The sequence below is a fragment of the Streptomyces sp. NPDC043854 genome (assembly GCF_056436005.1).
The window spans coordinates 1-47,606 of record NZ_JBWKDK010000045.1; the positions used below are offsets into that span (position 1 = coordinate 1).

The 47,606-nt window shown below is 73.2% G+C and carries 38 protein-coding genes and 2 pseudogenes; 19 read left to right on the plus strand and 21 right to left on the minus strand.

Going from position 1 to position 47,606, the window contains the following annotated elements:
- Positions 1-63: 63 nt before the first annotated feature.
- A pseudogene (locus AC068A_RS29555) lies at positions 64-600 on the plus strand (maltokinase N-terminal cap-like domain-containing protein); the annotation flags it as partial.
- Positions 601-757: 157 nt separating this feature from the next.
- Here the strand turns inward: AC068A_RS29555 and AC068A_RS29560 are convergent.
- The 6 genes from AC068A_RS29560 to AC068A_RS29585 form a co-directional block, all read right to left on the minus strand.
- Positions 758-2,929, minus strand: a complete 2,172-nt coding sequence (locus AC068A_RS29560) for a 3-hydroxyacyl-CoA dehydrogenase NAD-binding domain-containing protein (RefSeq protein ID WP_478589317.1) — start codon at positions 2,927-2,929, stop codon at positions 758-760.
- 57 nt (positions 2,930-2,986) lie between these two features.
- Positions 2,987-4,201 carry an acetyl-CoA C-acetyltransferase gene (locus tag AC068A_RS29565; protein WP_478589318.1) on the minus strand — a complete coding sequence of 405 codons (1,215 nt, stop codon included), beginning with the start codon at positions 4,199-4,201 and terminating at the stop codon, positions 2,987-2,989.
- A gap of 22 nt (positions 4,202-4,223) precedes the next feature.
- Positions 4,224-5,366 carry an acyl-CoA dehydrogenase family protein gene (locus AC068A_RS29570; RefSeq protein ID WP_478589319.1) on the minus strand — a complete coding sequence of 381 codons (1,143 nt, stop codon included), beginning with the start codon at positions 5,364-5,366 and terminating at the stop codon, positions 4,224-4,226.
- Positions 5,367-5,375: 9 nt separating this feature from the next.
- Positions 5,376-6,404 carry an LLM class F420-dependent oxidoreductase gene (locus AC068A_RS29575; protein ID WP_478589320.1) on the minus strand — a complete coding sequence of 343 codons (1,029 nt, stop codon included), beginning with the start codon at positions 6,402-6,404 and terminating at the stop codon, positions 5,376-5,378.
- A complete protein-coding gene (locus tag AC068A_RS29580; RefSeq protein ID WP_478589321.1) occupies positions 6,404-7,678 on the minus strand; it encodes a CaiB/BaiF CoA transferase family protein in 1,275 nt (424 codons plus the stop codon). The genes AC068A_RS29575 and AC068A_RS29580 overlap by 1 nt, the downstream gene beginning before the upstream one ends.
- A gap of 93 nt (positions 7,679-7,771) precedes the next feature.
- A complete protein-coding gene (locus tag AC068A_RS29585) occupies positions 7,772-8,164 on the minus strand; it encodes an MmcQ/YjbR family DNA-binding protein (protein WP_478589322.1) in 393 nt (130 codons plus the stop codon).
- A 218-nt stretch (positions 8,165-8,382) separates the two neighbouring features.
- On the opposite strand from AC068A_RS29585, the gene AC068A_RS29590 reads away from it, so the two are divergent.
- The 3 genes from AC068A_RS29590 to AC068A_RS29600 all read left to right on the plus strand — a co-directional run bounded on the left by AC068A_RS29590 (position 8,383) and on the right by AC068A_RS29600 (position 13,286).
- Complete coding sequence (locus AC068A_RS29590) at positions 8,383-10,047, plus strand: hypothetical protein (protein ID WP_478589323.1); 1,665 nt, start codon at positions 8,383-8,385, stop codon at positions 10,045-10,047.
- A gap of 177 nt (positions 10,048-10,224) precedes the next feature.
- Positions 10,225-11,946: a hypothetical protein gene (locus tag AC068A_RS29595; RefSeq protein ID WP_478589324.1), complete on the plus strand. Its 1,722-nt coding sequence runs from the start codon at positions 10,225-10,227 to the stop codon at positions 11,944-11,946.
- Between the two features lie 125 nt (positions 11,947-12,071).
- The gene (locus tag AC068A_RS29600; protein WP_478589325.1) at positions 12,072-13,286 is read left to right on the plus strand and encodes a saccharopine dehydrogenase family protein; all 1,215 of its coding nucleotides are present in this window, start codon (positions 12,072-12,074) and stop codon (positions 13,284-13,286) included.
- A gap of 16 nt (positions 13,287-13,302) precedes the next feature.
- Here the strand turns inward: AC068A_RS29600 and AC068A_RS29605 are convergent, their stop codons facing one another.
- Positions 13,303-13,980 (minus strand): endonuclease V, encoded by a 678-nt coding sequence (locus AC068A_RS29605; protein ID WP_478589326.1) that lies wholly within the window; start codon positions 13,978-13,980, stop codon positions 13,303-13,305.
- Between the two features lie 26 nt (positions 13,981-14,006).
- Between AC068A_RS29605 and AC068A_RS29610 the strand changes: the two genes are divergently transcribed.
- Together AC068A_RS29610 and AC068A_RS29615 are read left to right on the plus strand one after the other, a co-directional pair.
- Positions 14,007-14,306, plus strand: coding sequence for a YciI family protein (locus AC068A_RS29610; protein ID WP_478589327.1), 300 nt, complete (start codon positions 14,007-14,009; stop codon positions 14,304-14,306).
- A gap of 2,010 nt (positions 14,307-16,316) precedes the next feature.
- On the plus strand, positions 16,317-16,796 hold the full coding sequence (locus tag AC068A_RS29615; protein ID WP_478589328.1) for a GNAT family N-acetyltransferase: 480 nt from the start codon (positions 16,317-16,319) through the stop codon (positions 16,794-16,796).
- A 13-nt stretch (positions 16,797-16,809) separates the two neighbouring features.
- On the opposite strand, the gene AC068A_RS29620 is transcribed toward AC068A_RS29615, so the two are convergent.
- Positions 16,810-17,988, minus strand: coding sequence for a WD40/YVTN/BNR-like repeat-containing protein (locus AC068A_RS29620; RefSeq protein WP_478589329.1), 1,179 nt, complete (start codon positions 17,986-17,988; stop codon positions 16,810-16,812).
- Between the two features lie 74 nt (positions 17,989-18,062).
- Here AC068A_RS29620 and AC068A_RS29625 point away from each other — a divergent pair, with 74 nt between their 5' ends.
- The 4 genes from AC068A_RS29625 to AC068A_RS29640 all read left to right on the plus strand — a co-directional run bounded on the left by AC068A_RS29625 (position 18,063) and on the right by AC068A_RS29640 (position 22,452).
- Complete coding sequence (locus tag AC068A_RS29625; protein WP_478589330.1) at positions 18,063-18,521, plus strand: (4Fe-4S)-binding protein; 459 nt, start codon at positions 18,063-18,065, stop codon at positions 18,519-18,521.
- Positions 18,522-18,698: 177 nt separating this feature from the next.
- The gene (gene ssgD, locus AC068A_RS29630) at positions 18,699-19,115 is read left to right on the plus strand and encodes a spore wall synthesis regulator SsgD (RefSeq protein ID WP_478589331.1); all 417 of its coding nucleotides are present in this window, start codon (positions 18,699-18,701) and stop codon (positions 19,113-19,115) included.
- Positions 19,116-19,444: 329 nt separating this feature from the next.
- A complete protein-coding gene (locus AC068A_RS29635; protein ID WP_478589332.1) occupies positions 19,445-21,088 on the plus strand; it encodes an ABC-F family ATP-binding cassette domain-containing protein in 1,644 nt (547 codons plus the stop codon).
- Positions 21,089-21,480: 392 nt separating this feature from the next.
- A complete protein-coding gene (locus AC068A_RS29640) occupies positions 21,481-22,452 on the plus strand; it encodes an acyl-ACP desaturase (protein ID WP_478589333.1) in 972 nt (323 codons plus the stop codon).
- A 71-nt stretch (positions 22,453-22,523) separates the two neighbouring features.
- Here the strand turns inward: AC068A_RS29640 and AC068A_RS29645 are convergent, their stop codons facing one another.
- The 3 genes from AC068A_RS29645 to ligD all read right to left on the minus strand — a co-directional run bounded on the left by AC068A_RS29645 (position 22,524) and on the right by ligD (position 24,736).
- The gene (locus AC068A_RS29645) at positions 22,524-22,796 is read right to left on the minus strand and encodes a WhiB family transcriptional regulator (RefSeq protein WP_478589354.1); all 273 of its coding nucleotides are present in this window, start codon (positions 22,794-22,796) and stop codon (positions 22,524-22,526) included.
- Positions 22,797-22,859: 63 nt separating this feature from the next.
- Complete coding sequence (locus tag AC068A_RS29650; protein ID WP_478589334.1) at positions 22,860-23,654, minus strand: VOC family protein; 795 nt, start codon at positions 23,652-23,654, stop codon at positions 22,860-22,862.
- A 62-nt stretch (positions 23,655-23,716) separates the two neighbouring features.
- Entirely contained in the window at positions 23,717-24,736 is a 1,020-nt protein-coding gene (gene ligD, locus AC068A_RS29655; protein WP_478589335.1) for a non-homologous end-joining DNA ligase, read from the minus strand.
- A gap of 75 nt (positions 24,737-24,811) precedes the next feature.
- Here ligD and AC068A_RS29660 point away from each other — a divergent pair, with 75 nt between their 5' ends.
- The gene (locus AC068A_RS29660; protein ID WP_478589336.1) at positions 24,812-25,888 is read left to right on the plus strand and encodes an ATP-dependent DNA ligase; all 1,077 of its coding nucleotides are present in this window, start codon (positions 24,812-24,814) and stop codon (positions 25,886-25,888) included.
- 32 nt (positions 25,889-25,920) lie between these two features.
- Here AC068A_RS29660 and AC068A_RS29665 read toward each other — a convergent pair whose 3' ends face one another.
- Both AC068A_RS29665 and AC068A_RS29670 read right to left on the minus strand, forming a co-directional pair.
- Complete coding sequence (locus tag AC068A_RS29665) at positions 25,921-27,342, minus strand: NAD(P)/FAD-dependent oxidoreductase (RefSeq protein ID WP_478589337.1); 1,422 nt, start codon at positions 27,340-27,342, stop codon at positions 25,921-25,923.
- Between the two features lie 118 nt (positions 27,343-27,460).
- On the minus strand, positions 27,461-28,456 hold the full coding sequence (locus AC068A_RS29670) for an NAD(P)/FAD-dependent oxidoreductase (protein ID WP_478589338.1): 996 nt from the start codon (positions 28,454-28,456) through the stop codon (positions 27,461-27,463).
- A 258-nt stretch (positions 28,457-28,714) separates the two neighbouring features.
- Between AC068A_RS29670 and AC068A_RS29675 the strand changes: the two genes are divergently transcribed.
- Complete coding sequence (locus AC068A_RS29675) at positions 28,715-29,254, plus strand: nucleotide triphosphate diphosphatase NUDT15 (protein WP_478589339.1); 540 nt, start codon at positions 28,715-28,717, stop codon at positions 29,252-29,254.
- A 56-nt stretch (positions 29,255-29,310) separates the two neighbouring features.
- Here the strand turns inward: AC068A_RS29675 and AC068A_RS29680 are convergent, their stop codons facing one another.
- The 3 genes from AC068A_RS29680 to AC068A_RS29690 all read right to left on the minus strand — a co-directional run bounded on the left by AC068A_RS29680 (position 29,311) and on the right by AC068A_RS29690 (position 33,926).
- Complete coding sequence (locus AC068A_RS29680; RefSeq protein WP_478589340.1) at positions 29,311-31,419, minus strand: MDR family MFS transporter; 2,109 nt, start codon at positions 31,417-31,419, stop codon at positions 29,311-29,313.
- 36 nt (positions 31,420-31,455) lie between these two features.
- Positions 31,456-32,844: a 6-phospho-beta-glucosidase gene (locus AC068A_RS29685; RefSeq protein ID WP_478589341.1), complete on the minus strand. Its 1,389-nt coding sequence runs from the start codon at positions 32,842-32,844 to the stop codon at positions 31,456-31,458.
- 95 nt (positions 32,845-32,939) lie between these two features.
- A complete protein-coding gene (locus AC068A_RS29690) occupies positions 32,940-33,926 on the minus strand; it encodes a helix-turn-helix domain-containing protein (protein WP_478589342.1) in 987 nt (328 codons plus the stop codon).
- A 218-nt stretch (positions 33,927-34,144) separates the two neighbouring features.
- Here AC068A_RS29690 and AC068A_RS29695 point away from each other — a divergent pair, with 218 nt between their 5' ends.
- The 3 genes from AC068A_RS29695 (at position 34,145) to AC068A_RS29705 (ending at position 36,637) form a co-directional block, all read left to right on the plus strand.
- Positions 34,145-34,813 (plus strand): helix-turn-helix domain-containing protein, encoded by a 669-nt coding sequence (locus tag AC068A_RS29695; protein WP_478589343.1) that lies wholly within the window; start codon positions 34,145-34,147, stop codon positions 34,811-34,813.
- An 85-nt stretch (positions 34,814-34,898) separates the two neighbouring features.
- The gene (locus tag AC068A_RS29700) at positions 34,899-35,456 is read left to right on the plus strand and encodes a toxin-antitoxin system, toxin component (protein WP_478589344.1); all 558 of its coding nucleotides are present in this window, start codon (positions 34,899-34,901) and stop codon (positions 35,454-35,456) included.
- Positions 35,453-36,637, plus strand: a complete 1,185-nt coding sequence (locus tag AC068A_RS29705) for an MAB_1171c family putative transporter (RefSeq protein WP_478589345.1) — start codon at positions 35,453-35,455, stop codon at positions 36,635-36,637. Before AC068A_RS29700 ends, AC068A_RS29705 begins: the two co-directional genes overlap by 4 nt.
- A gap of 75 nt (positions 36,638-36,712) precedes the next feature.
- Here the strand turns inward: AC068A_RS29705 and AC068A_RS29710 are convergent, their stop codons facing one another.
- The 3 genes from AC068A_RS29710 to AC068A_RS29720 all read right to left on the minus strand — a co-directional run bounded on the left by AC068A_RS29710 (position 36,713) and on the right by AC068A_RS29720 (position 38,615).
- A complete protein-coding gene (locus AC068A_RS29710) occupies positions 36,713-37,492 on the minus strand; it encodes a bestrophin-like domain (protein ID WP_478589346.1) in 780 nt (259 codons plus the stop codon).
- 33 nt (positions 37,493-37,525) lie between these two features.
- Positions 37,526-38,083 carry a hypothetical protein gene (locus AC068A_RS29715; RefSeq protein ID WP_478589347.1) on the minus strand — a complete coding sequence of 186 codons (558 nt, stop codon included), beginning with the start codon at positions 38,081-38,083 and terminating at the stop codon, positions 37,526-37,528.
- Between the two features lie 112 nt (positions 38,084-38,195).
- Positions 38,196-38,615, minus strand: a complete 420-nt coding sequence (locus AC068A_RS29720; protein WP_478589348.1) for a DoxX family protein — start codon at positions 38,613-38,615, stop codon at positions 38,196-38,198.
- Positions 38,616-38,792: 177 nt separating this feature from the next.
- Between AC068A_RS29720 and AC068A_RS29725 the strand changes: the two genes are divergently transcribed.
- Positions 38,793-40,145 (plus strand): M20/M25/M40 family metallo-hydrolase, encoded by a 1,353-nt coding sequence (locus AC068A_RS29725; RefSeq protein ID WP_478589349.1) that lies wholly within the window; start codon positions 38,793-38,795, stop codon positions 40,143-40,145.
- Between the two features lie 161 nt (positions 40,146-40,306).
- Here AC068A_RS29725 and metG read toward each other — a convergent pair whose 3' ends face one another.
- Positions 40,307-42,022, minus strand: a complete 1,716-nt coding sequence (metG, locus tag AC068A_RS29730) for a methionine--tRNA ligase (RefSeq protein WP_478589350.1) — start codon at positions 42,020-42,022, stop codon at positions 40,307-40,309.
- Positions 42,023-42,586: 564 nt separating this feature from the next.
- Here metG and AC068A_RS29735 point away from each other — a divergent pair.
- Positions 42,587-43,120 (plus strand): RNA polymerase sigma factor, encoded by a 534-nt coding sequence (locus AC068A_RS29735; RefSeq protein WP_478589351.1) that lies wholly within the window; start codon positions 42,587-42,589, stop codon positions 43,118-43,120.
- 1,085 nt (positions 43,121-44,205) lie between these two features.
- Positions 44,206-44,904, plus strand: a pseudogene (locus AC068A_RS29740) (IclR family transcriptional regulator domain-containing protein); the annotation flags it as partial.
- A gap of 623 nt (positions 44,905-45,527) precedes the next feature.
- Here AC068A_RS29740 and AC068A_RS29745 read toward each other — a convergent pair.
- On the minus strand, positions 45,528-46,379 hold the full coding sequence (locus AC068A_RS29745; protein ID WP_478589352.1) for a LysR family transcriptional regulator: 852 nt from the start codon (positions 46,377-46,379) through the stop codon (positions 45,528-45,530).
- 202 nt (positions 46,380-46,581) lie between these two features.
- On the opposite strand from AC068A_RS29745, the gene AC068A_RS29750 reads away from it, so the two are divergent.
- Positions 46,582-47,606 (plus strand): bile acid:sodium symporter family protein (locus tag AC068A_RS29750; RefSeq protein WP_478589353.1); only part of this gene is annotated, 1,025 nt, incomplete at its 3' end.

A 47,606-nucleotide genomic window follows, 5' to 3' on the forward strand; every position in this document is an offset into this window, starting at 1 on the left:
TGACCCCCCGACCAGCCCTGGGACACCGCCAGGTGAGGCGCCGAGGAGACGGGGAGGGCCGGCGGGTTCCGCCGCAAAGACGGGGGGGGGGGGGTGGGTGTCGGCTCCGTGTCTGCCCCCCCCGCCCCCCCCGAGCCGCCCGTCGCCTACCACGTGCCGCTGACCTACCGGGGCGCCCCGCTCGACGGCGCCGAGGCGGGCCTGCTGGGCACCTCGGAGCACGGCGTGCTCGGCAAGCGCTGGGTGTACGACGCCACCCACGACCCGGTGGCCGTGGAGCGGCTGCTCGCCCTGCTGCGGGGCGAGGCCGAGCCGCAGGCGCAGAGCGTCTCCGACGTCCCCGACCCGACGGTCGCCGTGGAGAACCCGGCCGACCCGGCCTCCGCGCGGCCGGCTCCGGACGCGGTCCCGCAGGTCGTGCACGGGCCGCAGGGCACCGAGATCCGGGTGGCCGGGCTGCCCGCCGCCCTGTCCGTGACGCGCGTCCTGCGGCCGGGTACGCCGTCCGACGGCGCGGCCGCCGTCGTCGCCGGCTGGACCCTGCCCGACGGGACGGAGCCGCGCGGGGTGTTCGCCGCCCTGCCGCCCGGCACGGCCTGACACCGGGCGGGACGCGCCGCGGCCGCCCCGGGGTCCCGCCGCCCCGGAGACCCGCCGCCCCGGGAGCAGCCGTCCCGGAGCGGCGGGAACCCGGAGGGAGCCGCCGCTCCGGGTCCGGACGCACCGGACCCGGACGCACCGGACCCGGTCGGCCGATTCAGTCGGCGTATGTCTCGCCGCGCTCGGCCTTGGCGACCAGCGAGGCGGGCGGGGTGAACCGCTCGCCGTACTGCGCGGCCAGCTCCCGGGCGCGGGCCACGAATCCCGGCAGGCCGCCCTCGTAGCCGTTGATGTACTGGATGACCCCGCCGGTCCAGGCCGGGAAGCCGATGCCCATGATGGAGCCGATGTTGGCGTCGGCGATCGAGGTCAGCACGCCCTCGTCGAGGCAGCGCACGGTGTCCAGCGCCTCGGAGAAGAGCATCCGCTCCTTCATGTCCTCGAAGGGGATCTCCGCGTCCGGCTTGGCGAAGTGCTCGCGCAGCCCCGGCCAGATCCGGACCCGCTTGCCCGCCTCGTCGTACTCGTAGAAGCCGGCGCCGCCGCTGCGCCCGGGGCGGCCGAAGTCGTCGACCATCCGGTCGATGACCGCGTCCGCCGGGTGCGGGGTCCACGAGCGGCCCTCGGCCTCGACGGCCTTGCGGGTCTCGTTGCGGATCTTGCGCGGGAGGGTGAGGGTGAGCTCGTCCATCAGGGAGAGCACCTTGGCCGGGTAGCCGGCCTGGGCGGCGGCCTGCTCGACGGAGGCGGGCTCGATGCCCTCGCCGACCATCGCGACGCCCTCGTTGATGAACTGGCCGATGACGCGCGAGGTGAAGAAGCCGCGGGAGTCGTTGACCACGATCGGGGTCTTGTTGATCTGCCGGACGAGGTCGAAGGCGCGGGCGATGGCCTCGTCGCCGGTGCGCTCCCCCTTGATGATCTCCACCAGGGGCATCTTGTCGACGGGCGAGAAGAAGTGCAGGCCAATGAAGTCGCCGGGGCGGTCGACGCCCTCGGCCAGCCCGGTGATGGGCAGGGTGGAGGTGTTGGAGCACAGCAGCGCGTCGGGCGCGACGACGTCCTGGATCTCCTGGAACACCCGGTGCTTGAGGGCCGTGTCCTCGAAGACGGCCTCGATGACGGCGTCGCAGCCGGCCAGGGCGGCGGCCTCGGCGGTCGGGGTGATCCGGGCCAGCAGCTCGGCCCGCTTGGCCTCGGTGGTGCGGCCCTTGGCCAGGGCCTTGTCGAGCAGCTTCTCCGAGTAGGCCTTGCCCTTCTCGGCGGCCTCCGCGGAGACGTCCTTGAGGACCACCTCGATGCCGGCGCGGGCGCAGGAGTACGCAATGCCCGCGCCCATCATCCCGGCGCCGAGCACGGCGACCTTGCGGACGGGGCGCGGCTCGAAGCCCTGCGGGCGGCTGCGGCCCGCGTTGACGGCCTGGAGGTCGAAGAAGAACGCCTGGATCATGTTCTTCGCGGTCTGGCCGGTCACCAGCTCGGTGAAGTAGCGGGCCTCGATGGTCAGCGCCGTCTCGAAGTCCACCTGGGCGCCCTCGACGGCGCAGGCCATGATGTTGCGCGGGGCCGGGTACGGGGCCCCGTTCAGCTGCTTCTTGAGGTTCGCGGGGAACGCGGGGAGGTTGGCGGCGAACCGCGGGTTCGACGGCGTACCGCCGGGGATCTTGTAGCCGGGGACGTCCCAGGGCTGCTGCGACTCGGGGTGGGCGTCGATGAAGGCGCGCGCCTTGGCGAGCATCTCCTCGGGCGTGGCGGCCAGTTCGTGGACGAGCCCGTTGTCCAGGGCGCGCTGCGGGGTGTACTGGGTGCCCTGGAGCAGGACCTTCAGCAGGGCGTCGGTGATGCCCATGAGGCGGACCGTGCGGGTGACGCCGCCGCCGGCCGGGAGCAGGCCGAGGGTGACCTCGGGCAGGCCGATCTTGGAGCCGGGCGCGTCGAGGGCGATCCGGTGGTGGGAGGCGAGGCAAATCTCGTAGCCGCCGCCGAGGGCGGCCCCGTTGACGGCGGCGACGACCGGCTTACCGAGGGTCTCGATGCGGCGCAGCGACCGCTTGATCTCGGTGCCGGTGTCGAAGGCGAGCTGCGCGTCCTCGGGGCGCAGCCGGATCATTTCCTTGAGGTCGCCGCCGGCGAAGAAGGTCTTCTTGGCGGAGGTGTAGATGATGCCGCGGATGGAGTCCTTCTCGGCCTCGGCGCGGTCCGCGATGGCCGCGATGGAGTCCTTGAAGGCCTGGTTCATCGTGTTGGCGGACTGGTCGGGGTCGTCGAGGACGAGGGTGACGACGCCGGTCTCGTCCTGCTCCCAGCGGATCGTGGTGGACTCGCTCATGTTCGCTACTTCCGTGTCAGCCGTGTCGGAGGAGGGGATCAGGGGGTGCAGGACGGGTCAGAGGCGCTCGACGACGGTCGCGATGCCCATGCCGCCGCCGACGCAGAGGGTGACGAGCCCGTAGCGCTTGTCCTGGCGCTCCAGTTCGTCGACGACCGTGCCGAGGATCATCGCGCCGGTGGCGCCGAGGGGGTGGCCGAGCGCGATGGCGCCGCCGTTGACGTTGACCTTGTCGAGGGAGACGCCCATGTCCTTGACGAAGCGCAGGACGACGCCGGCGAAGGCCTCGTTGATCTCGATCAGGTCGATGTCGTCGATGGTCAGGCCGGCCTTGGCGAGGGCCTTGCGGGTGGCCGGGGCGGGGCCGGTCAGCATGATCGTGGGCTCGGAGCCGGAGACGGCCGCGGAGACGATCCGGGCCCGCGGGGTGAGGCCGGCGCGCTCGCCCGCCTCGCGGGAGCCGATCGCGACGAGCGAGGCGCCGTCGACGATGCCGGAGGAGTTGCCCGCGTGGTGGACGTGGTCGATCTTCTCGACCCAGTGGTACTTCTGCAGGGCGACGGCGTCGAAGCCGCCGAGCTCGCCGATGTCCGCGAAGGACGGCTTGAGCTTGGCGAGGGTGTCGGCGGTGGTTCCGGGGCGGATGAACTCGTCGTGGTCGAGGACGACGAGGCCGGTGCGGTCGGTGACCGGGACGAGGGACCGGGCGAAGCGGCCCTCCTTCACGGCGTTGGCGGCGCGCTCCTGGGAGAGGGCCGCGTACTCGTCGACGTCGCGGCGGGAGAAGCCCTCGATGGTGGCGATCAGGTCGGCGCCGATGCCCTGGGGGACGAAGTTGACGTCCCAGTTCGTCATCGGGTCGTTGAACCAGGCGCCGCCGTCCGAGGCCATCGGGACCCGGGACATCGACTCCACGCCGCCTGCGAGGACCAGGTCCTCCCAGCCGGAGCGGACCTTGGCGGCGGCCATGTTGACGGCCTCCAGGCCGGAGGCGCAGAAGCGGTTCTCCTGCACGCCGGCCACGGTGTCCGGCAGCCCCGCGGCGACGGCCGCGACACGGGCGATGTCCGAGCCCTGGTCGCCGACCGGGCCGACGACACCGAGGACGATGTCGTCGATGGCGGCCGGGTCCAGCCCAGGGTTGCGCTCGCACAGGGCGCGGATGAGGCCGACGACCAGGTCGATCGGCTTGGTGCCGTGCAGGGAGCCGCTGGCCTTGCCGCGGCCGCGCGGCGTGCGGATCGCGTCGTACACGTACGCTTCGGTGCTCACTGGTCAAGCCTTTCGAGGGAGGTTAGCCGAGCAGGGAACGACCGATGATCTCCTTCATGATCTCGGTCGTGCCGCCGTAGATGGTCTGGATGCGGCCGTCGGTGAACGCCCGCGCGACCCGGTATTCGGTCATGTAGCCGTAGCCGCCGTGGAGTTGCAGGCAGCGGTCGGCGACCCGCTTCTGGAGCTCGGTCGCCCACCACTTCGCCATCGAGGCGTGGACGTGGTCGAGTTCGCCCGCGCAGTGGTCGGTGATGCAGCGGTCGACGAAGGTGCGGGTGACGGCGCACTCGGTGGCCATCTCCGCTATCTCGAAGCGGATGTGCTGGAGCTTGGACAGCGGCCGCCCGAAGGCCTCGCGCTCCTTGACGTACCCGGTGGTGGTCTCCAGCAGGTGCTCGGCGCCGGCGATGGCGGCCATCGCGATGGCCAGCCGCTCCTGCGCGAGGTGGTTCATCAGGTGGACGAAGCCGCCGCCCTGCTCCCCGAGCAGGTTCTCCTTGGGGACGCGCACGTCGTTGAAGAACAGCTCGGCGGTGTCCTGCGCCTTCTGGCCGATCTTGTCGAGGTTGCGGCCGCGTTCGAAGCCCTCCGTGCCGCGCTCGACGACGAGCAGCGACAGCCCGTGCGCCCCGCCCTCCGGGGTGGTCTTGGCGACCACGATCACCAGGTCGGCGAGGATGCCGTTGGAGATGAAGGTCTTGGAGCCGTTGAGCAGCCAGTGGTCGCCGCGGTCCTCCGCGCTGGTGCGGATGCCCTGGAGGTCGGAGCCGGCGCCCGGCTCGGTCATCGCGATCGCGGTGACCGTCTCGCCGGAGCAGAACCCGGGCAGCCAGCGGCGCTTCTGCTCCTCGGTGGCCAGGTTGACCAGGTACGGGCCGATGATGTCGTTGTGCAGGCCGATCGCCAGGCCCGGGGTGCCGGCCCGGGTGAACTCCTCGGCGATCACGGCGGCGTAGCGGAAGTCGGGGTTCCCGCCGCCGCCGTACTCCTCCGGGACGGCGAGGCCCAGCAGCCCCTGCCGGCCCGCGGCCCGCCAGACCTCGCGGCTGACGATGCCGTCGTTCTCCCACTGCTCGTAGTGCGGCAGCACCTCCTTGGCGAGGAAGGTGCGGACGGTCTCGCGGAACGCCTCGTGGTCGGCGTCGAAGATGCGGCGTTGCATCGGATCCCCCTACTGGAGCCAGCTCTTGACGGTTTCGATCAGCCGGGCCGGCTCGGGTCCGACGGGCGTCACGTTGAGCATGGTGACCCCGGCCTCGCGGAAGGCCTCGACCCGCTCGCGTACGTAGCCCGCGGGCCCGCACAGCGTCATGAGCTCGCAGAACTCGTCCGGCACGGCGGCCGCGGCGTCGCGCTTGCGGCCGGCGAGGTAGAGCTCCTGGATCTTCCGGGCCTCCTCCTCGTAGCCGTAGGCGACGGCGAGGTCGTTGTAGAAGTTCTTGCCGACGGCGCCCATTCCGCCGACGTACAGGGCGATCTGCGGGCGTGCGAGGTCCCGTGCGGCGGCCGCGTCCTCGCCGATGGCGAGCAGGCCGCCGGCGACGGTCTGCAGCGGGCCGAGCGCGGGGTCGCGCCGTGCGGCGCCCTCGGCGAGCGGGCCGCCCCACACGGCGTGGGCCTTCTCCGGGATGAAGAGGGTGGGCAGCCAGCCGTCGGCGATCTCGGCGGTCATCCGGACGTTCGCCGGGCCGAGGGAGGCGATGTAGACGGGGATGGAGGGGCGGACGGGCCGGGTGAGGATCTTCAGCGGCTTGCCGTGCCGGCCGCCCTTCTCGGCCGGCAGCGGCATGTCGGTGATGCCGTGGTGGTCGATGGTCTCCCGGCGCCAGATGCGGCGGCACAGCTCGACGGTCTCGCGGGTCCGGCCGAGCGGCCGGTCGTACGGCTTCCCGTGCCAGCCCTCGACGACCTGCGGGCCGGAGGCACCCAGGCCCAGCAGGGCGCGGCCGCCGGAGAGGGCGTCGAGGCCGGCCGCCGTCTGGGCGATGAGGGCGGGGGTCCGGGAGTAGACGTTGACGATGGCCGAGCCGATCTTCATCCGCTCGGTGCGGGCCGCGAGATAGCCCATGATCGTCGGCGCGTCGAAGCCCCAGGCCTCGGCGACCCACACCGCGTCGAGGCCGGCCGACTCCAGTGCTGCCGCCTCGTCGGCGGCCCGGCGCGGGTCGCCGGCGTAGTCGAGCATCATCGACAGTTCCATCAGGCGTCGCCGCCCTTTCCGGTCAGGCCCGGCACGTCCCAGTCGCGGGCCACGGATGCGGTGTCCGCCCCCGGCTGCGCGGGGCCGCCGGCCAGCACGGCGGGGGTCGCGGAGAACCGGGGTGCGGGGGCGGGCTGGGTGATCCCGCCGTAGTCGGTGAAGGTGCCGCGGGCGGCGAGGTGCGGGTGGTGCGGGGCCTCGCGCAGCGACAGGACGGGAGCCACGCAGGCGTCCGTCCCCTCGAAGACCGCCGTCCACTCCTCGCGCGTACGGGACGTGAAGCGGGCGGCGACGGCCTCGCGGAGCTCACCCCAGCGGGCCGGGTCCTTGCGGGCGTCGGACAGGTCCGCGAGGCCGAGGAGCTCGGTGAACCGGTCGTAGAACTGCTGCTCCAGGGCGCCGACCGCCATGTGGCCGCCGTCGGCGGTCTCGTAGGTGCCGTAGAAGGGGCAGCCGCCGTCGAGGAGGTTGGCTCCGCGCCGGTCCTGCCAGCCGCCGGCCGCCATCATCCCGTGGATCATGGCCGTGAGGTGGGCGGTGCCGTCGACGATGGCCGCGTCCACGACCTGCCCGGTGCCCTCCGGGGTCCGGGCGTGCTGGAGGGCGGCGAGGATGCCGATGACGAGGTAGAGCGAGCCGCCCGCGTAGTCCCCGAGGAGGTTCGCGGGGACGGCCGGGGGCCCGTCCGGTGCGCCGATCATCCCGAGGGCGCCGGTGACGGCGATGTAGGCGATGTCGTGGCCGGCGGCCTGCGCGAGCGGGCCGTCCTGGCCCCAGCCGGTCATCCGGCCGTACACGAGCCGGGGGTTGCGGGCGAGGCAGTCGGCCGGGCCGACGCCGAGCCGCTCGGCGACCCCGGGGCGCATTCCCTCGATGAGGATGTCGGCCCGCTCGGCCAGCTCCAGGACCTGTGCCGGGCCCTGCGGGGACTTCAGGTCGACCAGGACGGAGCGCTTGTTGCGGTTGGTGATGTCGTACGCGGGGTCGATCGCCAGGCCGGGGCCGCCGGGGCGGTCCACACGGACGACGTCGGCCCCGAGGTCGGCGAGGAGCATGGCGGCGAACGGGCCGGGGCCGATGCCCGCCAGCTCGACGACGCGCACGCCGGAGAGGGGGCCGCGGGCGCCCGGCGCGCGGCCCCGGGCCTGGTCCTGAATCTGGCCCTGGCCCTGGCCCTGGGCCTCGGCCCGGGTCTGACTCCGGCCCTGCCCGGCCCCGTGTCCGTCGTGGTGGCCGTCGTGCCCGTGCTCCTGCCCGGCACCTGTCACTGCCATCGAGCCCCCAGCGTCCCGGTCTGCGAGTGTGACACAACTGATGTAACACCAGCGATGCTAGGAAGGTGCCCCACTCCGCACAAGAGCAAGCGCTTAGCCGTTTGCTGCGATCCGCGTGTCCAACTCCTTGACGTGCCGCTTCAGGGCCACGGTCCGGTAGCTCTCCTCCACCCACTCGCACAGCACCTGGGCGGAGGGCGCGCCCTTCCCCTCCAGCGGCACCGAGACCCAGCCGGACCGGCCCAGACCGTAGCCGGTGGGCTCCGCCCCGGGCGCGGACAGGGCGTGGCCGTGCAGCGCCTCGTCCTTGAGCTTCACGGAGAGCCCGAGCGGCTGCGGGCCGTCCGTGTTGCCCAGGAAGACGAAAATCTTCTTGTTGACCTTCACGACACAGTCCTCGGGGCCCCACGGGAACTCCTCCACCGCCTCGGGAAGCGCCAGGGCGAACTCCCGCACCGCCTCCCACTTGCGCAGCGCAGCCTTCACACGCACCTCCGTTCACCAGCCGTTCGCGCGCGCCCGCGCGGGCGGGCCCACGTTCACGCTAGTCCCGTCCGCCGCCGCCGGCCGGGCAACCGGACCGTACATCTCCGGCAATGGCCCATCCGGCCTGCGCAAACCCGTGCGCCGGATGTCGGCGCACCTATGTACCCTGAGCGGGCTTCAGCCTTGATCAAGGGCTCAACAACTTTATGGGGGGCTCGGTGTCCTACCGCCGAATCGCAGCATCCGCCGCCGTCCTCGCGGCCGGCATCTCTCTCGTCCCGGGCGCGGCCCACGCCGCCGACCCGGCCGCGGGCAAGCCCAAGCCGCACGGGGTCACCGTGCCGGACCCGGCCAAGACCGTGAAGCCCGAGACCACCACGTTCGACAGCCCGGCGAATCGTTCCGTCAAGCAGGCTCCCGCCGCCGGCCAGGCCGATGCCTCCGCCACTGCCGAGGCCGCCGCGAGCGACATCGAGGTGGGCCTGCACGCCTTCACCACCAGCGCCCACGGCATGGAACTGCGCACCGTCACCAACGGCACTGCCAACCAGGTGTCGATCAGCATCGAGTGGGGCGACGGCGCGACGAGCCAGGAGAGCTCCACCGGCGGCCAGACCGTCACCACGGCCCACCAGTACGGCAAGCCCGGCGGGTACACGGTCAAGGTCACCGTGACGGACCAGGTCACGCAGGCCACGGCCGTCAACCAGGTCGCCGTCTGGACCCGCGGCTCGCACTACACCCCGTACGGCCCGACCCGCCTCCTGGACACCCGCAACGGCACGGGCGCCGCGCAGGGCAAGGTGCCCGCCTACGGCGTGACGCGACTGAAGATCGCCGGCAACGGCGGCATTCCCGAGGGCGCGACCTCGGTCGCCCTCAACGTCACCGTCACCAACACCACCAGCGGCGGCCACATCACCGCCTTCGCCGACGGCTCCGAGCGGCCCACCACGTCCAACGTGAACTTCGCCCCCGGCCAGACCGTCCCGAACCTGGTCATCGTCCCCGTCGGCAAGAACGGCTACGTGGACCTGTACAACGGCGGCTGGGAGGGGGTCGACCTCGTCGCCGACGTCACCGGCTACTTCACCAAGTCCGCCTCCAGCGGCTACACCCCGCTGGCGCCGCAGCGCCTCGTCGACACCCGCAACGGGACCGGCACCGCCCAGGGCCAGGTCAAGGGGTACGGCACCTTCACGACGCAGGTCGCCGGCATGGGCTGGGTCTCGCCGAACGCCACGGCCGTGGCGCTGAACGTCACCGTCACCAACCCCAGGAGCGACGGCCACCTGACGGTCTACCCGAGCGGCCAGTCCGCCCCGACCGCCTCGAACCTGAACTTCAGGACCGGCCAGACCATCGCCAACTCGGTCATCGTGCCCGTCGGCCCCGACGGCAAGATCACCGTCCGCAACGGCGCCTGGAACCCGGCCGACGTCATCGTCGACGTCGTCGGCTACTACAGCCCGGGCAGCGCGAACGCGTACGTCCCGGTCAAGCCCTCGCGCCTGCTCGACACCCGCGACGGCTCGAAGTGGGCCTGGGGCCCGCTGGAAGGCCGCGGCTACATCTACATGCCGCTCGCCGACGGCCTCCCCCACACCAAGGGCTTCGTCCTGAACTCCACGGTGACCAACACCAAGGACAACGGCTACCTCGCCGTCACGCCGGACCCGAACTCGCTGAGCGACTACGACAACGGCACGGAAATCTGGCCGCCCACCCCCACCTCCTCCACCCTCAACTGGACCGTGAACAAGACCGTCCCGAACCTCGTCCAGGCCGCGAGCGGCCCGTCCGGGATCATCGACTTCTGGAACCAGAGCGACGGCAACATCGACCTCATCGTCGACATTTTCGGTGTGTATCAGGACAACTGAAACCCATCGGCAGCGCCTCGGCGCAACGCCCTGGAAACGGCCTTCAGGCCGCTTTCCGGGGCGTTTTCCGTGGGGGCGGGAGTGGAGGCGGGGGCCGGTGGTTGGCCGAAAATCGCCTATGTAGTCTGAGCGGGCTTCCAGCCCCGACCGAGGGCTACCTGACTATTGGGGGGCTCGGTGTCCTACCGCCGACTCGCAGCATCCGCCGCCGTCCTCGCAGCGGGCATCTCGTTCATTCCGGGCAACGCCCAGGCCGCAGACCCCGCCGCCGGCGGCGCCCACGGTCTCACCACGCCCGACCTGATCCCGGCCGACGCAGTGAAGAAGACCAAGTTCAGCAGCCCCGCCACCGAGTCCACCCGGCTGACCGCGCCGACGGCCGGGAGCAAGCTCACCGCGCCGCAGTCGACCGCCTCGGGCGCCGACGCAGAGGCCGGCGCCGGTGCCGGTGCCACGGCGGCCGAGGCCGCCGCCGCGGACTTCCAGGTGGCCGTCGACGCGTACACCGTGAGCGCCCACGGGATCGCGATCGACGCCTGGGTCGAGAACCTCGCCACCAGCGCCTCCGTCACCATCGCCTGGGGCGACGGCGCGACCACCAACGCCTCGTACGACGGCAGCAGCCAGCCGGTGAGCAGCGAGCACACCTACGCAGAGCTCGGCACGTACACGGTCAAGGTCACCGTGACGGACTCCGGCACGGGCACCGCGGTCACCAACGAGGTCCAGGTCACCACCGAGGGCTCCGACTACACCCCGTACGGCCCGACCCGCCTGCTCGACACCCGCAACGGCACGGGCGCCGCGCAGGGCAAGGTCGCCCCGTACACCTCCGCCAAGGTGAAGATCGCCGGCAACGGCGGCATCCCGGCGGGCGTGACCGCGGTGGTGCTCAACGTCACCGTCACCAACACCACCAGCGGCGGCCACGTCACGGCCTTCGCCGACGGCGACGTCCGCCCCACCACGTCCAACGTGAACTTCGCCCCCGGCCAGACCGTCCCGAACCTGGTCATCGTGCCGGTCGGCGCGAACGGCTACGTCAACCTGTACAACGGCGGCTGGGAGTCGGTCGACCTGATCGCCGACGTCACCGGCTACTTCACCCAGTCCGCCTCCAGCGGCTACACCCCGCTGGCGCCGGAACGTTTCGTCGACACCCGCAACGGGACCGGCACCGTCCAGGGCCAGGTCAAGGGGTACGGCTCCTTCAGCGTCCAGATCGCCGGCAAGGGCAAGGTCCCGGCCTCCGGCGTGAAGGCCGTCGCCCTCAACGTGACCGTCACCAACCCCAAGAGCGACGGCCACCTGACGGTCTACCCGAGCGGCCAGTCCGCCCCGACCGCCTCCAACGTGAACTTCACCGCCGGCCAGACCATCGCCAACTCGGTGATCGTCCCCGTCGGCCCCGACGGCAAGATCGTCGTCCGCAACGGCGGCTGGAACCCGGCCGACGTCATCGTCGACGTCGTCGGCTACTACAGCCCCGCCAGCGCGGGCGCCTACCTGCCGTTCCAGCCGGAGCGCCTGCTCGACACCCGCGACGACGCCACCTGGGGCGAGGGCCCGCTCGGGGGCCGCGGCTACATCTACCTGCCGCTCGCGGCGGGCGAGCCCGGCATCAAGGGCTTCGTGCTCAACTCCACGGTGACCAACACCAAGGACAACGGCTACCTCGCCGTCTCCCCCGACCCCAACACCCTCGACGACTACATCAACGACACGGCCCCCTGGCCGCCCGCCCCCACCTCCTCCACCCTCAACTGGACGGTGGGCAAGACGGTGCCGAACCTCGTCCAGGCCAGCACCGGCGCCAACGGCATCATCGACTTCTGGAACCAGAGCGACGGCAACATCGACCTCATCGTCGACGTCTTCGGCATGTACCAGGACAACTGACCCGGTAGTCGGACGCCTCCGTACAGCGCCCCGGCAGCGGCCTCCAGGCCACTGGCGGGGCGCCGGTCGTCCCACGCCCGCCGCACGCTAGCCTCGGCCACCCGTACGAGCTGGGAGGAACCGTGATGGACGAAGAGGTCCGGCAGGGCAGGCGGACGAGACCGGGGCACGACCGGGCCCACGACATCGTGCTCTTCGGCGCGACCGGGTTCGTGGGGGCCCTCACCGCCGAGTACCTCGCCCGACACGCCCCCGCCGGCTGCCGGTGGGCCCTCGCGGGCCGCGACCCCGGCAAGCTGGAGCGGCTGCGCGAACGGCTCGCCGCCCGCTACCCCGGCTGCGCCGACGTGCCGCTGCTCCGAGCGGACGCCTCCGATCCGGCGGCCGTGCGGGAGCTGGCGGCCGCCACCCGCGTCCTCGCCACGACAGTGGGACCGTACGTCCTGTACGGCCCGGAGCTGGTCGCCGCGTGCGCCGAGGAGGGCACCGACTACGTGGACCTCACCGGCGAGCCCGAGTTCGTCGACCGCATGTACGTGGAGCACGACGCCCGCGCCCGGGAGACCGGGGCCCGCCTGGTGCACGCCTGCGGCTTCGACTGCATCCCGGCCGACCTGGGCACCTACTTCACGGTGCAGCAGCTGCCGGAGGGCACCGCGCTGCAGGTCGACGGGTTCATGCGGTCCAACGCCCGCTTCTCCGGCGGCACCCTGGCCTCCGCCCTCACCGCGATGGGCCGCGGCCCGCAGGCCATGGCCGCGGCGCGCGCCCGCCGCCTGCACGAGCCCCGGCTGCCGGGGCGACGCGTACGGGGGCCGCTGGGCGCACCGCGGTTCAGCCGGGAGACCGGCACCTGGGCGATGCCCCTGCCCTCCCTGGACCCGCAGATCGTGACCCGGTCCGCGGCCGCACTGGAGCGGTACGGGCCGGACTTCCGCTACCGGCACTACGCGTCGGTCGAGCACCTCCCGGTCGCCGTGGGCGGCACGCTGGCGGTGGGCGCGACGGCGGCCCTGGCCCAGCTGCCGCCGGCCCGCCGCTGGCTGATCGGCCACTGGGGACCGGGCCGGGGCCCGGACGCCGAGCGGCGGGCCCGCAGCTGGTTCACGGTCCGCTTCGTGGGCGAGGGCGGCGGCCGCCGGGTGTTCACCGAGGTGTCGGGCGGCGACCCCGGCTACGACGAGACCGCCAAGATGCTGGCCGAGTCGGCACTGTGCCTCGCGTACGACGCCCTGCCGCAGCGCGCGGGCCAGCTCACCACGGCGGTCGCGATGGGCGACGCCCTGCTGGAACGGCTCCAGAAGGCGGGGATCCGGTTCCGGGTGGCGACGGTGAGCTGAGGGGTGCGTGTCGCGTTCAGGAGGCTTCGCGCAGGGCCCGGCGGCACAGGGAGTCGGCGTGCCGGGTGGTCTCCGGGATCCGGAACCGGGGGCTCAGCGCGAGGGCGTGGGCGCAGGCGTTGTCGAGCGAGATCCGGTGGCCGACGGAGACGTACACCGGCTTGATCCCGTCCTGGGTCCGCAGGGCGCGCCCGACGACCGCCCCGTCGGCGGCGAGCAGCGCGGCGGCCTCCCCGCGGCGGGCGCCGGGCTCCTCGTAGGTGAAGGTGAACGGGTTCTTCGCCACACCCATGCTCGGCAGCCCGGTGACCACCCCGAGGTGGCACGCCAGACCGAAGCCGCGGGGGTGGGCGAGACCGTAGCCGTCGCAGACGACGAGATCCGGGGCGGCGGTCAGGGCCTCGAGCGCGGCCAGGACGGTCGGCAGCTCCCGGAAGGCGAGGAGCCCGGGCACGTAGGGGAAGCTGACGTGCCCGACCGCCGTCCTCTCCTCGACGACCTCGAGGGTGGCGGCGTCGAGGACCACGGCCGCGGCGGCGACCAGGTCCCGCTCGTCGTCGTACGCGACGTCCACCCCGGCGACGAGCCCGCGCCCGGGCTGCGGCCCGGGCTCGTCGAGCACGACCAGATTGCGCAGTTCATCCTGTATCGCCCGGGCCTCGGCCTCGTCGGCGGGGGTCTTCACACTCGTCATGATGGTGCGAGAGTAACCTGACGATCATGTTCGTCATGGAGCTCACGTACACAGCGCCCATCGAAGCCGTCGAAGACGAGCTGGACGCCCACATCGCCTGGCTCGACCGCTACTACGCCTCGGGCGTCTTCCTCGCCTCGGGCCGCAAGGTCCCGCGGGACGGCGGCATCATCCTGGCGGCGGGAGTCTCCCGCGCGGAGGTCGAGCAGATCGCGGAGGAGGACCCCTTCACGGTGGCCGGCGTCTGCGAGTACCGCATCACGGAGTTCATCGCCACGAAGACGTCGGCAGACCTCGCCGCGGTCCGCGAACACCTGGCAACGTAGGGCCGGGGGGCGAGGCGGGGGCCCGGAGCCGAACGGGGACGCGGGGCGGAAGGCTGTACGGGTGGCCTCCCCCGCAAGCGGGAGCGCACTGCGCAACCGCGGCGCGGCGGACGGAATCACGCCCGACCGGCGTCGGAGGAGCATCCGGGGGCTTCCCGGCAGCCCATTGTCCTTCCGGTTCGGGCCGGCCCGTCAAGGGCGCTCCCTGCGGTCGCGTCGCTGCGCGATGTCGCTCCGCTCCACCCTTGACAGCCCGACCCGCCCCGGAATGCCAACAGACTGCCGGGAAGCCCCCGAAGGATGGCCAGGGGGACCGATCGAGGGACGGGGCGATCAGAGAAGCCGCCCCCGGCTCCGCCTTGCAGCATCCCCAGGACCACCAGGACCGACCGATGCCGGGCGCGCGGGCACAAAAGACGCCCCAAGACGGCCATCAGACCCCCGCTTCGGGAGCGATGAGGCCCCAACCTGCAGCAAATGTCGACCAGAAGCCCATCGGGGCACGCCAAACGCCCCAGATCGCTACGCGCTCCTCATTTCTCGGCGTCCGACGGCCGTCTGGAGCTGGTAGACGCGGCAGATCGCTACGCGCTCCTCATTTCTCGGCGTCCGACGGCCGTCTGGAGCTGGTAGACGCGGCAGATCGCTGGACAGTCCTGATTTCTCGGCGGCTTGCGGCAGGCTCGGGGGCCGGCAGCAATCAGGGGCCGGGAGGCGTGCAGGTCGCCCTGCATGCTCGTCATGTGTCGACAACGGAAGCCATCTGCGGGGTCACTGCGCGGGTGATTGGCCTCCGTCACTGGCCAATTCGGTCTAGAGAAAGGTTCCTTCGGGTGTCCATGGGGCTGACACGGGCGACAAAGGCACCCAGACGTTGCCCAACGTCGAACTGCTCGACATTTCGCCCCACCTTCCGGTCTCCACGTGAGACGACGTGCGAACAGACCGGTCCGCTGACGCCGTCTGGCGCGCAGTGCGCACCAGGACCGCTTGCCGTCGAGCCAGCGCGGGACGAGTCGTCCGACCGCGACGCAATCGTGGGCACCTTACATCGGTTCGCACACGATCGGCCGCCAAGCCACGCACCTTGCTTCCTCATCCGTCGCACCCCAGCCCATTGCGTCCTTCGGCCGCCTTGTTGCGCGACGTACTCGCTCTCAAGCGCCCCTGCTCCAGACCGCCGCCAGACGCCCAGTCACGAGGAGCATGTAGAGGTCGTGGGCGGCCTATGTCCAACCCCAGACGGCCGCCAGACGCCCAGTCACGAGGAGCATGTAGAGGTCGTGGGCGGCCTATGTCCAACCCCAGACGGCCGCCAGACTCCCAGTCACGAGGAGCGCGTAGCGATCTGGGGCGTTTGGCGTGTCCCGATGGGCTTCTGGTCGACATTTGCTGCAGGTTGGGGCCGCCTCGCTTCCGAGCGGGCCCTGGTGTCTGCCTCGGGGGCGTCCTTTGTGCCTGCGCCCCCGGCGCCGGTCGGTCCCGGTGGTCCTGAGGGATGGGGATGCTGCAAGGCGGAGCCGGGGGCGGCTTCTCTGATCGCCCCGTCCCTCGATCGGTCCCCCTGGCCATCCTTCGGGGGCTTCCCGGCAGTCTGTTGGCATTCCGGGGCGGGTCGGGCTGTCAAGGGTGGAGCGCAGCGACATCGCGAAGCGACGCGACGACGAAGGAGGAGCGCCCTTGACGGGCCGGCCCGAACCGGAAGGACAATCGGCTGCCGGGAAACCCCGGACACCTCTCCGACGCCGAGCGCGGGGATACCGCTCGCCGCGACCCCGCCCAGCCGCCTCCCGCCGGGCCGGCTGATCCGGTGTCGCCGTCTGCGTCCAGCTGCCCTGGTCCGGCGTGCCTGCCGCCCCCCGCCTGCCCGGCTTCGGTGGCCCGGGGCGCCGTCACGCAGTCCTCTCCCGGCCCGCTCGACTCCCCCACCCCACATCACCCCGACCTCCATCACCCCGACCTCCATCACCCCGACCCGCACACACACCCCACCACCCACAGGAGCCCCTCATGCACCCCCGTCCCGCCACCCCCGCCGACATTCCCGAGCTCATCCGGCTGCGGGCCGTCGCGCTCGCCGCTCTCGGGGTGGAGCCCGGGCCCGCCGATGCCGCCTGGCGGGATGTCGCCCCCGGGTGGTTCCTCGAGCGCATCAGCGACCGGTCCGACGTGCACTGCCTCGTCGTCGGCGGAGCACCCGGCGAGCCCCTCGCAGCCACCGGGATGGCCTGGGTGACGTACCACCTGCCCAGGCCCCAGTACACCGACGGACGCCGCGGATACCTCGACGGCATCGTCACCGACGAGGCCTTCCGCGGGCAGGGGCACGCCCGGCGGATCGTCGACGGGCTCGTCGCATGGTTGAACGGCATCGGGATCCACTACATCCAGCTTCACGCCAGCTCCGCCGGCGAGCCCGTCTACAAGGCGGCGGGCTTCGTGCCCAGCCACTTCGGCAGCATGGACCTCTTCACGCGGCCGACCGACTGATCACCGGCTGGCCTCACCGGCGTTCCAGCCGCCCCACCCGTCCCTTCTCCCCCGCCGCCCAGCAGCCGCCGTCGGCCGCGCAGTCGACGGTGTCGTACGAACCCGGCTCCAGCGCCCGCCAGCTGCGGCCCCCGTCCGTGGTCACGTCCGTACCGGTCGGCCCCACCGCGAGCGCCGTGCCGCGGGTGTGCGGGAGCCAGGCCGCGCCCGACCGGTAGGCGGGCGGCGGGGTCCCGGACGGGCTCCAGTTGCGGCCCGCGTCCGCCGAGACGGCGGCGGCCTGCGGGGACGGCTGGCCGGTGCGGTAGTCGCCGCCGACGGCGAACCCCGTCGTACGGTCGCGGAAGGCCAGGGCGAACACCCCCTTGGCGGGGTCGCCGGCCGGGATGCCGGACTCGGCGGCCCGCCAGGTGCGGCCGCGGTCCGCCGAGTGCAGGATCCGGGCGACCGCGCCACCGCCCGTGGCCAGCCACACGTCCCGGGACCCTGCGCCCACCAGGCACTGCCCGCTCGCCGCGAAGCCGGCCTCGCCGGGCAGCGCGTCCGGCATGCCCGTGTCCGGCAGCAGCGCCCAGTTCCGCCCGCCGTCGTCCGTCGACAGGATGCGGAACCTGCCGTCCACCGGGTCGCTGACCGCCAGGCCGTGCCGGGAGTCGAAGAAGGTCAGGCAGTCGTAGAAGGCGCGCGGGTCGGTGTTCCGGAAGGTCTCGGTCCAGGTCCTGCCGCCGTCGTCGGTGCGCAGCACCCGCGAGGCCTCCCCCTCCCCGATGGAGAGGGCGACCGCGCGGCGCGCGTCGAAGGCTTCGATGTCGCGCAGCTCCAGGCCGTCGGCCGCTGCGGCGGGCGGCGAGACGTCCTTCCAGGTGCGGCCTCCGTCGACGGTGCGCAGCACGGTGCCCTTGGAGCCGGCCACCCAGGCCGTGGTGCGGCTGACCGCGGCCAGTCCGCGGAATCGGGCGTCCTTGCCGGTCTGCTTCAGCGCCCAGCCCGCGCCACGGAGATCCCGTAACTCCCCAGCCCCGGGAGCGCCCTGCGTCCCAGGAGTGCCCCGTACCTCAGGAGCATCCTGTGTCCCAGGAGCGTCCTGCACCCCGTACCCCTCCCGCGTCCCCCCGGTGTCCGCCTGCGCCGGAGCCACCACCGGCCCCACCGCCAAAGCTGCCGCGAGCATGCCAACTCCCAGAAGTCTCATGGCGCCGGAAGCTAGTGCACCCCGGATTCGCCGTCCAGAGTGCGTCCCCGCCGCCGCCTTCCTACCGTGGGTGCATGCCCTCCAACCAGCCCGACGAGCCCAACGAGCCCAAGCAGCCCCGGCAGCGCAAGGAGCCCAAGGCCTATCCGGGCAAGCGGATCACCGTCACGTACGAGACGGGCCGGTGCCTGCACGCCGCCGAGTGCGTGCGCGGTCTGCCCGAGGTGTTCGACACGGGGCAGCGGCCCTGGGTGCAGCCGGACGGCGCCGATCCCGAGCGGGTCGCCGAGGTGATCCGGCGGTGTCCGTCGGGCGCGTTGCAGTACCGGCTCGCCGGCGGGCCGCCCGAGGAGCCGGACCGGCCGACGACGGTCGTACGGTCGCCGGCCGGCCGACTGGTGATCCGTGGCGAGCTGCGCGTGACGACCGCGGACGGAACCGTCCGCAGGGAGACCAGGGCGATGCTTTGCGCCTGTGGAGTGAGCGGGAACCAGCCGTTTTGCGACCACTCCGGATCGTGCGGCAAGGAGTGACCCCCTTCGGGCACAACCCCCACCCCGATTACTCTGTGCGATCAAACGGATGCGTTCCAGCCAGGCGGTGACACAGCTCACGTCATCGGCCGTGCACGGATTTGCCGATTGCGGCGTCTATCCGGATGCCGGGTTCCACCCATACCCGGCAGGAATTCCGCCGCAAGGGAGCGAGCCTTGAACACTGTTATCGAGCAGGCTGTGCAGGCACGTCTGGTGGCCACCGCGCCGAAGGTCGAGACCGTACCCGTTACTCTCTGCTACGACCGTGCGGATCCGTTCGCCGTGCGGATGGCCTTCCCCGCCCCCGCCACGCTGGAGGGCGTCGAGGTGTCGTGGACCTTCGGGCGCGAGCTCCTGGAGTCGGGCCTGGACCGTCCGACGGGCTACGGCGACGTGCGGGTGCGGCCGTACGACGGCGACCGGACCACGATCGAGTTCCACGCCCCCGAGGGTGTCGCGATCGTGCTGATGTCCACGGCCGAGCTGCACCGGTTCCTGGCGCGGGCGGCGGAGATCGTCCCCCCGGGGCTGGAGCACCTGTACCTCGACATGGACCACAGCCTGGCCGAGCTGATGCGCGGCCCCCACTGAGCCCGGCGACCCGCCCGGCCCGTAAATCGTTTGCGGGCGGCTCCGGCCGCCCGTAGCTTCGTCGACGCCACCCTCCTCGTCGAACGGAGCAGGACGTTGCACTTCTAAGGCCGAGACGCCGACCGACACCGACACACCACACCGGTCACACAGTCGACCCCGCCACCGCACAGCCACGCCGCCGCACGACCGTGCCGCCTCAAGGCCGCACGACCGTGCCACCACAAAAGGCGTGCGCCGTGCCGCTGTTCTGCGGGACCTCGCCACCGGGTCCGTCCTCGGCCGTCTCCCCCCGTTGCACGCACCATTCACGCAACCCGGAGGCCTCCATGAGTACGACGTCCGCCGCTTTCATCACCTGCTCCACCCTGTCCTTCGAATGGCCCGACGGCACGGCCGTCTTCGACGGGCTCCAGCTGGCCGTCGGCCCCGGCCGTACCGGCCTGATCGGGCGCAACGGCAGCGGGAAGTCCACCCTGCTGAAGCTCATCGCGGGCGAACTGAGCCCGACCGGCGGCCAGTCGACCGTCGCCGGCACCCTGGGCCACCTCCCGCAGAACGTCACCCTCGACACCTCCCTCCGTGTCGACGAGGCGCTCGGCATCCGCGCCGCCCGCGCCGCCCTGCTCGCCATCGAGGCGGGTGAGGCGACCGAGGAGAACTTCGCCGCCGTCGGCGACGACTGGGACGTCGAGGAACGCGCCCTGGCCACCCTCGACCAGCTCGGCCTCGCCCGGATCGGCCTCGACCGCACGGTCGGCGAACTCTCCGGCGGCGAGGGCGTGTTGCTGCGGCTGGCCGCCCTGCTGCTCGCCCGCCCCGACGTGCTGCTGCTGGACGAGCCGACGAACAACCTGGACTTGCGGGCCCGGCGCCGGCTGTACGCGGCGGTCGAGTCCTGGCCCGGAGTGACGCTGCTGGCCAGCCACGACCGGGAGCTGCTGGAGCGGGTCGACCAGATCGCCGACCTGCACGACGGCGAAGTGCACCGGTACGGGGGGAACTTCTCGGACTACGAGGCGCAGCTCGCCGCGGAGCAGGAGGCGGCCGAGCGGCTGGTCCGGGTCGCCGAGGCCGATGTGGTCCGGCAGAAGCGGGAGTTGGCCGAGGCGCACGCCAAACTGGCGCGGCGCCGGCAGTACGGCCAGAAGATGTACGACACCAAGCGCGCATCCAAGATCATCGCGAATGGCAACAAGAGCTCCGCCCAGGAGTCCGCGGGCAAGCACCGCGCCCTGCACAACGAGCGGCTGGCGCAGGCGAAGGAGCGCCTGGACCAGGCGGTGGAGGGCGTCCGGGACGAGGCCGACATCCGGATCGAGCTGCCGGCGACCCAGGTTCCGCCGGGGCGCCGGGTGCTCACCCTGAGCGGGGTGCGGCTGGCCCACGGGGCCGGGGTGCCGGGCGAGTGGGAGGTGCGCGGCCCGGAGCGGATCGCGCTGGTGGGCCGCAACGGCTCGGGCAAGACGACCCTGCTGCGCACGATCGCCGGGCTGCTCGACCCGGTGTCCGGGGAGGTGGCGGCGCACGTTCCGGTGGGGTTCCTGCCGCAGCGGCTGGACGTGCTCGACGAGGGCCTGTCGGTGGCGGCGAACGTGGCCCGGTTCGCCCCGCACGCCTCGAACAACCTGATCCGGGCGCGGCTCGCGCACTTCCTGTTCCGCGGCGCCCGCGCGGACCGGGCGGCGGGCACGCTGTCGGGCGGTGAGCGGTTCCGGGCGGCGCTGGCGGCGCTGCTGCTGGCGGAGCCGGCTCCGCAGCTGCTGATGCTGGACGAGCCGACGAACAACCTGGACCTGGCGAGCGTACGGCAGCTGTCGGGCGCCCTGGACGCGTACCAGGGCGCGCTGCTGGTCGCCAGCCACGACGTGCCGTTCCTGGAGTCGATCGGGATCACGCGCTGGCTGCTGGTCGACGGCACGATCCGGCCGACCACGGCCCAGGAGGTCCGGGAGACGCTCCGGTCCGCCTGACCCGGCGAACCGACCCACCCCCACCGCACCGACCCCACACCACCCCGACACCCGCCCCCGGCCCCGGCTCCCCGGCCCCGACGCCCGGAGCCGGGGCCGGCTCCGCTTCGGCCCCGGCTACGGCGTCCGCATCCCCATCCCCATCCCCATCCGCGTCCCCATCTGCGTCGGCATCCACGTCCGCATCCGCGTCAAGGCGGTGTCGCGGGACCACCTGCCTGCGTGACATTCGCCCCGCACTCGGCCGCGTGCACCCTCATAAACTGCACAGATAACTGGATGTAACCGGGCATATGAACGCCTGGGGCTTGGCTCACCCTCACGGTCCGCTTAACCTACGGCGTCGTAGGCTACGGCACCGTAGGTAATTCGCTTTGTCCCCAGGAGCACCCGTGACGATCACCTCTCCCCACCTCGGCAGCTCTCAGGCGTGGACCGACGCCAAGCTGCTGTACGCGCTGGAAGAGGTGGTGGAGAAGGAGCTCAACCGCCACCTGAAGGTCACCAAGGACTGGATGCCCCACGAGTACGTCCCGTGGAGCGACGGCCGGAACTTCCCGGCCTTCTTCGAGGACGGCGAGCCCTGGGACCCGGCGCAGTCCAAGGTCACCGACATCGGCAAGATCGCGCTGGTGGTGAACCTGCTGACCGAGGACAACCTGCCCAGCTACCACCACGAGATCGCCACGCTGTTCGGCCGCAACGGCGCCTGGGGCACCTGGGTGCACCGCTGGACCGCCGAAGAGGGCCGCCACGGCATCGTGATGCGCGACTACCTGCTGGCCTCGCGCGCGGTGGACCCGGACAAGCTCGAGAACTTCCGCATGCAGCACATGTCGGAGGGCTTCGAGTCCGACAACCGCCACTCGATGCTGCACTCGGTGGCGTACGTCGCCTTCCAGGAGCTGGCGACCCGGATCTCGCACCGCAACACCGGCCACCAGTCCGGCGACCCGGTCTGCGACCGCATGCTCGCCCGCATCGCGCAGGACGAGAACCTGCACATGGTCTTCTACCGGAACCTGCTGGGCGCCGCCTTCGAGCTCGCCCCGGACCTGACGATGCAGGCCGTGCGCGATGTCGTCGTGAACTTCCGGATGCCCGGACACGGCATGCCCGGCTTCGAGCGGATGGCCGCCCAGATGGCGATCGGCGGGGTCTACAACCTGCGGATCCACCACGACGACGTGCTGAGCCCGGTCATGCGCTTCCTGAAGATCATGAACATCGACGACCTCGGCCCGGAAGGCCAGAAGGCCCAGGAGGAGCTCGGCCTGTTCATGAACGGCCTGGACGCGGAGGCGCGCAAGTTCGACGAGCGCCTGGCCGCCCGTGCGGCCCGCCTGGCCGCCCGCAAGGGCTGACCTGCGGTCTTCTTGACCTCTTGATCCCTCGGCTTCGGCCTCGGCCTCGGCCCGCCCCTGCGGGCCGGGGCTCAGCGGCGCGGGCGGAGGGCGTGGCGCTCGGCCTCGGAGAGTCCGCCCCAGACACCGAAACGCTCGTCGTTGGCGAGGGCGTACTCCAGGCAGCCCGCCCGCCCCTCGCACGCGGCGCACAGCCGCTTCGCCTCACGCAGCGAGGAGCCCGGCTCCGGAAAGAAGAACTCCGGGCCGGTCTGGGCGCACAGGGCGACCTCGTACCAGGCGGCGGCGGGGGCGGTTGCGGTTGCGGTTGCGGTTGCGGCGGCGGACGTAGTGCTGGTGTTCATCGACATGCCGGAGATCCTCACGGCCCCCGATGGACGTCCGATCAACGACTGATCAACACCCGTTCATCCCTGGGGCGGCGGGGCGCTGGCTATGACCGCGAACCGGGCTCCGTAGGGGTCCGCCAGCTTCGCGAAGCGGCCGACTCCCTCCATGGAGACCGGGGCCAGCCGGACCTTGCCGCCCGTCTCCTCGGCCCTGGCCGCCGTGGCGTCGCAGTCGGCGACCTCGAAGTACGGGGTCCAGTAGGGGTGTTCGGAGTCCTCGACCGGGTCTCCGGCGATGGGCACCAGACCGCCGAAGGCCTCCTTGTCGGCGGCTCCGGCGGGTTTGGTCATCTTGTACGTGCCGCCGTCGAAGGCCATCTCGGCGATCTCCCAGCCGAAGACGGAGCCGTAGAAGTCCCGCGCCGCGGCCACGTCGGCCGTGTACAACTCGGCCCAGCACAGGGTGCCGACCTCCTGCACCGCATCCAGCCCGGTGTTCCCGCGGGGCTGCCAGGTCGCGAAGGCCACCCCCTCCGGGTCGGCGAAGACCGCCATCCGGCCGTTGTCCAGGACGTCCGCCGGCGCGGAGAGCACCGTACCGCCGGCCTTGGTGACGGCGGCGGCGGTGGCGTCCGCGTCGGAGCTCTGGAAGTACACCGTCCAGGCCGGGGGGCCCTGCTCCGCGGTGACGGCCATGCCACCCGCGACGATCCTGTCGCCGAGGCGGAACATGCCGTACCCGCCGACCTCCTCGCCGCCCGCCCGGTAGTCCCAGCCGAACAGTCCGGCGTAGAAGCCCGCGGCGCCCTCGGTGTCCGGCGTGCCGAGGTCGACCCAGTTCGGGGCGCCGTCCTTGTAGTCCGTCGTGAGCATGGCCCGCACTCCTTCCGTCCTCACTTCGAGCATGGCATCCGGCACTGACAGGGCCCGGCGGGTCAGTCCTCGCGTTTGGCGCGGCTCGGCTGGACGCGCTTCGGTTCGCCCGGCATCTTCGGGTAGTCCGGCGGGTACGGCATGTCGCCCAGGCCGTGGTCGTGTTCGTGGCGGTCGGCGAGTTCCAGCGCCTGGTCCAGGGTGAAGGCGTGCTCGTCCATGTCCGCGTGCAGGTCCCCGACCTCGGCGAAGCGGGCGGGCATGGTGGTGATGTCGAAGTCGCGGGGCTCGGCGGAGTCGAGTTCGTCCCAGCGCAGCGGGGCCGAGACGGGGGCCTGCGGGCGGGGGCGTACGGAGTAGGCGGAGGCGATCGTGCGGTCGCGGGCGGTCTGGTTGTAGTCGACGAAGATCCGCTCGCCGCGCTCCTCCTTCCACCAGGCTGTGGTGACCCTGCCCGGCATCCGCTGCTCCAGCTCCCGGCCGATGGCGATCGCGCACCGCCGGACCTCGGTGAAGGTCCAGCGCGGTGCGATCGGCACGAAGACGTGCAGGCCGCGCCCGCCCGAGGTCTTCGGCCAGCCCCGCAGCCCCAGGTCCTCCAGGACGTCCCGCAGCTCGTGCGCGGCGATCACCGCGTGGTGGTAGCCGGTGCCCGGCTGGGGGTCCAGGTCGATGCGCAGTTCGTCGGGCCGGTCGGTGTCCGTGCGGCGCACCGGCCAGGGGTGGAAGGTCAGGCAGCCCAGGTTGGCGGCCCACAGCACGGCGGCCGGCTCGGTGGGGCACATCTCGTCGGCCGACCGCCCGCTGGGGAAGGCGATGTGGGCGGTCGGGATCCAGTCGGGCATGGTCTTCGGCGCGCGCTTCTGGAAGAAGGACTCGCCCTCCACCCCGTCCGGGTAGCGCTCCAGGGTCGTGGGCCGGTCGTGCAGGGCGCGCGTGATGCCGTCGGCGACGGCCAGGTAGTACCGGGCCACGTCCAGCTTCGTCAGGCCCCGCTCCGGGAAATACACCTTGTCCGGGTTGGACAGCCGCACCGTCCGCCCGCCCACGTCCAGCTCGATCGCCTTTCCGGATGCACCCATGTGCGCCACGGTAGGCGGGCCCGGCCCGACGCGCATACCGGGCGGAACTATATATATCGCCGCAGAATCGTTGGCATGGATCTGCCCGTGATGCCGCCCGTGAAGCCGATGCTCGCCAAGTCGGTGTCCCGGATCCCGCCGGGTATGCAGTACGAGGCCAAGTGGGACGGCTTCCGCGCCATCGTGCACCGCGACGGCGACGAGGTGGAGATCGGCAGCCGCACCGGCAAGACCCTCACCCGGTACTTTCCCGAGCTGGTGACCGCTCTGAGGGAGAACCTGCCCGCCCGCTGCGTGGTCGACGGCGAGATCGTGATCGTGCACGGCGGGCGGCTCGACTTCGACCGGCTGACCGAGCGGATCCACCCCGCGCAGTCCCGCGTCGACCTCCTCGCCCGGACGACCCCCGCCAGTCTCGTCGCCTTCGACCTGCTCGCGCTCGGCGACGCGTCGCTCCTCGACACCCCGCTCGCCGACCGCCGCACCGCCCTGTCCGATGCCCTGTCCACTGCTCGGCCCCCCGTCCATCTCGCGCCCGCGACCACCGACCCCGCGCTCGCGCAGGAGTGGTTCGAACAATTCGAAGGCGCCGGGCTCGACGGGGTGATCGCCAAACCCCTCGATCTGCCCTACCGGCCCGATGCCCGCCTCATGTTCAAGATCAAGCACGAGCGTACGGCCGACGTCGTCGTCGCGGGGTTCCGTTTCCACAAGAGCGGTCCGATTGTCGGATCGCTGCTGCTGGGCCTGTACGACGACCGCGGCGCCCTCCAGCACGTGGGCGTGTGCGCCGCCTTCCCCATGAAGCGCCGCGCCGAGCTGGTGGAGGAGCTGGCACCGCTGCGGATGGCGGAAGCCGCCGGACACCCCTGGGCCGCATGGGCCGAGGAGTCCGCCCACGAGAGCGCCCGCCTGCCCGGCGCACAGAGCCGCTGGACCGGCAAGAAGGACCTCTCCTGGGTGCCGCTGCGCCCCGAACGCGTCTGCGAGGTCGGCTACGATCACATGGAGGGCGACCGCTTCCGGCACACCGCCCAGTTCCGCCGCTGGCGGCCCGACCGGACGCCGGAGAGCTGTACGTACGCCCAGCTGGAGGAAGTCGTCGGCTACGACCTCGCCGAGGTGCTGGGGATGGGCCCCGGCTCCGGCTGATCCCCGCCTCCCCCGCCCCGCCGCGGGCCGCCTCAGCCCGCCGTCAGCTTCTCCCACTCCGCCCGGTCCGGGCCCACCGCATTCGGCACGTAATCGGGCCGCGCCGCCAGCCAGCGCGCCACCCGCGCCCGGATCTCCGGGTCCGCGTACGCCCGCTCCGGCGGCTCCGCCAGATGCCGCACCCGCGCCCGGGCCCGCATCACCTCCGGATCCTCCAGGGCGCAGTCGAACAGCGCGGCCGTCTCCCGCGCCGCGCCCGTCCGGACGGCCCGTGTCGCGAACCGCTCCCCGATGGCCGCGTCCGCGACGACCTGGAAGTCGAACCACGGCTTCAGGGTGCGCACCGCCCACGCGTGGTGCTCGGCGGCGTACCGGGCCGACCGCGGCTCCCGCCCGGCGGTACGGGCGACCCGGAGCGCGGCCCACAGGGCCAGCGAGGTGCCCTGGCCCAGGGTCGGGTTGGTGTGGGTGATCGCGTCGCCGATCGGCACGAGCCCGGCCACCACCGGCCCCTGCTCGTCGACGAGCGCGCTCCACCGGTTGTCCAGGCTCGCCATGGCCAGTACGTCGGACAGCGGCTCGGCGCCCAGGTCCAGCCAGGCGGCCCCGGGCGGGAAGGCGCGGGCGGCGCTTTCGAAGAGGGCGGGGTCGCGCAGCGCCGAGCGGGTGCTGTCCCGGGTGTGGACGATCAGGGTCACGGCGAACACGCGGTTGTCGGCGGGGAACACGGCGCACCCGGCGAAGGGCCCGCCGGTCACCGCCCACGGGCGGCGCGGGCCCTCCTGCATCCCGGCGGGCAGCCGGTACCAGCGGCAGAAGTACGCCAGGCCGGTGCGGTGGCGTTCCACGACCGGCGGCCGGCAGCCCGCCGCGGCCAGCCAGCGCTCGGTGCCGCCGCGCCGGCCGGCCGCGTCCACGACGAGGTCCGCCGCGTACGTCCCGGCCTTGGTGGCCACCCCGGTGACGCGGACGGGGCCCGCCCCCGCGCCCGTTCCCGCCCCCGCGCCCGTGCCCGGCTCCGTCGTCAGCCCGGTCACCGGCTCCCCGTGCCGCAGGACGGCTCCCTCCTCGGCGCGCAGGGCCGTGAGCAGCGCGCTTTCCAGCACGATGCGGCGGGCCTGGAGCATGACCAGGTCCTCGTCGCCGGGCCGCGCGGGCGGGCGTACGTCGAACCAGTCGAGCTCGTGGCGCTCGCGGGCGCCGAGCCGCCGCATCTCCGCGTACACGTCGGGGAGTTCGTCGCGCAGGAGCGTGCGGGCGGCGCCGAGGAGGACGTGCGGCTGGGTGGCCTGCGGGACGGTGGGCCGGTGCCAGCCGAAGAAGTCCCGGTCGAGGGCCGTGCCGGGGGCACGGGTGTCCCGTTCGAAGAGTTCGACGGTGTGTCCGTGCCGGGCGGTGAGCAGCGCGGTCGCGAGCCCGCCGACTCCTCCGCCGATGACTGCCACATGTGCCATTGCGCGCCCCCCTGATCCCCGTGCCCCGCACTGCGACCCGGCGTTCCGTACGCCCGTCGGACCGCAGAGAGCCTGCGCGGAGCGGCCCCGGCCGAAACCCGCACACCAGTCCGATGCGTCACGCCCGGCCGCGGTTGCCCCGGTACGCCTCCAGGGCCAGCCGGGTCTCCTCCTCGATCAGGTCGGCGTTCACGGCCACCGCCGCACGCACCCCGGCGGCGGCCGCGGCCGCGAGCTGGTCGAGCGGGCTGGTGAGGTTGCCGGCCGCCCACACGCCCCGTAGCGCGGTGGCTCCGGTGGCCGGGTCCGCCTCCAGGCAGCTGCCGATCACCACCCCGTCCCGCTCGACTGCGGCCACGGGCAATCCCAGGCTGGCCGCGACACCGGCGCGGGCGGTGAAGCGCGGTGCGACCACCAGGGCCCGGCATGCCACGGATCCGCCGTCGGCCAGGGTCACCCCGGCCAGCTCGTCCCCGTCGGCGGTCAGACCGGTCACCTCGCCCTCCACCACGGCGACGCCGAGGGCCGCGAGAAGCTCCCGGTCCTCGGCGGCAGGCCGCCAGGTGTGGGCGAGCAGCGTGACCCGGTCGCTCCAGTTCCGCCACGTCTGTGCCTGGTGGACGGCGAGCGGCCCGGTGGCCAGCACCGCGATGGGCCTGTCGCGGACCTCCCAGCCGTGGCAGTACGGGCAGTGCAGCACGGTCCGTCCCCAGCGCTCCCGCAGCCCCGGCAGCTCCGGCAGCTCGTCCGCCAGTCCGGTGGCGAGCAGCAGCCGTCCGGCCCGGACCGCAGTGCCGTCGGCGCACCGCACGAGGAACCCGCCCTCCGCCGCCCGGTCGGCGGCGATGGCCGTGCCGGCCGCCCCGGATCGGATCCCGCCGCCGTACGCGGTCACCTCCGCCCGCCCCACGGCCAGCAGCTCCGCCGGGGCCGCCCCGTCCCGCCCGAGGTAGCCGTGCAGGTGGGCGGCGGGGGCGTTGCGGGGGCTGCCGGAGTCGAGCACCAGCACGGAGCGGCGGGCCCGGGCGAGGGTCAGTGCTCCGGCGAGTCCGGCGGCTCCGCCGCCCACGACGACCACGTCGAAGGTGCGTTCCGCTTCCGCAGTGTCGTTCATCGCCTCGTCCTCACGGTCGTGCAGGGGTGTTCCGTGCGACGAGCATGGGGCCGCACACGGCGGCGCGGCACATCCCGTTGCCGAACCGGCAAGATGATGCACGAGCGCGCCGGATCCACCGGCCGTCCATGTCGTGCGAAGAGAGACGAGGAGCAGCGGATGACACCCACCCCGCCCACACCGCCCATGCCTCCTGTACCCCCTGTACCCCCTGTGCCGCCCGTACCCTCTGTACCCCCCGTACCCCCTGTACCGCCCGTGCCGCCGGCCGCCACCCCCGGGCCGACCGCGGAGCGCCCCGAGCGGGTCGTCCCCCGGGCCAACGGCGTCGTCGGCGTCGGGCTCGTCGTGGCCGACTCCGCGGGCCGGGTGCTCCTCGGCCAGGCGCACGACGGCCGCTGGGAGCTGCCGGGCGGGAAGGTCGACCCCGGGGAGGGCTTCGAGCAGGCCGCGGCCCGGGAGCTGGCCGAGGAGACGAGCCTGCAGGTGGCCCCCGGGGACATCCGGATCCTCTCGGTCCGGATCGATGCGCAGTCCGGGGTCACCCGGCTGACCGCGGCGGCCGTCACCACCTCCGCCGAGGGGACGCCCGCGGTCACCGAGCCGCACAAGATCGTCCGCTGGAAGTGGTTCGCGCCGGCCGAGATCCCGCACGCCCTGTACGCGCCCTCGGCGGGGGTGCTGCGCACCTGGCGCCCCGAGCTGGCCCCGGCCCTGCCGCCCGTGTCGCCGTACGACTACCCGATGGCGGCCGCCGAGGCCGATGAGCCGGGGAATGCCGGCAAGGCGGGGGCATAGGGCGCCCGCAGCCCACACCCCGGCGCCCGCACACCGCCGCGCACCCCGCCGCCCGCCTACACCCCCGCCGGCGCCCGCTGTGCGAACGTGCCCTCGCGGAGGTCCTCCGCCAGCAGCCGCTTGGCGATGGCGTCCGCCGCGGCCCGCAGTTCCGCGCCGCTCGGCCGGCCGCGGTCCTTCTCCAGCTGGTCGCCCAGCCAGCGTGCCCACGCCTTCGAGATGACCGCTGCCTCCCGCTCCCCCGCCGCCGTCAGCGAGAGGAAGTGGCCCTCGCGGGTGAGGTAGCCCTCGTCCACCATCCGGTCGAAGACCGGCAGCAGGACCTCCGGCGGCACGGCCCGCCGCGAGGCGATCAGTCCGAGGCTGGCGTGGCCGACCGTCCGGGTCATCAGCTCGACCTGCATCACGGCCCAGGCGCCCGCCATGTCCAGCCGGGTGTCCGAGGTGGCCACGATCTCCCGGGCGGTCTCCGGCCCCATGGTGCGTACGAGCTTCCCGACGGCCAGTTCGAGCAGCTTGGCCGAGTCGCCGGAGGCGGTGGTCGGCGAGGCGAAGCCCTCGCCCATGTCGGTGGAGGCGGCACGGGCGCTGTCGCGCAGCCGCACCTCCTTGAGGAACAGCGCGACGACCAGCCCGATCGCCGCGACCGGCACCGTCCACAGGAAGACGGTGTGCAGCGCGTCCGCGTACGCGTCGACGACCGGCGCGGCCGCCTCCGGGGGAAGGCTGTGCACGCCTTTCGGGCTCTGCGCGGCCGCGGCGATCTGCGCCGGGTCGCCGCCGGTGGCCCGGGCCGCCTCCGCGACGGCCGCTTCGAGTTCCGGTCCGAGGCTGTTGGCGTAGATCGTCCCGAAGACCGCGGCCCCGAAGGAGCAGCCGAGCGTACGGAAGAACGTGACACCGGATGTGGCGGTGCCGAGGTCGGCGTAGTCCACGGTGTTCTGCACGGCGATCGTGAGCACCTGCATGCTCAGGCCGATCCCGGCGCCCAGGACGAACATGTACAGCGATTCCAGCCAGGCGGAGGTGCCCGGCCCCATCAGCGACAGCAGGAACAGCCCGATGCCCATGGCCAGGCAGCCGGTGATCGGGAAGATGCGGTAGCGCCCGGTCCTGCTGGTGACGTTGCCGCTGAAGACGGAGGCGAGCAGCAGGCCGAAGACCAAAGGCAGCGTCCGCACGCCCGACGCCGTGGCCGAGTCCCCGTCCACGTACTGGAGGTACGTCGGCAGGAAGGTCATCGCGCCGAGCATGGCGAAGCCGACGACGAAGCTGAGCACCGAGCACACCGTGAAGACGGGGTTGTGGAAGAGCCGCATCGGCAGCATCGGCTCCGCCGCCCGCGTCTCCGCCAGGCAGAACAGGGCCAGGGCCACCGCCCCGGCCGTGAAGAGGCCGAGGATGACGGTCGAGTTCCAGGCGTACTCGCTGCCGCCCCAGCTGGTGGCGAGGATCAGGGCGCTGGAGCCCACCGCGACCAGGGCGATGCCCGCGTAGTCGACGACCGGCCGCCCGGCGGCCCGTACGGAGGGGATCGTGCGGGCCGCCGCCGCCACGACCAGGATCGCGATCGGCACGTTGACGTAGAAGGCCCAGCGCCAGCTGAGGTGGTCGGTGAACAGGCCGCCGAGCAGCGGCCCGACGACGGTCGCGACGCCGAAGACGGCGCCGATGGCACCCTGGTACCTGCCGCGTTCGCGCAGCGGGATCACGTCGGCGATCAGGGCCATGGCGGTGACCATGAGGCCGCCGGCGCCGGCGCCCTGCACGCCCCGCCACACGATGAGCAGTGTCATGTTGCCGGCCAGGCCGCACAGGAACGAGCCGGTGATGAAGACGATCGCGGAGACCTGGAAGACCACTTTCCGGCCGAAGAGGTCGCCGAACTTGCCGACGAGCACGGTCGCGACGGTCTCGGCGAGCAGGTAGGAGGTCACCACCCACGACATGTGGTCGCCGCCGCCGAGGTCCGCCACGATCGTGGGCAGGGCGGTCCCGACGATCGTCTGGTCGAGTGCCGCGAGCAGCACGCCCAGCATGATCGTGCCGAAGACGACGTTGCGCCGCCGCCGGTCGAGCGCGGGGGGCGCCTCCGCGTCGCCGGTGGTCCGGGCGGGGGCTGTGGTCACATCTCGCACTCTCACAGCGGCCCCGCCCCGCCGCATGCGGCACGGGTCCGTACGGGGGACCCGGCCCCGGGATCAGCGCAGGTAGTCGAGGCCGGGGTGGGCGGCCGCGTACGCGTCGAGGAGCCGCCGGGCCACGCCGACCGAGTCGACCAGCGGGTGCAGGGCGAAGGCCTTGACCGCCTCGGCGCGGGAGCCGCCGGCGGCGGCCGCGAGGACGGCGCGTTCGACCGCTTTCACGGAGGTCACCAGCCCGACGGCGTGCAGCGGCAGCGGGTCCGCGGCCACCGGGTGGGCGCCGTTGGCGTCGACCAGGCAGGGCACCTCGATGACCGCCTCCCCGTCGAGCACGGACAGCGTCGAGCGGTTGCGCACGTTCAGGATGAGCGTGGTCCGCTCGTCGCGGGCGATGGCCCGCATCAGCGCGAGCGCGACCTCCTCGTAGCCGCCGGATCCGGACTCCCGGTCACTGTCGTCGCGCGCGCCGGCGCCGGCCGCCTCGCGGTTCTCCGCCATGTACGTGGCCTCGCGCTCGGCCCGGGTCCGGTCCCAGGCGGCCAACGCGGCCCCGGGCGGCAGCGCGTCCCGGCCGGCTTCGGCGTAGAAGCCGTGCTGCTGGTCGCGCAGGAAGGCCCCGCGGGTCTGCTTCGCCTCCTGGTACGCCCGTACGGTGTCACGGTTGAAGTAGTAGTAGTGCAGGTACTCGTTGGGGATCGCGCCGAGCGAGCGGAGCCAGTCGGCCCCGAAGAGCCGGCCCTCCTCGAAGGACCGGAGCGCTGCCGTGTCGGCCAGCAGCCGGGGGAGTTCGTCGCGGCCGCCGATGCGCAGGCCGCGCAGCCAGCCCAGGTGGTTGAGGCCGACGTAGTCGATCCAGGCGTCCTGCGGGCGGGCGCCCAGCACGCGGGCGACCCGCCGGCCGAGCCCCACCGGGGAGTCGCAAATGCCGATCACCCGGTCGCCGAGCACCTCGGCCATGGCCTCGGTGACCAGCCCGGCCGGATTGGTGAAGTTGATGACCCAGGCCTCGGGGGCCAGCCGGGCGACGGCGCGGGCGATGTCCCGCGCCACGGGCACGGTCCGCAGGCCGTACGCGATCCCGCCGGCGCCGACCGTCTCCTGGCCGAGCACGCCCTCGGCCAGGGCGACCCGCTCGTCCGCGGCGCGCCCGTCCAGGCCGCCGACGCGGATGGCGGAGAAGACGAAATCGGCCCCGCGCAGGGCCTCGTCCAGGTCAGTGGTGGTGGACACCGACGGGGCCGGGGCCGGGACCGCGCCCGGGCCGGCCGCGGTGCGGCGTGCGGCGGCCGCCTGGTCGGCGAGGACGCGGAAGACGGCGGTCAGCCGTGCCGGGTCCTCGTCGTACAGCGTCACATGGGATACCCGGCCTTCGGCCTGGTCGCCGAGCAGTGCTCCGTACACGAGCGGTACCCGGAACCCGCCCCCGCCGAGGATCGTCAGCCGCACGTCCTACCGCCCTTCAGCCAGTGCCGCCGCGGATGCCACGATCCGTGACATCCGGTCGGCGGTACACGAACGAGGGCTCCAGTGTCCCCTGCCGGTCAGTCCTCCAGCGCCGGCACGGCGCGCAGGCGCGGTCCCTTGCGGTGCGGCGCGACGCCGCCGCGGACGGGTCCGGATGCGGCTCCCTGCGGCGCCGAGAGGATCATGGTGATCCGGGTGAGTCCCATGGCGTCGAGCATGCGGCTCGATTCGGCCACGAGCCGGCACCGTACGAGGCCCTGCTGCGGGTCCCAGTGGCGCACGGTCCGCACGGCGCCGTCGCGCTCGGCGGCCTGGGCCCCGTGGGTGGCCAGCCAGTGCGGTACGCCGTACCGGTAGGCCGCCTCCATGAAGGGGTCGCGGGCCACCTCCTGGCGGATGCTGCGCAGGCCCTCGTCCTCCGGGGCGGCCTCCAGCGCCGCCGCGAACTGGGCCAGCAGCGGCACGCACCACGCCGGCTCGTGGTCCTCCAGAACGGCGGCCGCGTCCGGGTGGAACAGCACGAAGCGCAGGAAGTTGTCGTCCGGGAGGGCGGTGGGGTGGGGGCGCACCGCCTGGAAGAGCTTGTCGAACGCCGAGTTGGTGAGCGCGACGTCCCAGCGGTGGTCCACGAGGAAGCTGGGATGGGGCACTGCCTCCATGAGGGCCGCGTAGTCGCGCAGGTAGTCGCGCTGCGCGGGGTCATCGGGCAGCCGGTTCTCCTCGGCCGCCCGCCAGGTCGGCGGCGGGTCCCGGTCGACCATGACGCGGAAGAGCCAGAAACACTGCCGCTCGCTCATTTCCAGGGCCTCGGCCAGGGCGAGCAGCTTGCGGTCGGTCCATTCCTTGACCAGTCCGCGTTCCCAGTTTCCGTACGCGCGAACGCTTATGCGCAACCGTGCGGCGAGGTCTTCCTGACTCAGGCCCAGTTCCTCGCGGCGCTGGCGCAAAATCTCCTTGCGTCGCTCCGACCGCACTGCGCCGCGTGCAAACTCCTCGCCCGCCAGGCACTCCTCACCGGCGCGGGCGAGGCCATCGGACGGGCCCACCGCTGCGAGATGTAGCACCGAGAGCTCCCCCTCCTCACGGTCTGGATCTTCAATTTCCTCTGGCGATCCTGCTACCGACGTCATTCGAGTGTCAACTATCGTGGCAATTCCAGCCTCTTGACAGCTCATTCCCGCCACAGCTGTGGCAACTTCTGGCCCTGCGGCGGGAGAACGGCTAGATTCCAAAAGCCGACCACGTGCCCGAACCGACTCGCCGCGATCTAGGAGAACCACTGGTGACAGACGGCTTCCCGGCTCCCGTCGCGGTGGCCAACCCGTCCCTGGCAGCCACCGTCACGCGCGTCGCAGAACTCGCGGGCAAGATGGGCCGCGACCCGAACAAGGTCTTCGACCTGCGCCGCCTCTCCGAGGCCTCGGGCGTGCCCATGGACGTGGTGCGGAGCCTGCTGGACGGCAGGCCGGCCGGCGAGCCCTGTCTGCAGGCCCGTTTCCTCCAGCGGCTCGACCTGCTCCGCCGTACGAGGCTGAAGCCCAACGGCCGCCGCTACACCCAGCAGGAGATCGCCGACGGCGCCGGGATGTCGCGGCAGCAGGCCGGCGCGCTGATCAACGGCGACCGCCGGCCCACGATGGAGCACTGCGACGCGATCCAGCGCTTCTTCGGCGTCCACGCGGGTTTCCTCACGGCGCACGACGCGGACGCCCTCACCGACGCCCTGCTGCGCACCGAGCAGCAGCTCCTCCAGGACTACGCGGGCCGCGCGCGCGAGACCGCGCCCGCCCCGGCCTCCTCGGCCGGCGACCCCCTGGCGAGACTCCTCCAGAACCACGGGGTGCGGGGCATCGCCTGGCGCGCCGCGCAGCTGCCCAGCGACAAGCACCGCGACAAGGTCGCCGAGTGGCTGGACATGCTCCTCGAAAGCGTCAAACCGAACGATTCCTGATCCCGGCCCAGTCGACAGTCAGTTCTGAGTCTGGGTCTGTCTGATCCTTGAGTCCTGATCCGGATCCACGCCGACGGGGAGAACGGTGAGCATAGGCAGAGAGCAGCGACGGTTGTGCGGCGAGCTGGTGGCCGGCCTCCAGCTGACCGCGCCCGTGGAACCCGTGGACCTCTACGCCGCCCTCTGCGAGGGCATGAGCAGGATCCGCGGCCGCCGGGTCGACTTCCGGATCGCCGCGTTCCCACCCGGGACGGCGAGCGGCCTGTGGCTCGACATGGCCGACCGGGACCTGGTCATCGTCGAGGAGCGCACGGCCCCGGACCACCAGCTGGTGATCCTCGGCCACGAACTGTGGCACATGAAGGCCGGCCACTGCAGCCACCACGTCGACGGCGCCGCCGTCGCGGCCCGCCTGCTGTCCGACGAGGCCGACCTCGGCGAGACCGTACGGCGCGTGGCGGCGCGCACCCGCGCCGACGTCCGCGAGGAGACCGAGGCCGAGACCTTCGGCTTACTGCTGGGCAGTCGGTGCCGGACCTGGCTCGCCGGGTCGGCGAGCCACCGCGCACCCGCGCAGCGCGACCAGTTGGCGGGGCGCATCGAGGCCTCGCTCGGATACCGGGGGCACAGGAACGACCGTTGAACGGCCAGGACTACTACATCCCGGCAGCCGCGCTGGGCATCGCACTCGCCTTCAAACTGCCGGCGCTGCGCGACAACTGGCGCGACCCCCTGCTGCGCGCGGTGTGCTCCCTGCTGGTCCTGGCCGGATCGGTCTTCGCCTTCGCCGCCCCTCCCACCATCGCGGCGGTCAACGACCTGACCGGCGTCACCAACTTCTCCGCCCCGCTGGTGTACTGCCTGATCACCCTGTTCAGCGCCGCCTGCCTGGTACTGATCGTGAACTGGCGAGGCGGCCCCGCCGAGGTGACCCGGAGCATCTCGCGGCGGTGGATCGGCGGCTACTGCGGGGTCGTGGTGGTGCTCGTCGTGCTGTTCGCGATGGGCGAGGCGCCCGTCGAGCGGCTGCGCGACTTCGACACGTACTACGCCAACGAGCCCTACGTCCGCGAGATGATCGCCCTCTACCTGACGGCGCACCTGGTGGCGGCCGTGGTGATGGTGGCCATGTGCTGGCGCTGGTCCCTCCAGGTGCGCGGCTGGCTGAGGACCGGCCTGATGATCATCGTGGCGGGCTACGTCCTCAACCTCAGCTACGACGCGACCAAGATCACCGCGGTCGTCGCCCGCTGGACGGACCACGACCTCGACGACCTCAGCACGTACGTCGCCCCGCCGCTCGCCTCCCTGGGCGCGCTGATCAGCGCCATCGGCTTCGTCCTGCCCCTGGTCTGCCAGCGGCTGTCCGACCACTGGCAGACGTGGACGACCTACCGGCGGCTCGGGCCGCTGTGGGACGAAGTGCAGCCGTGCGCGCCCACCGGCACCCCGTGCGTGAAGATGTCGTGGTGGGCGCCGCCCGAGCTGCGCATGATCCAGCGCGAGTCGGACATCCACGACGCGTTCCTGCACCTGGGCCCGTACTTCGACGAACGGCAGCGGGAGCGCGCGTACGGGCTCGCCCTGGCCGGCGGATCGGACGAGGAGACCGCCCGGGCCGTCGGCGAGGCGGCCATGGTCGCCGCCGCCGTCCGGGCCCGCACCGCCGACCCGCAGGGGTCCGCCATCGACGGCGAGGAGGGCGCGGACGGCGCCGCCCGGGCCACGCCCGGCCCGAGGGACCTCGTCCGCGTCTCCCAGGCCCTGCGGGATTCGCCGGTCGTCGCGTGCGTGCGGCAGGGGACGGCCGGGGCGGTCTGCTGACCGACCGGGCGCCGGAGCCCGGCCCCCGCACCTGCGCCTGCGTCGGTGCCTGCGTCGTCGGCGGCGGCGCCCGTGTCAGCGAAGGGCGGCCGCCAGGGCGGCCTTCGGGAACAGGTCCTGGAAGGGGCCCGCGGAATCGATTCCCGCGCGGCCGTAGGGCGCGTCGAAGCTCCAGACCATGAACAGCAGGAACACGATCAGCGCGCTGAACAGGCCCGCCAGCAGCAGCTCGCGGCCGGAGCGGCGGATCTGGAGCGTGAAGATGAGGCCGACCGTCACCACACCGCCGGTCAGCAGCCCGAACCAGACCACGCTCGGCAGGGTCGACTCGTCGCTCTGCACCCGCGCGTGGCGGGCGTCGTCCGCGGCCGCGATGTGGTCCAGCAGCGGCTGGTAGGCCTGCGCCTGGAGCTCGGTGGCGGGGCTCTGGTGGGTGACGTCGCTGCGCAGCTTCGCCAGCAGCGCGGCGCCCTCCGGGCTGGCCGGCTCGCCCGAGGTCAGCCGCGGCCAGTCCACGGCGACGGTGTGGGCCACGTACGCGTCCACCTCGCCGCGGATCCGGTCGCGGACGGCGGCCGGGTAGACGTCGGCCCGCTGGCCGACCTCGTACAGCGCCTGCGCCTCGCGCCGCACGCTGTCCTCGGCGGCGCCGCGGGCCTCCCAGACGCCGGCGATCGCCAGGCCGAGCACGATCGCGTAGACCACACCCACCATCATCGTCATGTACTCGATGACGTCGGGTGTCTCGCTGGTGTCCTCGTCGGGGGCGACCCGGCGGTGCCGGATCACGGTGCAGGCGGAGACGAGGGCGCAGACGAGCGCCATGGCAATGGCCAGGATCAGCCATTCGGACACGAGGGTTCTCCCGTGGGTGGATCGGACAGGGGGTCAGCTGCTGCGGCTCTGGCTCTTCGACCGCGGGCGCAGTGCCGCCGCGGCGAGCACGGCCGGGGTGGTGACGACGGCCATGAGCATCACCGTGGACAGGCCGCCCGGCTCCCGCCGGTCCAGGGCCTGAGAGCGGTACGGGCGGACGTGGAAGGCGGAGACGCGCGCGGCCCCGGCTCCGTGCGCGGGCGGAGCCCCGGCCCCGGCAGGCGGCGGCTCGGCAGGCGGCGCGGGATCCGGCGCGGCTGCCCGGGGCTCCGCAGCCGCGGCCAGGGCCTTCGCCGCCGGCGATCCGGCCGGGGCTCCGACCGCCGGCGGCTCCGGAGCGGCGGCCTGCACCGGCCCCAGCCCGCGGTGGTGCACGGTCGGCCGGTCCGCGACGGGCGCGGCGGGCCGGACGGCGGGGGCCCGCGGAGGCCCCTCGGGCACGCACACGTCGGCCCGGGCACCGGCCCGGGCCGCGTGGCCGCCGCCACCGTCGGCGACGGCCACCTGGCCGTGCAGCGGCCAGAACACCGCCACCAGACCCGCCCCCGCGAAGTACTGCCAAGCGGTCACCGCGCATCCTTTCGTTCCGGAGCAGGAGTGAGGGTTCCGGCTGAAGAAACGATCACGGCACCGCTACGACACGCCGCAGCCGCCACAAGATCCCCCGACAGGGGGACCGGATTCAGCCCATCGAGAGCACCGGGCCGGTGACCACGAGACCGAGATCGCCGCCCGCGTGGGCGAAGAACGCGCACATCACCAGGGCCGCACCGCCCAGCGCGGTGTCCTTCAGGAACTGCACCCGCTCCGTCTGCCGGGCCTGCGGCTCCTGCTCCCGCCAGAAGCCGTGCATCAGCAGGGCCGTAGTGAAGCAGAACGCGGCGAGCAGCAGCGCCCCGATGTCGGCCCACAGGCCGACGGCCACGCTCACGGCACCGATCAGCAGGACGACGCCGCTGCCGGCCGTGGCGGCCACCGGCACCGGCACCCCGCGCGAGGCGGCGTATCCGGCCATCCCCTTGGTCTGGGTCAGGTGGCCGATGCCGGAGACGGCGAAGAGCAGGGCGAACAGGATGCGTCCGATGAGGACGAGAACGTCCATGGCGGCCTCCCAAGAGCACACGAACGACCGTGCATCGCGCCCGGCGCCTTCCCGTTCCGGCCTGGTTCACTCGTCCGGCGCAGCACCGGCCGCCGCCCGCCGACGCCCCGCCCCACGATCGGAAGGAACGAAACCCGCGGCCGGTGCGCGGGATCCGGCGGAAAGGGAAGGTGGCGGGTGGACCTCGAAGCGAAGGCCGACGCCCTGATGGACGGTTTGCGGGCCGATCTGGAACGGCTCGCCGCGATCCCGTCCGTCGCCTTCCCCGGCCATCCGACGGCGCCCGTGCTCGAGGCGCACGACCTCGTCGCCGCGCTGCTGCGCGACGCGGGCGTGCCGGTGGTGGAGCGGATCGAGCTCCCGGACACCGCGCCCGTCGTCTGGGGCGAGATCCCGCCGCCCGAGCCCGACGCTCCGACCGTGCTGCTGTACGGCCACTACGACGTGCAGCCGGCCGGGGACCCGGGCCTGTGGCTCTCGCCACCGTTCGAACCCACCCGCGTCCCCGGCGGTCTGCGGGCCCGGGGCATCGCCGACGACAAGTCGAACGTGATCGCCCAGGTGGGCCTGATCCGCCTGTACGGCGGCCGGCCCCCGGTCGGCCTCAAGGTGGTGATCGAGGGCCAGGAGGAGTACGGAAGCGCGTTCGACGCGTACCCGCCGACCGACCCGGAGCGGTTCGCCTGCGATGCGATGGTCATCGCCGACCTCGGCAACCTGCGGCCCGGCACCCCGACGCTGACCACGGGCCTGCGCGGGGCCGCCGAGCTCACCGTGGAGGTGCGCACCCTCGCCGAGCCGCGGCACAGCGGGGAGTTCGGCGGAGCGGCACCCGACGCGCTGCTGGTGCTGCTGCACGCGCTGGCGAGCCTGCACGACGCGAACGGCGACGTGGCGGTGCCCGGCCTGCGGCGCGATCCGTGGGACGGGGCCGAGTTCGGCGAGGAGGAGTTCCGCGACCTGGCCGCGGTCCACGACGACGTGCCGCTGCTCGGCAGCGGCCCGCTCGGCGAACGGCTGTGGAGCGGCCCCGCGATCACCGTCATCGGGCTGGACGCGCCCGCCGTGGACCACGCCGCCTCGGCCGTCGTCCCGTACGCCAGGGCCAGGCTGAACCTGCGCTTCCACCCGCACCAGGACCCGCGCAGCGCCCTGGACGCCCTGGCCCGGCACCTGCTCGCGCAGCGCCCGTTCGGCGTACCGCTCACGGTCACCCCGGGCGACACCGGCCCCGGCTTCGAGGCGCGCACGGGCGGGCCCGCGTACCGGGCCGCGCTCACCGCGCTCGAGGAGGCGTGGGGCACCCCGGCCTCGTACGTGGCCTCGGGCGCCTCGATCCCGCTGGTGAACGGCCTCGCCCGGGCCGCACCGCAGGCCGAGGTGCTGCTGTTCGGGGCGCAGGACAGCATGTGCAACCTGCACGCACCCAACGAGCGGGTGCTGCTGTCGGAGCTGCGCAACACGGTGGTGGCGATGGCCGCCTTCGTACGGGAGTACGCGGCGGACTACCGCGCGGCGACCCGGCGGTGACGGCCCGGCGGTGACGTCCGCCGGGCGCGCCGGCGAACGGCGGCCGCGTGCCCGGCATGCGCGAGGGGCGCGCCCCGTTCGCGGATCGCGCCCCTCGCCCGGTCCTGTCGGCCGTCGGGCCGTAGGGCCATCGGACTGTCGAACGTCGGACCGTCAGGCCGTCAGCCCGCCTCGGCGCCGCCGAAGCGCTCGCGGTAGGACTCCAGGTCCTCCTCGCTGATCTTCGCGAAGAGCACCGGCGGCACGGTGAACGGCGTACCCGCCGGGACCGCGTCCAGGGCCTTGGCCTGCTCCGGGGAGACCCAGGCGGCCGTGTCGTCGGCGAGCCGGAACGCCGAGCGCATGGCGCGCGCCGAGGCGGGGATGAACGGCTCGGAGACCACCGAGTAGAGGTGGATGAGGTTCATCGCGGTGCGCAGGGTGAGCGCCGCGCCCTCCTGGTCGGTCTTGATCTCCAGCCAGGGGGCCTTCTCCTCCAGGTAGGAGTTGCCGGCCGACCACAGGGCGCGCAGGGCGGCCGCGGCCTTGCGGAACTGGAGGGCGTCCATGTGGCCCTCGTACTCCGCGAGGAGCTCCGCGATCTGCTCGCCGAGCCGGGCCTCGGCCTCGCCGGCATCCTTGCCCGCCGGCACGTCGTCGCCGAAGCGCTTGCGCGAGAACGACAGCACGCGGTTGACGAAGTTGCCGAGGGTGTCGGCGAGGTCCTTGTTGACCGTGGCGGTGAAGTGCTCCCACGTGAAGGACGAGTCGTCGGACTCGGGCGCGTTGGCGATCAGGAAGTAGCGCCAGTAGTCGGCCGGGAGGGTCTCCAGCGCCTGGTCGGTGAAGACGCCGCGCCTCTGCGAGGTGGAGAACTTGCCGCCGTAGTAGGTCAGCCAGTTGAAGGCCTTGACGTAGTCGACCATCTTCCAGGGCTCGCGCACGCCGAGCTCGGTGCCGGGGAACATCACCGTGTGGAACGGGACGTTGTCCTTGGCCATGAACTGCGTGTACCGGACGTCCTGGGCCTCGAACCACCAGGACTTCCAGTCGCGGGCGGCCGGGTCGAGGTCCGACCACTCCTTCGTCGCGCCGATGTACTCCACGGGCGCGTCGAACCAGACGTAGAAGACCTTGCCCTCCGCGGCCAGGTCGGGCCAGGTGTCGGCCGGGACCGGGACGCCCCAGTCGAGGTCGCGGGTGATCGCGCGGTCGTGCAGGCCCTCGGTCAGCCACTTGCGGGCGATGGAGGAGGCCAGCTGCGGCCACTCCGCCTCGTACTGGGCGACCCAGGCCTCCACCTCGTGCTGGAGCTTGGACTGGAGGAGGAAGAGGTGCTTGGTCTCGCGGACCTCCAGGTCGGTGGAGCCGGAGATCGCCGAGCGCGGGTCGATCAGGTCGGTCGGGTCGAGCACGCGGGTGCAGTTCTCGCACTGGTCGCCGCGGGCCTTGTCGTAGCCGCAGTGCGGGCAGGTGCCCTCGACGTAGCGGTCCGGCAGGAAGCGGCCGTCGACCGGCGAGTAGACCTGCCGGATCGCGCGCTCCTCGATGAAGCCGTTCTTCTGCAGCTGCCGCGCGAAGTGCTGGGTGATCTCGCGGTTCTGCTCCGAGGAGCTGCGGCCGAAGTAGTCGAAGGACAGCTCGAAGCCGTCGTAGACCGCCTTCTGGGCGTCGTGGGCCTGCGCGCAGAAGGCGGCGACGGAGAGGCCGGCCTCCTTGGCGGCGAGCTCGGCGGGGGTGCCGTGCTCGTCGGTGGCGCAGATGTACAGGACGTCGTGGCCGCGCTGGCGGAGGTACCGGGAGTACACATCCGCCGGAAGCATCGACCCGACCATGTTGCCCAGGTGCTTGATCCCGTTGATGTACGGAAGCGCGCTGGTGATCAGGTGTCGAGCCATCCTCGGATGCTCCATTTCATGTATGCGGTTGCAGCGTTCGAGCCGTGACGGATTGTGATGGGGTCATCGTATCGAACCGTCGAAAGGTCACGCGCCCGCATTTCGCCGGGTGGACGTAACGCAAAAGCGAGGGTTGTGACCTCTGCGTCACGGCCCTCGCCATGGGGTCATGCTACAGCCGGGACGCGATCGGCTCGGACCGGGCCCGGCACGGCTCCGGCGGGGTCCTCCCCGGCCGTCCCCCGGCCCTGGCCCGCGGCCCTGGCGTAGCCGTGGCGCGACCCTGGCGCGGCCTGGCGCATCCCCGGCGCGACCAGGCGTCTTCCCGTGTCGGGGGCATATGCGTACGTACCGGCTGCGGCGGCGCACGGTCGAAGTCTGTCAGCGGCCGGTCATCACCGAAGGTAATCCTCCACCTTCCTCCTTCTGCGCCCCGCGTGCGCGCCCGCGCTGTCAGTCTTGCCGCGCACAGGGATGAGGTGAGGTGGAGCGGTGAGCGATGGGGGACCTGAGGAATCCGGCGGGGCGGTGGGGCTGCCCAGCCGGCGGCGACGGCCGACGCCCATGAGCCAGTGGAACCCGACGGCACGCCTGTCCTACTGGGCCTTCCACGCCAACCGGAGGCCCTCGTACATGCGCTTCGCGTATCTGCAGCTGGGCTCCGACTCGGCCGCCGAGGACGCGGTGGACGCGGCCTTCGACTCGATCATGAACGAGTGGTTGCGCATGCTTCACATGGACCGGCTCGACGCCTACGCCTGGACCATCCTCAAGCAGCGGCTGGTCGACCGGCAGGGGCTGCGCGGCACCCGGCCCGACCCCATGCCCGACCCCATGGACATCAGCGCCTTCGAGGCCGCCCTCAAGGAGGCCGCCGCCGACCGGTACGAGGTCCTCACGGACACGATCCGCTTCTATTCCGCCGTGTCCCGGCTCGCCGAGCGCCAGCGTGACGCCGTGCTGCTGCGCTACGGGCTCCAGTGCACCCCCGGGGAGGCCGCCTCCGTGATGGGCGTCGACGAGGCCACCGTCCGCTCGCAGCTCGGCCAGGCCCACCGGCGGCTCGCCCGCCTGCTCGACACCTCCGCCGAATCATGAGGCGGCGCGAGGGCGACGAGGAGCCAGGCCGGGGGGCCGCCGCCCGCCGCTCCCTGGACGAGTTCCTGGCCCGGGCGAGCGTCCGCGACCGGTACCCGCACTACGACCTCGGCGCGGCCGAGGCACGGCTGCTGCGCACTGCGCGCCGCAAGGGCGCCTCGGCCCCGGCCGGGCGGCGGGCCCCCGGGTGGAGCGACCCCGCGCGGGACCGCCCGCTCGACTCCGAGCGGGCCCGGCGGGACCTGAAGGCCGTCTGCCTGGCCGTGGTGTGCGCGCCCGGGGCCGAGGCGCAGCTCGCCGCGTTCCTGGCCAGCGCGCACACCGACCTGGCCGGCGCCGTCGTCTTCGGCTGCCTGCTGCACCTGGCCGGGCTGCGCGAGGGGGCCCGGTTCTGGTGGCAGTTCGCCGCCGGCTCCGGGCGCGCCCGGACCGCACCGGCCGCCTACTGCCTCTTCCTCGACCACTCCCGGCGCGGCGAACACCACGACGCCCGGGTCTGGGCGCGTGAGCTGGGCCCGCGCGGCTACCGCCCGAGCGGGCGGCGGGACCTGCGCGAGGTGCGGCTGTGCGCGCAGGCGGCCGTCCTGCGGCACGTCGACCAGCGCGACGATCCCGACCTGGGCGCGGTGCCGCTGCCGAAGCCGGGGCTGCCGGCCGTGCTCTCCGGTTTCCGCCCACCGCCGACGTCGGCGGCGGCGGGCGGGGCGGACCGGGGGTCGGGGAGCGCGCCGGGGGCGGATGCGGGGTCGGCGCCGGGCGCGGGGGCCGGTTCCGAGACCAGGTCGGCGCCCGGCGCGGGGGCCGGTTCCGAGACCAGGTCGGCGCCCGGCGCGGGGGCCGGTTCGGAGACCAGGTCTGGGACGGGGGCAGGTTCCGAGACTGCTTCGGAGACGGGGTCGGAGGCAGAAGCGGAGGCGGCGCTCGGCGGCCCGGCGGCACCGGGTGTCGGGCCGCCGCGGGATCCCCTGCTGCCCCGCGATCCCCGGGAGCCCCGGACGGCCCGCGGCGGCACGCGCGGCGGCGGCCGCGCCGGCCGGGCGCCGACGGGCGGCTCCGGCGAGGCCCTCGCCGCGGCCCGCCGCGCGCTGGCCGTCGTGCGGGTCCTGGAGAAGCACCCGCTGGGAGTGCGGGCCGGCCAGCTGGCCCGGGAGTCCGCGCTGGCCGAGGAGGAGCTCCGGCCGCTGCTGGCGATGCTGTGCGAGGAGGAGTACGCGTACCGGCCCGGCGAGGACGTGTACGCGCGCGGGCCCGCCCTCGACCGGCTCGCCTCCCTGGGCGGCCGCGGGCTGGCCGGGCAGCTCCAGCGGACCCTGGCACTGGCACGGGACAGCGCCGGGGCCGCCGTGTACCTGAGCCGGTACGCCGACGGCGAGGTCCGGATCACGCAGATGGCCGACGGGCCCGGGACCCCGCCCGTGCAGGAGTGGGTGGACTTCCGGGATGCCGCGCACGCCAGCGCGGTCGGCAAGTGCCTGCTGACCCAGTTGGGCCCCGACCTGCGCCACGACCACGTCGCCCGGCACCGGCCCGCGCGGCTCACGGCCCGGACCATCACCGACAGCCGGGCGCTGTTCTCCGCCCTGGACGCGGTGGCTCCGGGCGCGCCGGTGTTCGACCTGCGCGAGTACTCCTCCGGCGTGGTGTGCTCCGCCGTCCCCATCGCCACGGGCGGCGCCGCCGGGAGTCTCGCGCTGTCCCTGCCCGCACCCCATGCCCACCGGCTGTACGAGGCGACCGAGGCCCTGCGCCGCAAGGCCGTTCCGGTCCTGCTCGCCCTGCTCCTGGCGGGCGCGATCCCGCCGGACGCACCCGAAACCCCGGCCCCGGCGGACCCGGCGGTTCCGGCCGACGCGTCCGCCGGGGCCGGTGCCGCGGCCCGTGCCGCGGCGGCGCCCGGGGCCCCCGCGGGGACAGGGGCCTCCGGGCGGTCCGCGGCGGCCGGGCCCGACGGCACCCCGCCCGAGGCCCCTCGGCCCGGGCCGAACGCCGCCCCGGCCGTCCCGGTCGTCCCGACCGTCTCAGCCGTTTCCGGGGTCTCCGCGGGCTCCGCATTCTCTGCAGTCACCACGGTCACCGCGGAGACCCTGCGCCACCTGCGCAGCCTCTTCCGCACCCCGCTGGCCGGGGCCACGGCCTCCGCGGCCGGCCCGCACCTGGTCAGCGACAGCGCGTCGGAGGCGGCGTACCTCTTCGACGCCGCCCCCGACGACACCGGCCCGCCCCGCATCGCCCTGCCCCACACCCTCGCCCCGCTCACGCCGGGCAGCCTCCGGACCCACGACGGGCTGGTGGTCCTCGGCACCTGAGACGGACGGACGGAGGTACGCGTCAGCCGGCGGGGGCGCGCGTCATCGGCGGGCGTACGCGTCAGCCGGCGGGCGTACGCGTCAGCCGGCGGGCGTACGCGTCAGCCGGCGCGGCTGAGGCGGTCCGCGCCCGAGAGGATCGCCGCCGCCAGCGCCTCGGCGGACGCCGAGACCTGCTCCCCGCGGAGCAGGGCGAACTCCACCGAGCCCAGGTCCGGCAGCCCCGGCACCCGGACCAGGCCGGGCGGGATCAGCCCACGGGTGTGGGCCATGACGCCCAGCCCGGCCCGAGCGGCGGCGATCAGGCCGTTCAGGCTGCCGCTCGTACAGGCGATCCGCCACTCCCGCCCGTCCCGTTCCAGGACCTCCAGCGCGCGGGCCCGGGTGATCCCCGGCGGCGGGAAGACGATCAGCGGTACCGGCCGTTCCGGGTCCACCCGCAGTCCCTCGGCGCCGATCCACACCATCCGGTCCCGCCACACCAGCCGGCCCCGCTCGTCCCCCGGCCCGCGCCGCTTCGCCAGGACGAGGTCCAGCCGGCCCGCGTCGAGCCGCTCGTGCAAGGTCCCGGAGAGCTCGACCGACAGCTCCAGGTCGACCTCCGGGTGCTCGTGGCGGAAGCCCTCGAGGATCTCCGGCAGCCGGGTCAGCACGAAGTCCTCCGACGCCCCGAAGCGCAGCCGCCCCCGCAGCCGGGTGCCGGTGAAGTAGGCCGCCGCCCGTTCGTGGGCCTCCAGGATGGTCCGGGCGAAGCCGAGGAGCGCCTCGCCGTCCTCCGTCAGCTCCACGCTGTGGGTGTCCCGCAGGAAGAGCGGGCGCCCCGTCGCCTCCTCCAGCCGGCGTACGTGCTGGCTGACCGTGGACTGGCGTACGCCGAGCCGCCCGGCGGCCTGGGTGAAGCTGAGCGTCTGGGCGACCGTGAGGAACGTACGCAGCTGGACCGGGTCGTACATGGCCCCATGGTGGCACGGCCATCACGGATCGCGATGGCAGTCAGAGCGGTGTACGGGTTTCCCGATGGCCGGGCGCCGACAGACCATGAAGTGCGAAGCAGGCACGCCGAAGCACCGCACGCCGAAGCTGCGTGCACCAGCCCGCAGGCCTCCCGGTACCCCCTGCACCCGTTCCGCCTCCCAGAGCAAGTGAGCCCCGTACATGCGCCGCCCGCACCTGCCCGCCCGGCTGCCCCTGGACCCGTACGTACTGGCCCTCCTCGGCACCGTCGGCCTCGCCGCACTGCTCCCGGCCCGCGGCACGGCCGCCACCGTCGCCGGGGGCGCCGCCACCGCGGCCGTGGCGCTGCTGTTCTTCCTCTACGGGGCCCGGCTCTCCACCCGCGAGGCCCTGGACGGGCTGCGCCACTGGCGGCTCCACCTCACCGTGCTGGTCTGCACCTTCGTGCTCTTCCCGGTCCTCGGCCTCGCCGCGCGCGCCCTGGTCCCGACCGTGCTGACGCCGCCGCTCCACGGCGGGCTGCTCTTCCTCTGCCTGGTCCCGTCCACCATCCAGTCCTCCATCGCCTTCACCTCGATCGCCCGCGGCAACGTGCCCGCCGCCCTCTGCGCCGGCTCGTTCTCCAGCCTCGCCGGGATCCTCCTCACCCCGCTGCTCGCCGCCGGGCTGCTCGGCGGCGGCACCGGCGGGTTTTCCTCCGGCTCCGTGCTGAGGATCGCCCTCCAGCTCCTGCTGCCGTTCCTCCTCGGGCAGGCGCTGCGCCCGCGCATCGGCGGCTTCCTGGTGCGGCACAAGGCGGTGCTGGGGTACGCCGACCGGGGCTCGATCCTGCTCGTCGTGTACACCGCGTTCAGCGCGGGCATGGCCGCGGGCATCTGGCACCGGGTCAGCGCCCTGCGGCTGGGCGCGCTGCTGGCGGTGGAGGCCGTACTGCTGGCCACCATGCTGCTGGTGACCTGGTACGGGGCGAAGCGGCTCGGGTTCGGCCGGGCGGACCGGATCGCCATCCAGTTCGCCGGGTCGAAGAAGAGCCTGGCGGCCGGACTCCCCATGGCGAGTGTGCTGTTCGGGGCCCAGGCGAGCCTTGCGGTGCTGCCGCTGATGCTCTTTCACCAGATGCAGCTGATGGTGTGTGCGGTGCTGGGGGGGGGGGGGGGGGGGGGGGGGGAGGGGGGGGGGGGGGGGGAAACACCCGACAGGAATGTGGCGGAGGGGTGCCGCGGGCC

Bases quoted from the DNA above. Each gene is read 5' to 3' on its own strand.
- AC068A_RS29560 (WP_478589317.1), bottom strand. From the start codon at position 2,929: ATGAGCGAGTCCACCACGATCCGCTGGGAGCAGGACGAGACCGGCGTC.
- AC068A_RS29570 (WP_478589319.1), bottom strand. From the start codon at position 5,366: ATGCAACGCCGCATCTTCGACGCCGACCACGAGGCGTTCCGCGAGACC.
- AC068A_RS29575 (WP_478589320.1), bottom strand. From the start codon at position 6,404: ATGGAACTGTCGATGATGCTCGACTACGCCGGCGACCCGCGCCGGGCC.
- AC068A_RS29580 (WP_478589321.1), bottom strand. From the start codon at position 7,678: ATGGCAGTGACAGGTGCCGGGCAGGAGCACGGGCACGACGGCCACCAC.
- AC068A_RS29600 (WP_478589325.1), top strand. From the start codon at position 12,072: ATGGACGAAGAGGTCCGGCAGGGCAGGCGGACGAGACCGGGGCACGAC.
- AC068A_RS29605 (WP_478589326.1), bottom strand. From the start codon at position 13,980: ATGACGAGTGTGAAGACCCCCGCCGACGAGGCCGAGGCCCGGGCGATA.
- AC068A_RS29610 (WP_478589327.1), top strand. From the start codon at position 14,007: ATGTTCGTCATGGAGCTCACGTACACAGCGCCCATCGAAGCCGTCGAA.
- AC068A_RS29615 (WP_478589328.1), top strand. From the start codon at position 16,317: ATGCACCCCCGTCCCGCCACCCCCGCCGACATTCCCGAGCTCATCCGG.
- AC068A_RS29620 (WP_478589329.1), bottom strand. From the start codon at position 17,988: ATGAGACTTCTGGGAGTTGGCATGCTCGCGGCAGCTTTGGCGGTGGGG.
- AC068A_RS29625 (WP_478589330.1), top strand. From the start codon at position 18,063: ATGCCCTCCAACCAGCCCGACGAGCCCAACGAGCCCAAGCAGCCCCGG.
- AC068A_RS29635 (WP_478589332.1), top strand. From the start codon at position 19,445: ATGAGTACGACGTCCGCCGCTTTCATCACCTGCTCCACCCTGTCCTTC.
- AC068A_RS29645 (WP_478589354.1), bottom strand. From the start codon at position 22,796: ATGAACACCAGCACTACGTCCGCCGCCGCAACCGCAACCGCAACCGCA.
- AC068A_RS29650 (WP_478589334.1), bottom strand. From the start codon at position 23,654: ATGCTCACGACGGACTACAAGGACGGCGCCCCGAACTGGGTCGACCTC.
- ligD (WP_478589335.1), bottom strand. From the start codon at position 24,736: ATGGGTGCATCCGGAAAGGCGATCGAGCTGGACGTGGGCGGGCGGACG.
- AC068A_RS29660 (WP_478589336.1), top strand. From the start codon at position 24,812: ATGGATCTGCCCGTGATGCCGCCCGTGAAGCCGATGCTCGCCAAGTCG.
- AC068A_RS29665 (WP_478589337.1), bottom strand. From the start codon at position 27,342: ATGGCACATGTGGCAGTCATCGGCGGAGGAGTCGGCGGGCTCGCGACC.
- AC068A_RS29670 (WP_478589338.1), bottom strand. From the start codon at position 28,456: ATGAACGACACTGCGGAAGCGGAACGCACCTTCGACGTGGTCGTCGTG.
- AC068A_RS29680 (WP_478589340.1), bottom strand. From the start codon at position 31,419: ATGCGGCGGGGCGGGGCCGCTGTGAGAGTGCGAGATGTGACCACAGCC.
- AC068A_RS29720 (WP_478589348.1), bottom strand. From the start codon at position 38,615: ATGGACGTTCTCGTCCTCATCGGACGCATCCTGTTCGCCCTGCTCTTC.
- metG (WP_478589350.1), bottom strand. From the start codon at position 42,022: ATGGCTCGACACCTGATCACCAGCGCGCTTCCGTACATCAACGGGATC.
- AC068A_RS29735 (WP_478589351.1), top strand. From the start codon at position 42,587: ATGAGCCAGTGGAACCCGACGGCACGCCTGTCCTACTGGGCCTTCCAC.
- AC068A_RS29745 (WP_478589352.1), bottom strand. From the start codon at position 46,379: ATGTACGACCCGGTCCAGCTGCGTACGTTCCTCACGGTCGCCCAGACG.